Source organism: Rathayibacter sp. Leaf296, assembly GCF_001423045.1.
Lineage (GTDB): Bacteria > Actinomycetota > Actinomycetes > Actinomycetales > Microbacteriaceae > Rathayibacter > Rathayibacter caricis.
Genome location: NZ_LMNR01000001.1, coordinates 499,742 through 553,756, shown reverse-complemented (window position 1 = coordinate 553,756; position 54,015 = coordinate 499,742). Strand labels below are relative to the sequence as shown.

Below are 54,015 nucleotides of genomic sequence, written 5' to 3'. Positions count from 1 at the left end.
GTTCACCAGCTACCTCGTGATCACCGGTGTCGTGATGTTCTTCACCAGCTGGCTCTCGAGCCGCATCGGCGCCAAGAAGACGCTGATGATCGGACTCGTGCTGATCGTGGTGTTCGCCGCCCTGGCGGGCACGGCCGGCAGCGTCGAGGGCGTCATCGGCTTCCGTGCCGGCTGGGGCTTCGGCAACGCGCTCTTCATCTCGACCGCGCTCTCGACCATCGTCGGGGCGGCGAGCGGAGGCAGCTCCGCGGCGATCGTGCTCTACGAGGCCGCGCTGGGAGTCGGCATCGCGATCGGCCCGCTGCTGGGCGGCCTGCTCGGCAGCGTCTCGTGGCGCGGTCCGTTCTTCGGCACCGCCGTGCTGATGGCGGTCGGATTCATCGCGATCGCGACGCTCCTGCGCGAGGACGGACCCCGGCCGACCCCGACTCCGCTCTCGGCGCCGTTCACGGCCCTGCGGGTCCCCGCGATCCGCACGCTGGCGGGCGCCGCGCTCTTCTACAACATCGGCTTCTTCGTGCTGCTCGCCTACACGCCCTACCCTCTGGGACTGGACGAGATGGGGCTGGGCTTCACGTTCTTCGGCTGGGGCCTGGGAGTCGCGATCACGTCGGTCTTCGCCGCTCCGCTGCTCACCGCCCGCCTGCCGCGCACCGTGGTGCTGCGCTCGGTGCTGGTGCTGCTGGCGCTCGACCTCGTCGCCGGCGGCCTCGCGATCTCGTCGCGCGTCGGCCTGATCGTCTGCATCATCGTCGGCGGACTGCTGCTGGGCGTCGTCAACACCGTGCTGACCGAGTGCGTGATGGAGGCGACCGACCTGCCCCGCTCGGTCGCCTCCTCCGCCTACTCGGGCGTGCGGTTCCTGGGCGGAGCGATCGCCCCGCCCGCCGCCTCGGCCCTCGCCGCCGCGATCTCGCCCGCGTTCCCGATGTACGCCGCCGCCGGCGCCGTACTCGTGGCCGCTCTGATCGTGCTGCTCGGCCGCCGGACGCTTGCCCGGGCGGATGCGCACGGCGAGGAGCCGGAGCTCGTGGAGGCCCAGGCGATCACCCTCGGCGAGTAGCCGACCCCGACCTCAGCCGGGAGCGGTCCTCAGCCACCATCGTGCGCGAGGACCGCTCCCGGCTGACGTCCTGCAGGCGTCAGGCGCCCGTGAGCTGCGTGTAGACCGCCTCGAGCGGAGCGGTCAGGCCCGACTTCACCTGGCGGCTGGTCTCGTCGGCCAGCACCTCGAAGGCGCCCGACTCGAGTCCGTCGTAGGTCTGACCGACGACGTCGACCGGGCTCGCCTTCGGCCCCTCGGCGCCCGCCGCCATCGGGGTGTCGACGTAGCCGACGTGCAGCCCCAGCACGTGCACGCCCTGCGGAGCGAGCTCGAGGCGGAGCGAGTTGGTCGCCGACCACAGCGCCGCCTTCGAGGCGCTGTAGCCGCCGGCCACCGCGAACCAGCTGAGGGCGGAGTGGACGTCGATGATCGCCGCGCCCGAGGCCTCGGACAGCCGCGGCGCGAACGCCTTCGCGAGCAGCACGGGGGCGAAGAAGTTCGTCTCCATCACGTCGCGCAGCTCCTGGGTCGAGAGCTCGAGCAGGCTGTAGCTCGCTCCGGAGACGCCCGCGTTGTTGACCAGCACCGTCACGTCGGACGCCGCCTCGACGGCCGCGGCCACCGACTCCGCGTCGTTCACGTCGAGCACGAGCGGCACGATGCGCTCGTCGCCCCACTCCTTCGGGCGACGGGCGCCGGCGTAGACCTTGGCCGCGCCGCGCGCGAGGGCCTGCGCGACGAACTCGGAGCCGAGTCCGCCGTTCGCTCCGGTGACGAGGACGACGGCTCCGTGGAGTGATGTCATGGTGGGATCTCCCGATTCTGCGGGTCGCGGCGTTCGCGACCTCTGCATCGGGCAACATCGGAGGAGTGGGTTGGAATTCCCAACTCACAGGACCCGGGCGCTCGACGCCGGATCGGAGACCCCGTGAGCACCGTCGGAATCACGCCCCGCGCCTGCCCCATCGCCGCCGGACTCGAGGTGCTCGGCGAGCGTTGGAGCCTCCTGGTGCTCCGCGAGATCGCGTTCGGCGAGCACCGCTTCGACCGCATCCGGGCCTTCACCGGCGCCCCGCGCGACGTGCTGACCGCGCGGCTGCGCACCCTGGAGGAGCACGGCGTGATCGAGCGCGTCGCCTACTCCGAGCGGCCGCCCCGCTTCGAGTACCGGTTCACCGAGGCGGGGCGCGACGCCGTGCCCGTGCTGATCGCCCTCGCCGCCTGGGGCGAGCGCTGGGCCCGCGGGCCGTCGGCGCGGCAGCCGTACCAGCACCGCTGCGGCGCGCGCCTGGATCCGGTGCTGCACTGCGCCGAGTGCGGCGAGCGGATGGACGCCGACTCGGTGTCGCTCGCGGGCGAGGACGCCTAGGGCGCCACCTCGAACATCCGGGCCCGCAGCGACGCCGTCCGCGGATCCGCCGCGCACGCCCGCAGCGCCGCCGCCAGCACCCCCGGAGCGGGATGCGCGTCGCGGACGTACACGTCCACTCCCGCCGGCGTGAACGGCGTGCGCGCGAACCGCGTCAGCGCCCAGCCCGCCTTTTCGTCGGCCGCGACGAACGACCAGCGGCTGCGCGCGAGCACCGTCAGCGGCTCGACCCCGCGCCAGCGGAAGCCGTCGGGATCGAGCGGGTCGGGGGCGTCCAGGCCGACGACGTACCGCGTCACGCGCCGGCCCCGCCAGCTGACGACGTCGGCGACCTCGCCGCTCGGCAGCGGCGCGTAGGTGATCGCGACCCCCTCCCTCCCCCGCCACAGCGGCAGGCTCGAGCCGCGCACGAACCAGGTCCCTGATGCGAGTCCTCTCACGGCAGCGCGTGCTTCACGTTGGAGCGGGCGAGGGCGATCGCCTCGCCGGTTCCGCCGTTCATCACGATCTTCGACATCGCCAGCGCGAAGCCCTTCACCTGCGCTCCCGTGATCGTCGGCGGCAGCGACAGGGCGAGCGGATCCGTCACCACGTCGACGAGGACCGGCCCGTCCTGGGCGAGCGCCTCGCGCAGCGCACCCTCGACGTCCTTCGGATCCTCGACCCGGATGCCGCGGATGCCGATCGCCTCGGCCACCTTCGCGTAGTCCACCATCGGCACGTCCACCGCGAAGTCCGGGAAGCCGTCGACCAGCATCTCGACCTTCACCAGCCCGAGCGTGGAGTTGTTGAAGACCACGATCGTGACCGGCAGCCGGTACGCGGCCACCGTCACGAGCTCGCCCATCAGCATCGAGAGCCCGCCGTCGCCGCTGAGCGAGACGACCTGCCGCCCGGGGTGCGAGAGCTGCGCGCCGACCGCCTGCGGCAGAGCGTTGGCCATCGAGCCGTGCAGGTACGAGCCGATCAGGCGGCGGCGGCCGTTGGGAGTGATGTACCGCGCCTGCCAGACGTTGCCCATGCCGGTGTCGGCGGTGACGATCGCGTCCTCGGAGAGCAGTCCGTCGAGCGTCGAGGCGACCAGCTCGGGGTGGATCGGGCGGCGCTTCTCGACCTCGGTGTACTTCCCGACGACCCCGGTGACGAGCTTCTCGTGCTTCTTCAGCGTCTTCTCGAGGAAGCGGTGGCTCTTGCGCTGCACGAGCGGAGTGAGGGCGCGCAGCGTCGCGCCCACGTCCCCGTGCACCGGATGCGCGACGCTCACGCGGCGGCCGAGCTTGGACGCGTCGGTGTCGACCTGCGCGATGACGACCTCGGACGCGTCGGGCAGGAACTGCTCGTAGGGGAAGTCGGTGCCCAGCAGGATCAGCAGGTCGGCGTCGTGGATGCCCGCGTGCGCGGCTCCGTAGCCCAGGAGGCCGGTCATGCCGACGTCGTACGGGTTGTCGTACTGGATCCACTCCTTGCCGCGGAGGCTGTGCCCGACGGGCGCTCCGACGAGCTCGGCGAAGGCGACGACCTCGTCGTGCGCGTTCCGCACGCCCGCACCGGCGAAGATCGCGACCGTCTTCGCGGAGTCGATCGCGGCGGCGAGCGCCCGCACGTCGCCGTCGTCCGGCACGAGCACCGCCGGCGCGGGCAGCACGAACGCGGGGAACTCCCCCACGGCCTCGAACTCGGCCACGTCACCGGGCAGGGTGACGACGGCGACGCCCCCCAGGGCCACCGCGCTGCGCATCGCGGCGTTCACCACGCGCGGCGCCTGCGCGGCGGTCGACACCAGCTCGCGGTAGTTCGAGCACTCGACGAACAACCGGTCCGGATGCGTCTCCTGGAAGTACGAGGAGCCGATCTCATTGCCGGGGATGTGGCTGGCGATCGCCAGCACCGGGGCGCCCGAGCGGTGCGCGTCGTAGAGGCCGTTGATCAGGTGCAGGTTGCCCGGACCGCAGCTGCCGGCGCAGACGGCCAGCCTCCCGGTCAGCTGGGCCTCGGCACCGGCGGCGAAGGCCGCGGCCTCCTCGTTGCGCACGTGGATCCAGTCGATCCCACCCTTCGCCGAGCCGCCGCTTCTGCGCACCGCGTCGACGATCGGATTGAGGGAGTCCCCGACGATGCCGTAGATCCGGGAGACCCCGGCGTCGATGAGCTGGGCGATGAGCTGGTCCGCGACCGTCTTCTGAGCCATGCCCCCATTCGACTCCTCCTGCCTGGGCGTCCCCTCCCGCATCCCCCTGCAGTCGGAGTCGCCGGAGCCCTAAATTGGGGGGAGTCCGTTGTCCCGTGGACGCGATCCGTCCTCGCAGAACCAGGAGTCCTCCATGAACCGCCGTCGTTCCTCCCTCGTCCTGGTCGCGGCAGCGGCCCTCGCGCTCGGCCTGGGCGGCTGCTCGAGCCTGAACAGCCTCGCCGGAGGGGAGACCCGCGACGAGGAGTCGGGCGAGATCACCGAGGGCGGAACCACCGACGTCTTCCAGCTCCGCGTCGGCGACTGCCTGAACGACGAGCTCACCGAGGAGGCCACCGAGGTCACCGACGTGCCGACCGTGCCGTGCACCGAGCCGCACAGCTACGAGGTCTTCCAGAACATCACGATGGCCGAGGCCGACGAGTACCCCGGCGAGGAGGCGACCACGCAGCAGGCCGAGGACGAGTGCGTCGCCGCGTACGACGCCTTCGTCGGCCTGACCTACCAGGAGTCGAAGTACGACTTCAGCTACTACTACCCCACCGCCGAGAGCTGGGGCGGCGGAGACCGCACGATCAACTGCCTGATCACCGACCCCGAGGGCCTCACCACGGGCAGCCTCGCGGGCGTCGCGGCCTGATCGGCGCGCAGGGCCTCGGCTGACGAGGGGGTCTCTCGGCTGTCAGCGGAGAGACCCCCTTCTCAGCCGAGGTTCTGCGGCGAGGAGGCGGTGCCGGGCCGCGGGAAGGCCCGGAGCAGTGCTCCCGAGACGATCCAGATCGCCGCGATCCCGATCACGAGCCAGCCCGCGTCGAGCCCCGAGGCCGCACCCGCGAGCGTCGCGCCCACCGCGGCGGCCGCCGCCCGCAGTCCCGCGCCGATCGTGAACACCTGCGAGCGGACGGCCGCCGGGCTCTCCTGATCGCGCAGCATCAGCATCGCCGCGTTGGCGGGAGCGGTGAACACCCCGGCCACCGCGAACGCGACGATCACGACGACGATGCCGAGGTCCGGAGCGGCGAGCAGGAGCGAGGCGCCGGTCGCGGCGAAGCCCGCGCCCATCACCCACGACGGCGGTCGCTGCGTCCAGCGGCGGGCGGCGACGGCGACCGCGCCCAGCAGTCCCCCGATCGCGAAGGCCGTCAGGATCCACGCCGCTCCGGCCGTGGAGCCCAGCCGCTCGATCGACAGCGCGATCGCCGCGACCCCCGCCGCTCCGCCTCCGATCTGGCTCAGCGTGCCCGAGAGGGTGACGACCGCGATCGGGCGGTGGCGGACGAGGTGGGTCACTCCCGCAGCGATCGTGCGGCGCACCCCGACGGTGGGAGCCGGGCGGGCGTCCATCCGCAGGGCCAGCGAGCCGAGCACGCCGACGAGGGCGAGCCCCGCCATCAGGAGCATCGCGGCCCGCGCGTCGGCGACGGCGATCGCGAGCCCGGCGAGCGCCGGCCCGCCGATCGACGCCACGTTGTACGAGAGCGAGTCCTGGGCGTAGGCGCGGCGCGCATCCGGGATCGCGCTGGTCACGAAGCTCGACATGCCGCCCATCGAGACCGGCGTCGAGAGTCCGGCGAGCACGAGGAGCAGCGCGATCAGGAGCGTCGGCACGTCGCCGAGGAACGCGGCGAGCGCGAAGGCCGCCGCCGTCGCGACGGCCGACGCCACCAGCAGCCGGCGCGGGTGCCGCACCCGGTCGAGCACGGTGCCGACGAGCGGCGCCGCGACGACGCTCGGGAACAGCGCCGCGCCGGTCAGCAGACCGCCGAGCGCGACGTCGTCGAGGCGCTCGACGGCGAGGACGGGGAGGGCGACGACCATCCCGGCACTCGCGAGGCGGAGGGGGATCGACGCGGCCTGGTAGGTGAACGCGCTCATGCGACTCGAGGTGACATCGCTACCGATTCTCCCCCGTTCCGGGACATGCTGTGGTCGACCGGACGACACCGAGGAGGTCCTGTGCGCTCGCTGCCCCGGATCCGGCTGGACAGCCGGATCCCCGCTCCGCCCTTCGCGGACGCCGCCGCGTCGGCCCGATTCCACCGCTCGCTCGCCGTGCACGTGGCCGAGCTGGGGCGCGCCACCGGCGGCCCCCACGCCGAGACCGTGGCACTCTGCGCCGTGATCGGCGCCGGCCGGAGGTGCGCCGCAGGAGATCCGTCCCCGCAGGTGCTGGACATCGCGCTGCGCACCTTCTTCCCCGCCGCGTGGACCCCGGCCTCGCTCGTCCGGGCCGTCCGGGACGTGATGCCCGCGCAGGGCCTGCACTGGACGCGCATCGAGGGCGACCGGATCGCCTACGACGCCGACCCCCGCTTCGAGGCCCGACGCGACCGCGGAGGCCGCTGGAGCGCCGAGATCATCGAGCGGGGAGTCGCGCGGCCCGATGTGCAGGCCGAGGACGACGACGAGATGGTGCTGCAGCTGATGAGGCACGTGGTCGACGCGTTCCCGTACCCGTACGCGCACGCGCGGACCGAAGAGGAATCGCAGCGTCGCCGCGCGGACGCTCGGGAGGTCGCGCGGATCTTCGCCGAGGAGAGGCGGCTGCCGTACCTCGCGGGGTGGGGGGACGACGGGCGGGGTGACGAGGATGCGTCGCCGCGGTAGCGTCGCCCTGCCGGCCGCTCCGGCACGACGGGGGACGAGAGATGACCAGCACGCCGACCGCGACGACGACCCGGCCCCCTCGGACGTACCTCCGGTCGATCCTCCTCGGCGCCCTCAGCGTGATCGTCGTTCCTCTCGCGATCGTCCTCGCGACGAACTCCTGGTCGTCCCCCGGCCCCGAGGATCACGTGCGGATGGCGCTCGGCGGGGTCGTCGCGGCCTGCGTCTCGGTCGTCGGCGCCTGGTGGCTCGCGTTCGACCGGCGCCGTGCGGGAGCTCCTGGCGCCACCTGGTTCTGGGGCGTCGCGTGCCTGGTGACGCTCGGCGCCGTGTCGGCGCTGCAGTCCACCGCCGACCGGCTCACAGCCCTGATCACCGGCTGACTCCGCGCTCTGATCAGGGGCCCACGACGATCAGGCGCGCCGCCGCGCCTTCAGCGCCAGCTGCAGCGCGGCCAGCAGGAGCAGCGCCGCGAAGAGGATCCCCGACAGCCGCGCGGGCAGGACGAACGACAGGGCCACTCCGGCGAACGAGGACGCGGTCGCGGCCAGGCCGACCACGAGCCCCGCCCGCACGTCGAGCAGCCCGCGGCGGGCGTTGGCGATCGAGCCGCTGATCGCGGTCGGGATCATCGCCGCCAGCGAGGTGCCCTTGGCGAGCAGGTCGGCGAGTCCGAAGGCGCCCACGAGCACGGGCACCGCGATCGCGCCCCCGCCGATGCCGAAGAGACCGGAGGCGACGCCCATCGCCGCCCCCAGCCCGACGAAGCCGGGCCACACGCCCCAGCCCTCCGCCACGTCGCCGGTCTCGTTCGAGCCGAACACGGCCATCCGCACCGCCGCCGCGACCAGCAGGGCGACGAAGAGCCAGCGCAGCACGCCCAGCGGGAGCCGCGCGAGCAGCCACGAGCCGAGGACCGCGCCGAGCATCGCCGCCGCGGCGATGACCGCCGCCGGGATCCAGGCGACCTGCCCGGCGAGCGCGTAGCCGAAGGCGCCGGCGACCGACGTGGGCGCGATCGCGAGCAGCGAGGTCGCGGAGGCGCGGCGCTGGTCCATCCCGGCCCACGCGACCAGCATCGGCACCATCACGATGCCCCCACCTACCCCGAACGCGCCCGAGAGCACCCCGCCGATCACTCCGATGAGGCCGAGCAGCAGGTACTGCCGACCGCGCCGCTCGGTGGGCACCACCGGGGCCTTCGCGTCGTCCGTCACGGTCCCATCGCACCACGGCGACGCCCCGCGGGGCGAATCGCGTCTCACGGTCGAAACATCGAGTGCGTAGCCTTCCTCCTGCAGCGACGCGGCGGCACCGAGGGGGGCTCGGGCGGACGTCGCAGCGGAGGGGGACGAGCATGAGGCGCACAGCCGCGACCACCGGGGCGATCGCCGGCACCGGAGGCGTCCTCGCGGCGGCCGGAGCAGCGGCGGGCGCGGCGCTCGGGGCGACGCCGTGGCCGGCGGCCCTCGCGATCCGCACCGTGTTCGAGCGCGAGGCGCGGCGCACCGCCGAGACCATGCGGCCGTTCGTGCCGGAGGGGGTCGGCCGCGTCGCCGAGATCGTCCCCGCCCGCGACGGCGCCCCCGCCACCTCCGCCGACGTCTTCCGCTCCGCCGGCGCGGGCGCGCGGCCGACCGTGGTGTGGATCCACGGCGGGGCCTGGATCTCGGGGCACCGGCAGGACGTCGAGCCCTACCTGCGCATGCTCGCCGCCGCCGGCTACACCGCGATCGGCCTCGACTACGGCCGCGGCCCCGAGTCGGCCTACCCGACGGCGCCGCGCCAGCTGCTCGCCGCGCTCGAGCACCTCCGCCGCCACGCCGGGCGCCTGGGCATCGCCCGCGACCGCATCGTGCTGGCGGGCGACTCCGCGGGTGCGCAGCTCGCCAGCCAGCTCGCCACCGCGATCACGAACCCCTCCTACGCCCGCGACGCCGGGCTGGTGACCAGCCTCCCCGTCGACGCGCTGCGCGCCCTGATCCTGCACTGCGGCGTGTTCGACCTGACCGGGGTGTCGAAGGTGACCGGAGTCGCCGGCTGGGCGTTCCGCGCGGCGCTCTGGGCCTACACGGGCCGGCGCAACTGGTCGGAGTCGACCGCGGGGCTGCACATGTCGACCATCGACCACGTCACTCCGCGGTTCCCGCCGGTCTTCCTCAGCGGAGGGAACGCCGACCCGCTCACGGCCCGCCAGTCGCGTCCGTTCGCCGCGCACCTCCGCACGCTCGGCGTGCCAGTGACCGACCTCTTCTGGGGCGAGGGCCACGAGGCGCAGCTGGGGCACGAGTACCAGTTCGACTTCGACCTGCCGGAGGCGCGGGTGACGCTCGAGCGGACCCTGGAGTTCCTGGAGCGCACGACGGCACGATGAGGCGTCACGGCGCTTCTCTGGCAGTTCCCTGGACGAGCCGCCGAGCACCGTGACGTTCCCGGACCTCGTCGCGTCCTATTCGCATACCGCCCCGATCGACCGGATCGGGCACCACGCGAAAGAGGAGATCATGGCCGACAGCAACGCGACCACCACGACGGGCACCGGAGTCGGACGCACCGTCATCGACGACGCCGTCATCGCGAAGGTCGCGGGCATCGCCGCCCGTCAGGTCCCCGGCGTCCACGCCCTCGGCGGAGGAGCGGCCCGCGCGATCGGCGCGCTCCGCAGCGCCATCGGCAACGACGACCGCGGCCAGGGCGTCAAGGTCGAGGTCGGCGAGCGCCAGGTCGCCGCCGACGTCGTGATCGTCGCCGAGTACCCGGCCGCGCTGCAGAGCGTCGCCGAGGGCGTGCGCTCCGCCGTCGCCGAGGCGATCCGCGAGATCGTCGGCATGGACGTCGCCGAGATCAACGTGACCGTCCAGGACGTGCACATCCCCGAGGACGACGCCCCCGAGGCCGAGCCCCGCGTCGCCTAGGCGCTCCCGCACCACCAACCCCCTACACGAACACCGACGGAAGGACACCCTCATGGGACTCGACGACAAGATCAAGAACGCCGCTCAGGACCTCGCCGGCAAGGCGAAGGAAGCCCTCGGCAACGTCCAGGGCGACGAGCGCAAGGCCGAGGAGGGCCGCCGCGACCAGCAGGCCGCCGACCTGAAGAAGACGGGTGAGGACGTCAAGGACGTCTTCAAGAACTGACACCCGTCTCGGACGCCCCGCCCCTCGCGGCGGGGCGTCCGTCTGCACGATCATCGACAGGATCCCCGGACCCGGATCGCGAACAGGAGCATCGAATGCAGAACGCCTGCACCCGGCCGCTCGACGTGGACGACGCCGTCGCCCTCGTCGCGGTCCTCGCGACACTCGAAGGCCTGCTGGCCGCCCGACGGCTGCCCGACGCCGAGATCGAGCTGATCCGCCGCAGCCTCGAGCAGGGCGGCGGCGTGCTCGCGGGAGCCGACCACGAGGAGCTCGCCGCGGCTCTGAGCGCCCTGAACGGGCGGCTCCGGGCCACCATCGGCTGACCCGCGTCGATCCCACGGGATCCGCGGGGGCGCTAGCGTGGCCCCATGCCCGGCGCCCACTTCGTCCTGTCGACGGCCTCCCCCTGGGAGGACCGCACCGAGGTCATCGGCGTCTACGCCTCCGAGGCGTGGGCGCGCGAGGCCGCGACGGTGTGGCTCCGCTCGCCCGACCGCGAGGCGTTCCCCCGCTGCATCATCGAGTGCTGGAGCGGGGCGCACCTGCTGCAGCGCGAGGTGATCGAGGGCGTGCCCGCCGACGACGACTCCGACGGCACCGGGATCAGCGGAACACCGACGGACGGCTGAGCGCGTCGGCCCAGGGCTCGCGCTCGGTGACGACGTCGGTGCCCGCCTGGGCCGACTCCCGGATCGCGAGGCCCAGCAGGTGGTCCTGCAGCCCGTCCGCGAGCGGATAGGGCGCCGGCCCCTCCCCCCTCGCCCAGGCACCGGTCGCGCCGACGAGCGCGTCGACGGCGATGTCCTCGTCGGACTGCCGTGCGCCCGGGTGCGGGTTCTGGAACAGCACCTCGCCGTCGAGCGCGATCGTGTCGAGGTGGAAGCCCTCGAGGTTGTGGTCGATCCCCGTCTGCCGGCGGGTGATGCGCGACTCGACGACCGACCGCGGCGCCGCCATCCGCACCACGCTGTCGCCGTCGATCTCGCCGTGCGAGCCGCGCACGGTCAGCCGGCGGTGGCGCAGCGGGCTGAACCACTGGTTGTCGGTGAAGTCGTAGAGCCCCGAGCGGCCGTCGCCGAAGTCGAGGGTCGCCAGGGTGGTCGTCCGCTCCTGGGCCTCGGTCGCGGCGGTCCAGCCGTGCGTCGTCAGCGGATCCAGGAGCGGAGCACGGAGGTCGCGCGCGCTCACGCGGGTCGGCCCGCCCCGGTCGCCGAGCAGCCCGCGCATGATCGAGACCGCGTGGTACAGGTGGTTCGAGCAGACCTGCACCTGGGTCGGCGTGCCGATGACGCCCGAGCGCACCGCCTTCCAGCGCGCGGAGTGCGCGGGCATGAACAGGCTCTGATCGGCCACCTGCACCAGATCGGAGCCGCCGACCTCGTCCCACATCCGCCGCATCGCGGGCACGTCGAGGGCCGGAGGCGTCTCCTCCAGCACGCGGATCCCGCGCCGGACGAGGTCCGCCGTGATGTCGGACGCCACCTCGACCGGCACGGCGACGAGCACGAACTCGGGGTCGCCGTGGGCGACGAGCTCGTCGACGCTCGCGAACGCGGGCACGCCCCATTCGGCGGCGACCGCGTCGCGGCGCGCGGACCGCGAGTGGATCCCGGTGACCTGGAACGACTCCGGCACGTCGCGGGCGAGGCGGAGGAAGAACCCGGTGCGCCAGCCGGAGCCGACGATCGCGAAGCGGATCGGGGAGGAGGTCATCGGCGTCGTCCTGTTCTGCGGGGGCCCGTGGGGCGTCGTCCCGACGCGCGCGGGCGGTCGGGGGCGGTCGTGCTCGACCAGTGCGAGGGCCGCTCGAAGTGCGGCGGGAGCACGGTCGACGCGTCGCCGCGCGTGCTCGAGACCTGCGCCTGGGTGAGGTAGAGCGCGCCCGAGAGGTCGGCGCCGGACACGTCCGCATCACGGAGGTCCACTCCGAGAACGTCGCAGCGGTGCAGGTCGGTGCGGCGCAGGTCGGCCGCGATCAGCAGCGCTCCGCGGAGGTCGGCGCCGCGGAGGTCCGCTTCGCGCAGGTCCGCGCCGAGCAGGTCGGCGCCCGGGACGAGGCGGCGGTCGGAGCCGGTGCCCACCCCGGCGCGGGCGGCCGCGCTCGCGGCGATCAGGAGCGGGCGGGACGCGGCGAACTCGGCGTCCACGTCGGCCGCGAGGATCTCCTCCGGCGAGGCGAGCGTGAGCGCGTGCACCGCCTCGAAACGGCGGCGGACGGCGTCGCCGTCGGCGGCGTCTACCTCGAGCGCGACGTCGAGGTACCAGAGCAGCTCGTGGAGGCGGCGGACGAGCGGGAACACGGCGAACATCCGCTCGCGCACCGCCGCGTCGCTCCGCCATGAGACACCGCCGAACGTGTGCGTCGACACCTTCTGCCCCGCGCCGAAGCAGTCGAAGACCGTGCAGCCGACGAAGCCCTCGGGGCGGAGGCGCCGGTGGATCGTGCAGGCGTCCTCGGAGTCGAGGTTCGTGCACGGGTCGCCCGCCGGCTTGTCGACGGGGAAGTCGCTCGAGCGCGAGAACGCCAGGGCGACGCAGCAGAGCCCGAAGCAGTTCGCGCAGTCGGCGCCCAGATCCTCGCGGCGGCCGAGCTCGACCCGGGTGCGTGACGACATCGCTCCCGAGCCTACGCCCGGGTCAGTGCGCGAGAGCGAGCACGCCCACGACGAGCGCGCCCAGGCCCAGGAGGATCGCGAGCGAGATCACGCGCTGCCGCCAGGTGAGGCCCGCCCGGCCGACCGCGATCAGCGCGACGGCGGCGAGCACCGCGGCGTACACGCCGACGCCGATCCACAGTGCCGTCGTCGCCTCGATCCAGCCGAGCACCGCCGCGAGCAGGGCGAGCACCGGGAGCGACGCCGACGCGAGCGCGCCCGCCGCGATGCGGAGCATGACGCGCAGCTCCGATCGTGACGGGAGCGCCGCGTGGGTGACCTGGTGCGCGATGACCTCGGCCGTGAATCCGGCCGCCGAGATGCCGATGATCGAGATCACGAGGCTCCGCAGGGCGTGGCCCGCGTCGGGGTGGTCGTCGACGGCGTAGATCATGACGACCGCGAGGCCCGTGAACGTCGCGTAGACCCGCTCCTTGAGGGCGCGGGCGCTCTCCTCGAGCGGACGGCGGGTGTACTCCATCCATCGGGAGACGGGCCCGGCGGCGCGGCGGGCCACGGTCAGTAGGAGGCGGAGTCGACGCGCGCGGCCGAGGCGTCGCCGTCGAGGCGCGCGGCCAGGTCGCCGAGGATCGTCGCCGATCCGCTCGTGCCGAAGCGGGTGACGCCGAGCTCGCGGTACGCGAGCAGCGTGTCGAGGTCGCGGACGCCTCCAGAGGCTTTCACCTGGACGGCGTCGGACACCGCGCCGCGCATGAGGCGCAGGTCGTGCTCGTTGGCGCCGCCGCCCGCGAAGCCGGTGGCGGTCTTGACGAAGTCGGCGCCGGCGCGCTCGGACGCCTCGCTGCCCGCGACGACCTGCTCGTCGTCGAGGAGGCTCGTCTCGAGGATCACCTTGACGACGTGGCCGTCGGCGGCGTCGACCACCGCGCGGACGTCGTCCTCGACGTCCTGCAGCAGGCCGCTGCGCAGGCGCCCGATGTTGACGACCATGTCGAGCTCGCTCGCACCGTCGGCCAGGGCCTGGCGCGACTCCGCGACCTTCGCGGCCGTGGAGGTGGTGCCGTGCGGGAAGCCGATGACGGTGCCGACGAGGACTCCGGAGCCCTCGAGGCGGCGCACCGCGTGCGCGATGTCGGAGGGGCGGACGCAGACGCTGAACACGCCCGAGGCGGCGGCCTCGTCGAGCTGCGCGTCGACCTCGGCGCGGGTGAGCTCGGGCTTCAGGATCGCGTGGTCGATGAGCGCCGCGATCTCGGCGACGCTGGGCAGGCTGGGGGTGGTCATGCGCTCGATTTTACCCGGGCGTGCCGGGCGGCGCCGATCCGTCGAGAACGGCCGCGCGGAGTCGCGCGGGGCGGCCTCCGGTGACGGATCGATCGGATTGCGTCGGGCCGGACGGAAGCACGGCTCCTTGCTGATCGAGTAGCCCGCGCAGCGGGCGTATCGAGATCCCCCACCGACCGGACGAAAGCCGGCGGCGCCGCAACTCCGGCGGTGGTGGGTCTCGATACGCCCCTCCGGGCCTACTCGACCAGCAAGGCGGCGGACCTTCGGCACACCCTGCTGATCGAGTAGTCCGCGCAGCGGGCGTATCGAGATCCCCCACCGACCGGACGAGAGCCAACCGGACCCCGACTCCGGCGATGGCGGGTCTCGATACGCCCCTCCGGGGCTACTCGACCAGCAGCGGGCGGGGGGACGCGACCTGCGCGAGCGACGCGGAACGCGAGCTGTGAACCTGCACCCCGTCGCGCAAGGTCGAGCGAACCGGGGAATCGCGTGCCAGCGATTCGCCGTAGCGGTACGCAGGACGCTCTGCGGAACGCGGCCACCTCGAGGAGCCGACCGCGGCGAGGAGTGCCGCAGGCACTCCGAGCACGGGAACACCGAAGGGGCCCCGCGATCGTCAGATCGCGAGGCCCCTTCGGTGTGAGCGCAGTGGTACGGACTACCAGCTGGACTTCGTGATGCCGGGCAGCTCGCCGCGGTGCGCCATGTCGCGGAAGCGGACACGCGAGATGCCGAACTTCGACAGGTTGCCGCGGGGGCGGCCGTCGACGGCGTCGCGGCCGCGGACGCGGACCGGCGAGGCGTTGCGGGGGAGCTTCTGGAGGCCGACGCGGGCGGCCTCGCGGGACTCGTCGGTGCCGGCCGGGTCGACCAGAGCCTTCTTGAGCTCCAGGCGCTTGGCGGCGTAGCGGTCGACGATCACCTTGCGCTGCTCGTTGCGGGCGATCTTGCTCTTCTTGGCCATTTCTAGCGCTCCTCGCGGAAGTCGACGTGCTTGCGCACTACGGGGTCGTACTTCTTCAGCACGAGACGGTCGGGGTCGTTGCGACGGTTCTTCTTGGTCACGTAGGTGTAACCGGTTCCAGCCGTCGAACGGAGCTTGATGATGGGACGGACGTCCTGCTGCTTTGCCATTAGATCTTCACCCCACGAGCGAGAATGTCCTTGACGACGGACTCGATGCCACGGGCGTCGATGACCTTGATGCCCTTGGCCGAGAGCGTCAGGGTGACGTTACGGCGGAGCGAGGGGACGTAGTACGTCTTCTTCTGCACGTTCGGGTCGAAGCGGCGCTTGGTGCGCCGGTGCGAGTGCGAGATGGCGTGTCCGAAGCCGGGAACGGCTCCGGTCACCTGGCAGACTGCTGCCATGGTTTCCTCCATGTGTGGATACCGTGGGGCGCACGCGGCACTCGGCCCCGCTCGACCCACCCAAGGTCACTTGTCGGCACACCGCCCACCGGTCGCGGGGGCCGGAGCCTCCGCCGCAGGGGCAGCACGCAAGCGCGTGCAGATGCACGCAACCTGAGTAGCTTAGGCGACGCGGCCCGCGGGCTGCAAGAGCACGGGCTGCGCGAGCGCGGGCTGCGCGAGCGCGGGAGCACGAGCCCCTCATCCCGACTGCGCCGCGTGCATCCGCGCGTAGTGCCCGCCGACGGCGAGGAGCTCGTCGTGCGAGCCCCACTCCACGATGCGTCCGCGCTCGAGCACGACGATGCGGTCGGCCGAGCGGATGGTCGAGAAGCGGTGCGCGACGACCAGCGTGGTGCGGCCCGCCGTCAGCCGGCCGAGCGCCTCCTTGATCAGCGCCTCCGACTCCGGGTCGAGGGCGCTCGTCGCCTCGTCCAGCAGCAGCACGCGGGGGTCGCGGATGAGGGCGCGGGCGATCGAGAGCCGCTGGCGCTGGCCGCCCGACAGGCGGGCGCCGCGCTCCCCCACGACGGAGTCCCAGCCGTCGGGCAGCGATTCGACGATCTCCCACGCGTTCGCGTCGCGCAGCGCCGCCTCCATCCGCTCGTCCGACACGTCGCCGAGGCCGTAGGCGATGTTGTCGCGGATGGTGCCCTCGAAGAGCACCGACTCCTGCGGCACCACCGAGACGGAGCGGCGGAAGGTGCGGAGGTCGAGCGTCTCCATGTCGACGCCGTCGAGCAGGATCCGGCCCTTCGTGGGCCGGAGGAAGCCCAGCACCACGTTCAGGAGGGTCGACTTGCCCGATCCGGAGGCGCCGACGAAGGCGACCGTCTCGCCCGGGCGCAGGTCGAGGTCGATGCCGTGCAGGGCCGGTCCGTCGTCGCCGTAGCGGAAGTCGACGCCCTCGAGCGTGATGCGCCCGGCGACCGGGCCGACGGCGCGCTTGCCCTCGTTGTGCTCGAGGTCGGGATCCTCGAGGACCTCGGCGATGGAGCGGACCGACTCGGAGCCGCGGGCCGCGAGCGGGAGCAGCATCAGCAGGTTGGTCATGGAGGAGGTGAGCAGCGCGAAGTAGCTGCTCAGCAGCACGACCTGACCCGGAGTGACGGGGAGCCATCCCGAGATCGAGACCCACGCGGCGAGCACCAGGCAGCCGACTCCGAGCAGCTGCAGGCTCACCCACGACAGCGAGGCGAAGCGTCCGTTGAGCAGGTCGAGCTCGAAGCCGGCCTCGCGGACGCCCTCGGCGCCGGTGGCGACGGTGCGCACCGCGGTCTGCTCGAGTCCGTGCGCGCGGGTGACGGGCATGAGGGTGGCCATCGCTCCGACGGTCGCCGAGAAGCGCTCGACCTCGCGGCGGAACTGCTCGTTGCGCTGCATGCTGCGCCGCTGCAGGATCCGTCGCAGCAGCACCGCCAGCGGGATCGCGAGGGCGTAGACGGGGAGGAAGGCCGGCACGTTGATCGCCGTCATCGTGACGGCTCCGATCAGCACCATCACGGCCGAGAGCAGCGGATTCGCGGTCTGCTGCAGCATCGTCTCGATGTTCTCGACGTCGCGGACCACCTTGGTCTGCACGATCGCGCTGTTCGCCCGGGCGTGGAAGCCGATCGAGAGCAGCTGCAGGCGGTTCGCGATGGCCTTGCGCAGATCCGCGCCCATGTCGCGGACCGTGCCCATGAACAGCCGCACGAACATCACGTGGTTGGGGTAGTTCTGCGCGAGCAGCACCAGGGCGATCACCGACCACAGGAGCAGATTGCCGCTCGGCCCGCCCGCGACGACGATGTCGATCACCTCGGCGGTGACGACGGGCAGGAACCAGAGCGGAGTGTCCTTCACCGCGAAGAAGGCGACGGCGGCGAGGATGCGGCGCGGACGCCTCCGGAGCAGGCCCACGACGCTGCGCAGCGGATGCCGCCCGTCGACGATCTCCTCCACGGAAAGTGCTTTCCCAGACATTGCTCCATCCTCCCGCCGAGCGCGCGGAGGCACCACCCCGCCGCGCCGCGTGCTCCTCGTGCGGCGACGCGCGCCGGCACGGTACGGTCACTCGGGCGCTCCGGGGGGATCGGCGCGCCGTCGAGGGGGGACCATGGAGTCACTGAGGCGCCGCGCGCTGCTGCTGGGGATCGCCTCGGCCGCGGTGGGGCTGAGCGGCTGCACCGCCGCCCCGACCCCCGCGCCGCTCACCGCGGCACCCGTCGCGGCCACTCCCACTCCGACCCCGACGCTCCCGCCGCGCCCTGTTCCGACCGCGACCGCGGCACCCGTGCCGGTGCGCGCCCGGGTCCCGCTGCCCGAGGGGATCATCACCGAGCTGCCGGCCGGCGTCGGGAACGCGATGGCGTGGACGGTCGACGACGGCGCCGACACCGAGGTCGTCGCCGCCTACGCGCAGTTCGCGAAGGACACCGGCACGCGCCTCACCTTCTTCCTCAACGGGCAGTACGACTCGTGGACCGTGTGCGCGCCGGCGCTCGCTCCGCTCGTCGCCTCGGGCCAGGTGCAGCTCGCGAACCACACCTGGTCGCACGTCGACCTCACGAGCCTCGGCTGGGACGGAGTGCAGGAGGAGCTCGGCCGGAACGGCGAGTTCATCCGCTCGACCTACGGGGTCGAGGCCGCGCCGTTCTACCGGCCGCCGTTCGGCTACACCGACGCCGCGAGCCGGGCCGCCGCCGCCGGGGTCGGCTACACAGCGACGACCCTCTGGTACGGCTCGCTGTCCGACTCCGGCCGCATCACGACGGAGCAGGTGCTCGCCTTCGCCGACGAGTGGTTCCAGCCGCAGCGCATCGTGATCGGGCACGCGAACTTCGATCCCGTCACGCAGGTCTACGCGCAGCTGGTCGACCTCCTCGTCGCGCGCTCGCTCGAGACGGTGACGCTGCGCGACGTGTTCGCGGTCTGAGGGGCGCTCAGCGCAGGCTCGCGCGGGCGGCCTCGGCGATCGCGGCGGCGACCGCGTCGAGGCTCGGCGTCCGGAGCGACCACTGCTGCCAGTAGAGGGGGATGTCGACCGGATCCCCGCCGAGCACGACGAGTCCGGGGTCCCCGACCGGGGCCTGCAGCTCCGGCAGCATGCCCCAGCCCAGGCCGAGCCGCACGGCCGCCTCGAAGTCGGTCGAGCCGGGCACTCGGTGCCGGGGCGGAGCGGATCCGGGTGCGTGGGCGGCGAGGAACCGCTCCTGCAGGCGGTCCTTCTCGTCGAAGACGACGACCGGCGCCTCGGCGAGGCCCTCGAGCCCGCCCGAGGGGAACCAGCGCTCGGCGAACGCGGGCGCGGCCATCGCCCGGTAGCGCATGACGCCCAGCGGAGCGACGGAGCAGCCGAGCACCGCCTCCGACTCGGCCGTGACCGCCGCGATCACCGTGCCGTCGCGGAGGAACGCGGTCGTGTGCTCCTGATCCTCGCGGTGCAGCTCGAAGACGGCGCCGGGCACGCCGGCGAGCGCCGGGAGGACCCAGGTGGCCAGCGAGTCGGCGTTGACGGCGAGCGCGAGGGGCACCGGGCCGGCTCCCTCCGCCTCGTCGCCGCCCAGCGCGCGCACGGCGTCCTCGGCGAGCAGCTCAATCTGACGGGCGAGCCGCAGGAGTCCGGCTCCGGCCTCGGTGGCGACGACCGGCCGCGAGCGCACGAGGAGCACGCGTCCGGCGGCGGTCTCGAGCGCTTTGATCCGCTGGCTGAGCGCCGAGGGGGTGACGTGCAGGGCGCGGGCGGCCGCGTCGAAGGAGCCGTGCCGGACGGCGGCGGCCAGCGCGCGCAGGCGGGAGAGGTCGAGATCGTCGGTCAGCATCAGTTCTGCTTACGGTACTGAAGGAGCATGAGCTGGTCTACATCTTCTGGACACCTTAGCGTCGGAACGTGTCCCCCCTCCTCGCCGCCGTGTCCGGCCTCGGCTTCGGCCTCTCGCTCATCATCGCCATCGGCGCTCAGAACGCCTTCGTGCTCCGGCAGGGGCTCCGCCGCGAGCACGTCCTCGCCGTGGTGGCGATCTGCGCGCTCTGCGACGCGGCGCTGATCGTGCTCGGCATCGCGGGCATCGGCGCGATGCTCGAGTCGGCGCCGTGGCTGCTGGTCGTGATCCGCTGGGGCGGAATCGCGTTCCTGCTCGGCTACGCGTTCCTCGCCGCGAAGCGGGCGCTCCGCCCCGGGACGCTCGAGGGCGACCCGGCGGGCGCGTCCACCTCGCTGCGGACGGCGATCACGACCTGCCTGGCGCTGACGCTGCTGAATCCGCACGTCTACCTCGACACGGTGGTGCTGCTGGGGTCCGTCGCGAACACGCACGGCGACGAGCGCTGGTTCTTCGGGGTGGGAGCCGCGGTCGGCAGCGTGCTGTGGTTCACGGCGCTGGGCTTCGGGGCGCGGGCGCTGCGTCCGCTGTTCCGGAGCCGGACGGCCTGGCGGGTGCTGGATGCGGGAGTCGCGGTCGTGATGGTCGTGCTGGCGGTGTCGCTGGCGCTGTCGCACTGAGTCGCGACCCTGGCGGTGGCTGTAGTTGTTCTACTAACATTGCGAACATGTTGTTCCGCGTCGACCACTCCTCGCCGCGCTCCCTGGCCGACCAGCTGGAGTCGCAGGTGCGCACGGCCGTCGCCGAGGGCGCACTCTCGGCGGGCGACCGCCTGCCTCCGGCCCGCGAGCTGGCCGAGTCGCTCGACATCAACATGCACACCGTGCTCCGCGCCTACGCGGCGCTCCGCGACGACGGCCTCCTGCAGATGCGCCGCGGCCGGGGCGCCTGGATCGCGGAGTCCGCCGGCCCCGGCCTCGTGCGCGTGACCGCGCTCGTCGACCAGCTCGTCGCCGAGGCCCGCCGCAGCGGGATCGGCCCCGCCGAGCTCATCCGCCTGATCGAGAGGACCACCCCGTGACCGACCGCTCCCGCTCCCTGCTGGCCGCCGCCTCCCTCCTGCTGCCCGCGATCGCCGTGCTCGTCTCGCGGGTCGCGCTCGACGTGCCGCCCGTCCTCGCGTCGCACTGGTCCTCGACCGGTGCCGCCGACGAGACCGCCCCGGTCGGCGCCCTGCTGGCCCTGGCGATCGTCCTCTCCGGCGCCCCGGCGGTGGCGGGGATCGTCGCCGCTCTGCTCGGCCACGGCTCGCGGATGCTGCTCTCGTGCCTCGGACTGGTCGCCGGCCTCGGCGCCTCGGCCTGGGCGACGTCCCTCGGCACGACGCTCGCGGCGGGCTCGGCCGAGGGCGCGCAGCTGGGCGCCTGGCTGCTCGTGCTGCTCGGCGGCCTCGCCTACGGGGTGGTGCCGGGCGCCCTCGCTCCGCGCAGCCGCTCCGAGTCGAGCACGCGCGTCGAGCGGATGGCGCTCGGCGACTCCGAGTCGGGCGCCTGGTCGCACACCGTCACCGGCCGGGTCTTCGCGGTCGTCGGAGTCGTCCTGGCGCTCGCCGCGGCCGTCGCGGTGTCGACGCTGCTGGCCGAGGGCTCGACGGGCCCCGCGATCGCGATGGCCGTGGTCCTCGGCGCGAGCGCGATCGTGGTCCTCGGCTTCACCCGACTGCGCGTCACGGCCGACCGCCGCGGGCTCCGCGTGGTGTCGCGGGTGCTCGGGATCCCGCTGCGGCGCATCCCGCTCGAGACGATCGCCTCGGTCGGCACGGCCGAGCTGCGGCCGGCGGAGTGGGGCGGCTGGGGCTACCGGATGATGCCGGGCCGCTCGGCGCTCATCCTGAACGCGGGCCCGGGTCTCGTGGTGCGGACCACCCGCGAGCGCGAGTTCGCGATCACCCTGCGCGACCCGGAGACGCCGGCGGCGCTGCTCGAGGCGCTGCGGACGCAGGGCTGACCGGCGCTTCGCACGAGTGTCCGTCGGCCGCAAGGGTCAACACGGGCGGCGGCGGTGTGGTCGCATGGAGGTCCGGCGCCGCTCCGAGCACGCCGGCCCCCTCCCCCTCCGTGCCCCCCGGCACGCCCGCTCACCTGGAGCCCCATGCCGTCGAGCGACCTCGCGCGCCCCACCCTCTTCGTCGTGCGGGAGCAGGGATCGGCGGTCGCCGGCCTCCTCGCCCCGGAGCTCGAGCACGTGCTCGACGTCGTGCCGCTCGAGGCGGGCGATCCGGACTCGGCGGTCCAGGACGTCGTGCGTGCCGTCGCCTTCCACGGCTCGACCCGCTGGCTGATCGCCGGGGAGGGCTCCGGATGCGAGGTCGCCGCGCTCGTCGCCGCGCGCACGCTCGCGGGGCGCTCGGGGCTCTTCGGCCTCGCCGGGCTCGTGCTGATCGGCGGCCCCGCGGGCGAGGTCGCCGGGCGGATCCCGACGCTGCGGCTCGACGACGCGACGGGCGCCGCCACCGCGATCCGCGCGTTCTGGATCGAGCGGGCGGGCAGAGGACCCGTCGTGCCCGTGGACGCCTCGCGCGCCATCGCCTCCGCCCGCACCACCACCCGCGTGCGGGCCCTGCTGGCCGAGCGGCTGCTCGCCGACGACCCGCACTACGCGCCCCGGGTCCTCACTCCGGCCCAGCTCGTGACGCTGCGCGCGATCGCCGACCGCGTCGTGCTGCAGGACGACGGCAGGATCGACCTCGCGGCCCGGGTCGACGCCCAGCTGGCCGACGGACAGGGCGACGGCTGGCGGAACGCCGCGCTTCCCGCCGACCCGATCGCGTACGGCCTGGGCCTGGACTCCCTCGACGGATTCGCGGCGCTGACGCCTGCGGAGCAGGACGACCGGCTGTCCGCGGTGGCCGACGGCTCCGCTCCCCCCGGCGCCCTGACTCCGGAGCAGCTGACCGCCTGGTTCGAGGACTGCCGCGTCGACCTCGTGCGCCAGTGGCTCGCCCACCCGGCGAGCATGGCACGCGTCGGCTACGACGGCTACGCGTCCGGCGGCGACACCCTCCCCCTCGCCGGATTCCGCTCGCTCGGAGCGGATCAGCGCGAGGACTGGGAGCCCACGGCGAGGAGCCCGCGATGAACACCGCAACTATGCGCCGCTTCGACCTCGACGAGACGGTCGACGCCGTCGTCGTCGGCACCGGCGCGGGAGGAGCGCCGCTGCTGGCATCGCTCGCGGCCCGCGGCCTGCGGGTCGTCGCACTCGAGGCCGGCCCGCACTTCGACGCCCGGAGCCACACGTCCGACGAGACCGTCGCGACCGAGATCAACTGGATGCAGGAGCGACTGAGCGGCGGCGACGCCCCCACCGCCTTCGGCCCGAACAACAGCGGCCGCGGAGTGGGCGGATCGACGCTGCACTGGGGCGCGTTCACCCCGCGTCCCGATCCGCGCGACCTGCGCCTGAGGAGCGAGTCGGGGCTCGGCCGCGACTGGCCGGTCCCGCACGCGGAGCTGACCTCCTACATCGAGACCGTCGAGGCGTTCATCGGAGTCTCGGGGCCGGCCGAGTACCCGTGGGACCCGACGCGCCGCTACCTCCAGGGCCCCGTCGACCGCAACGCCTCGGCCGACATGATGCTGCGCGGCTGCGCCGAGCTCGGGATGCGCGCCGTCGACGCCCCCGCCGCGGTGCTCAGCGCGAGCCGCCACCAGCCCGATCACGGCGAGCGGCCCGCCTGCATCAACTGCGGGCAGTGCCACCAGGGATGCCGCACCGGCGCCAAGGCGAGCATGGACACGACCTATCTCCCCGCGGCCGTCCGCGCGGGCGCCGAGATCCGCGCGGAGTCGTTCGTGCACGGGATCGAGCTGGACGCGGCGGGTCACGTGAGCGCCGTCCTCTACACGTCCGAGGGCGTCGAGCGGCGGCAACGCTGCTCCGCCCTGTTCCTCTGCGCGGGCGGCGTCGAGACGCCGCGGCTGCTCCTGCACACCGGAGTCGCGAACAGCAGCGGCCAGGTCGGCCGCAACTTCCTCGCGCACGGCGCGACGCAGGTCTGGGGCACCTTCGAGAGCGAGATGCGCAGCTACCGCGGCTACCCCTCCTCCGTCATCTCGGAGGACACCGTGCGGCCGGCCGACGCCGACTTCGCGGGCGGGTACCTCATCCAGAGCCTCGGCGTCATGCCGCTGACCCTCGCGACGACGCTCGTGCGCGGCGGCGGGCTGTGGGGGCGCGAGCTGATGGACGCGCTCGACGGCTACCGCTTCCTGGCCGGGGTCGGCATCAACGCCGAGTGCCTGCCCTCGGACGGCAACCGCCTCGAGCTGACCGACGAGCTCGACGAGCAGGGAGTGCCCAAGGCTGTGATCTCGTTCTCCCCCGGCTCGAACGAGGACGCGATCGACCGGCACGCCATCCGCACCCTGACCGCGATCGTCGAGGCGGCAGGAGCGACGAGCACGAGGGTGCTCGCCCGCACCGCGCACACCCTCGGCACGTGCCGGATGGGCGAGGACCGCGACGAGGCGGTCGTCGACGCCGACGGGCGCAGCTTCGACGTGCCGAATCTCTGGATCTGCGACAACTCGGTGTTCCCGAGCGCACTGATCGCCAACCCGGCGCTGGCGACGATGGCGCTGTCACTGCGGACGGCGGACCGCTTCCTGGCGGCCTGAGGCGGGGCCTCAGCCGGCGCCGGGAGAAGTGGGGCCGCTCGACCTTGCTGGTCGAGTAACCCCGCAGGGGCGTATCGAGACCCGCCACCTCGGGAGGATCGGCACGCCGACCCGCCGTTCAGGAGCCGCGGATCTCGATACGGCCGCTCCGCGGCCTACTCGATCAGCACGGGTGCAGCCGCTCCGCGGCCTACTCGATTCAGCACGGGTGCGGCCGCTCCGCGGCCTGCTCGATCAGCACGGGGCCGATTGTGCGGGCCGGTCCCGCAACCCGCCGACCGCGCACCAGGGCCCTCCTTCAGATCACGCCGCTCAGGCCTGGGTCCAGCGGTGCACGTCGACGACGCGGACGGCGCCCGGCTCGTGCAGGTCGGCGTCGACGGCGGCGCGCAGCGCCTGGGCGTCGGCGGGCAGGCCGACCTCGGCCGCGCGCGGGAGCGGCAGGATCTCGACCACGACCTCCGAGTCGGCCTCCACGCCCAGGTCGTCGAGGTCGAGCACCCAGCCGTCGGCGTTCCAGAAGCGGTCGGCGCGCAGGACGCCGTCGACGAGGACTCGCGCGACGTCTCCCGCCCAGTCGATCTCGAGCTCGCGGCGGACGGCGCGCGCCGACGCGGGCGGCAGCAGCAGCCGGTGCGTCGAGGCGTGGGCGGCGAAGTCGGCATCGCGGGGAGCAGCGGCCCGGCCGTCGCGGCCGCCGTAGGAGTCCGGGGGCGAGCCGGCGGCGCGCAGCTCGCGCACCTGGACCGGGTGCACGGAGTCGGCCCCCGCGGGTGCCGCGATCGAGCCGGGCAGCTCCTCGAACACGCCGTCGCGGTACTCGCGCGGGGCGGGGCGCACCGCGGCGCCGTCCGAGACGAGCCGCCCATCGGCGTCCGTCCACACCGGCTCGGCGCTGAGCACGAGCCGTACGCCGGAGTCGCCCTCGAGCGCCCACGCGTCCGCCCCGACCGCGGCGGGCAGCACGAGCACGTCGAGCGCTCCGGCGGCGGTGACGAGCACGGGCTCCGTGCCGTCGAGACGCACGAGCGGGCCGTCGACCGCGGCGCCGTCGACCACGAGCGCCGTGCCGTTCGCGAAGCGGAGTCGCGGAGGGATCCCCTCCTCCGCGATCAGCACCAGGGTCGGCCGCTCGCCGCCCAGCACCGTGAACAGCGACGCGGTCGCCCACTCCACCTCCACGCCCGCGATCACGAGCCCGACCGGCCAGTGCGCGATCGTGCCCACGGGGATCCGCACCGGCTCGTCCGGGAACACGACCGTCCGCTCGTCGAGGACCACCTCGAACCGCACGCCCGGGTGCTCCTCGAGGGGCTCGTACGGCTGGTGCCAGGTGATGAAGACGACACCGCTCGTGCCGTCGCTCCGCAGGGCCCAGCGCAGCGTCGTCGCATCGCGCACCCCCTCCGGCCGCGCGTCGGGCAGGCTCGACGGCATCTCGGCGAGCGTCGCGCCGAAGGCGGCGAGGAACGCGTGCTGGCGGCGCAGCAGTCCGAAGCTCGCGGCGGTGCGGCCCGTCGCTCCGATCGGCGCGCGGAAGTCGTAGTCGTAGACCGCCAGGTCGTTCGGGTAGCCGGTCGCCTGCGACTCCTGCAGGTCGGGGCCCGGATTCCGGCCGCCGGCGAACATGTAGTAGCCCTGCCAGGCCGAGCCGTTGCCGATCTTGTCGTGCGCGACCGCGGCGACGTCGAGCGCCTCGACGCGCGGACGGCGCTGGTAGGCGAGCGCCATGCCGCCGCCGAGCTCGCAGGTCGCGGCCGGGTAGAGCTCGGACGGGGTGCGCGGGGCCTCGAGCGCGACGCCCTGGCGCAGGTCCGCGCCGATGCCCGGGTCGTCCCAGACGTGCGAGAAGAGGAAGTGCTCGCGGAACGTGTCGTCCCACGGCTGGTCGTGATCGAGCCAGAAGCCGTCGGGGTAGCCGCCGAAGACCGGCAGCACGGCGTCGGTGGGCAGGTCGGCCCCGCCCCAGCCGGTCGCGGTCCAGATCGGAGCCGAGAGGCCGGCCGCGCGCGCCATCCGCTTGAGGGTGCGCAGGTGCTCGGGCTGGTCGTAGAGCTCGTTCTCGAGCTGGATCGCGACGACCGGGCTGTCGGGTCCGCAGCGCGACGCGAGCTGCTCGCCGATCGCGGCGTACCAGGGCTCGACGAGCGCCAGGTACTCGGGGTCGTCGGTGCGGTGCCGCACGGGCGCCTCCTGCACCCAGTCGGGGAAGCCGCCGTGGCGGACCTCGCCGTGCGCCCACGGGCCGATCCGCAGGATCACGTCGAGCCCGACCTCGGCGCAGAGGTCGACGAAGGCGGCGACGTCGCGGTCGCCGTCGAAGCGGCGCTCGCCCCGGACGGGCTCGTGGTGGATCCAGATGACGTAGAACGAGACGACGCTCACTCCGCCGGCGCGCATCAACCGCAGCCGCTCCTCCCACCGCTCGCGCGGGACGCGGGTGAGGTGGAACTCGCCCGAGACGGGGACGAAGGGCACGCCGTCGCGGAGGACGTACCGGTCGGTCAGGCGGTAGCGCGAGTGGGGGTCCTCGACGGTGCTCATCGGCGGTTCGCGCCGCTCGTGCTCCCAGGGGGTGTGCCGGACGGTGGCGGTCTCGGCTCGATCGGCGGGCGGCGCGGTAGCGGGATCGACGAGGTCGGCGGGTCCGGGCATCGCGAGGGCTCCTTCTGATCGGGCGGCGGCGCTCCGACGCGGGAGCCGCGGGGTCAGGCTAGCTGTAATCGCTCCCAGTCGTGAAGTGCCTTCGCGCCGAGCACCACACGCCTGATGGAGCGCACCAGGCTGTGATCGTTTCCAGCCAGCCGCCTACACTGGCCCCATGCCCTCCCCCGGCGAGCCCCGGCGCCGCCCCACCATCGACGACGTCGCCCGCGCGGCAGGCGTCTCGCGCGGCACCGTCTCGCGGGCGCTGAACGGAGGCAGATGGGTCAGCCCCGAGGCGCAGCACGCCGTGGACGCGGCCGTCCGCCGCACCGGGTACCGTGCCAACGCCCACGCTCGGGGGCTGCGCCTGCAGCGCGGCGGCGCGATCGCGTTCGTGCTCGGCGAGGACGTCGAGCACCTCTTCGCCGACCCCAACGTCGCCGTCCTGCTCACCCACGTCTCGAAGGCGCTGGCGGAGCAGGGCCACGCGATGGTCCTCCTCCTCGCCGCGGACACCGCCACTCGGCAGCACGCCCTCGACTTCCTCGGCACCGGTCAGGTCGACGGCGTGATGCTCGTGTCGTGGAGCCGCGACCTCACCCTCCTCGACGAGCTGCGCGCGGCGGGCCTGCCCGTCGTCTGCTGCGGCACTCCGGAGCGGCGCGGCGGCGACGCCGGCTGGGTCGCCGCCGACGACCGCGAGGGTGCGCGCCGCATGACCGAGCACCTGCTGAGCCTGGGTCGGCGCTCCGTCGCGATGATCGCCGGACCGGACGACCGGCTCGGCGCCTCGCTCCGGGTCGACGGGTTCCGCGACGCTCTCGGCGACGTCGCCGCGCAGCCCGCCCCCGTGGAGTTCGGCGACTGGTCCGAGCGCAGCGGCGCCGAGGCGATGGCCCGGCTGCTCGACTCCACCCCCGGCGTCGACGCCGTGTTCGCCGCGAACGACCGGATGGCCGCCGGCGCGATCTCGACGCTCGTCGCCGCGGGCCGCCGCGTGCCCGAGGACGTCGCCGTGGGCGGCTTCGACGACAGCCCTGCGGCGAGCGCCGCCTCCCCCGCCATCACCACGATGCGCCAGCCCTTCGAGCGGATCGCCCGCGAGATGACCCGGCTGCTGATCGCCGAGATCGACGGCGAGCAGCCGGCCCACGTGCAGCTCGCCACGGAGTTCGTGCGGCGCGAGTCCGCCTAGGGCGCCGAACCCGGCGTAGGGTCGCGATCCACGACGGAGTGGGGACGAGGACGACCATGAGCGACGAGCGCAGCAGGACCATCACCTGGCACGACCCGATGGCCACGGCCGCCGCGGCGATGCGGATGAGCGGACTCGACCACCTCCGCGCCATGAAGGACGGCAGCATCCCGCCTCCCCCGATCATCACGATGATGAACATGGATCTGGGCGAGGTCGAGGAGGGTCGCGTCGAGTTCCGCTGCCGGCCCGACGAGTCGCACTACAACCCGATCGGCAGGGTGCACGGCGGCTTCGTCTGCACGGTCCTCGACTCCGCCGCGGGCTGCGCGGTGCAGTCGACGCTGCCCGCCGGAGTCGGCTACACCTCGCTCGACCTGTCCGTCAGCTATCTCCGCGGAGTGCACCTCGACAGCGGGGAGCTGCTGGCGGTGGGCACCGTCGTGAAGCCGGGCCGCCGCATCGCCTTCGCCCAGGCGACGGTCGCCGACTCCGAGGGACGCCTGGTCGCGACGGCCACGTCGACGCTGCTCGTGTTCCCCTTCGCCGAGGCGGCGGGCTGAGGAACGCCGCTCAGTCGAAGTCGGTGCTCCGGCCGAGCTCCTCCCACTCGTCGGCGTCCGTCCGCAGCGCGTCGAGCGCGGCGCGGAACGCGTCCTGCGCGTCGGTGCCGAGCAGGAGTAGCGACGGGGTCGACTCCGATTCGACGACGCGGATCAGCGCGGCCGCCGCCCGCTCAGGGTCGCCCGCCTGCGTGCCGTGGACCGTGTCGACCTCCTTGCGCCGGCGCCCCGCCGTCTCGGCGTAGTCGGCGATCGGCTCCGCCGACTGCGTGAGCGAGCGCCCCGCGAAGTCGGTGCGGAACCCTCCGGGCTCGACCGAGAACGCGCGGATCCCCAGCGGAGCGACCTCCTTGCGGAGCGACAGCGTCAGCGCCTCGATCGCGGCCTTGACCGCGGCGTAATAGCCGGACCCCTCCGGCGAGATCCGCGCGCCGATCGACGAGAGGTTCACGATGGTGCCGGAGCGGCGCGAGCGCATCCCGGGCAGCACCGCCTTGATCGTGCGGACAGATCCGAAGAGCTGCGTGTCGAACAGGCGCTGCACGGCGTCCTCCTCGCCCTCCTCGACGGCCGCGCGGTAGCCGTAGCCCGCGTTGTTGACCAGCACGTCGACCCGGCCGAACCGCTCCTCGGCGGCGCGCACCGCGGCCGCGACCTGCGTCTCGTCGGTGACGTCGAGGGCGACGGCGAGCGACGTCTCCGGATACGGCTCGACGATGTCGCGGACGGAGTCGACCTCGCGCGCGGTCACCACGACGTCGTCGCCGTGGGCCAGGACGGCCTGCGCGAGCGCGCGTCCGAGCCCGGTGGAGCAGCCGGTGATGAGCCAGGTGGTCATGCGGTCCTTCTTCCTCGCGGTGCCCGCACGGTGCGCGGGACGTCGTCAGTCCAGCGGGTGAGCGCCGGGAGCGACAGGGGTGGACGGCGGCTCCTCGCGAACGACCGGATCGTTATCCGCGCCCGGGCGTGTGCGGACCGGCTCGGCCCGACACTGAGCGGAGGGGGACGATCAGCGCCTCCGTCGTCCGCTTGTCGTCCGCTCTCCGGGGGTCCTCCACCATGCACGTCCGTTCCCGCACGCTCCTCGGAGCCGTCGCTCTCACCGCCCTCGCCGCACTCTCCGGCTGCACTCCCGCCGACCCGGCGGCCGAGCCGACCTCGTCCGCCGGCGCCCCGACCTCGGCGCCCGGAGCGACCAGCACGCCCTCGAGCGACCCGGCGACACCGACCCCCACGGCGACTCCCACCGCCGCTCCCACCGCCGCCGACGCCACGAGCCTCCTCGTCGGTCCGACCTCCTTCTCCCTGGTCGACGACGCCGGCACGGAGCTCGGCACCTGGGCCTACCGCGACGGCACCGGCGCGGTGGCCGCCCTCACCGAGGCGTTCGGCAGCGCCCCCACCGAGTCCGACGACGTCCCCTACGAGGGTTACCGGACCCGCAACTCGAGCTGGCCGGGCTTCGACTTCAAAGACACCGAGGTCTACGACGCGGGCGGACCCGAGTCCCAGTACCCCGAGCCCGACTTCCTGCTCGCGGTGAACGCCCCCGCGGTCGGCGACGTCGCGATCAGCACGCTGAGCGGAGTGGCGGTGGGCGATGCCGCCGTCGAGGTGCGCGACGAGCACCCCGAGGCCGTGCAGGGCGACTCCCTCGGCATCTTCGACTTCGACCGGACGCCGGTCGGGGTCCTGGACGGCACCGAGCTGACGAACTCCGTCGGTGTGCTCGCCGACGACGAGATCACCGTCTCGGGCATCCGTGCGCCGTTCGTGAACTGGGGCGTCTGACCGACCGGTCAGCCGACGCCCGACCCCGAGCCGACGAGCGGATGCGTCGCCGCCACGACCGCGATCAGCGCGACGGCGGCGACGCAGGCGGCCAGACCGGTCCGCGAGAGCGGCCGACGCGAGGCGAGCAGCGCGACGGCGAGGATCCCGAGCAGCCCGGACCAGACCAGCAGCGCCCAACCGAGGATCCAGGAGAGGGCGAACGCCTCGTCCGAGACCGTCTCGAGGGCGTCGCCGAGGCCGAAGGACAGGGCCGCGGCGGCCGCGAACGCTAGAGCGGCGACGGGCAGAGCCACCGTCTCGTGCCATCGCACCGTCTCCATGCGGTGACCGTAGCGCGCCGACGGGCACGCGCAGAAGGGACGGGGGACGTCGGGCCGGGGCCGCTCGGGTGAACAGGCGCGGGTTTTACACGTCCGAAACCCCTCAGAAACCCCCCAGCATCTGCGCACGGTTGAGTAGGAGGCGACCCGGCCGCCCCGCCGACAGCACGGTGGGCCGCGGCCATCCCCCACCTTCACGGAGCCCGCCCATGCGCCCGACCACCGCCCGCACCCGCACCGCCGTCCGCGCCCTCGCCCTCGGCAGCGCCCTCGCCGCCACCCTCTCGCTCGTCGCCTGCTCCGGCGCGAGCGACGCCGACACCGGATCGGACGCCGAGAGCGTCACCGTGACGGTCGGCACGCTGCGCGGGCAGCCGCACTTCTACCAGCCGTTCCTCTACGAGCAGTTCGCCGAGGAGGGCGTGAAGTTCGAGGTGATCACCCTCGACACCACTCCCGCCCTGTCGGACGCGCTCGTCGCCGGGACGATCGACTTCGCGATCTCGGGCGTGACGCCCACGATCTCCTCCGTCGCCCAGGACCGCGACCTCAAGATCGTCGCCTCCGCGGCCGACGGCGGCTCGGGCTTCCTCGGCGGCGAGGGCATCTCCTCCGTCGAGGACCTCGCCGGCAAGAAGGTCGGCTACATCCAGGGCAGCGCCCAGGAGGTGGCCCTCCGCTACTACCTGGAGGAGGCGGGCCTCACCGACTCCGACCTCGAGCTGACCACGATCCCGGTGCCCGAGATGGCCTCGGCGTACACGAGCGGCTCGATCGACGCCTTCTTCGGCGTCGAGATCGGCGTCTCGATCGCGGAGGCGGCCGGCGCGACCGAGATCGCCGACCCGTACGCGACTCCGATCGGCCGCGTGAACATCGGCCTGGTCACGACCGGCGCGATGATCGAGAAGCAGCCGGAGGTCGTGCAGAAGGTCGTCGACACCCACGCGGCGACCACCGAGTACATGGCCGACAACGTGGACGAGTGGCTGCCCGAGATGATCGCCGAGTTCGGCGGCGACCAGGACGTGCTCGAGTCGGCGCTCGAGAACTTCTGGCTCCGCTCCGACCTGACCGAGGAGTACCAGGGCCAGCTCGAGGCGCTCGCCGGCCAGATGCAGCAGCTCGGCTTCATCGACGAGGCGCCCGCGATCGAGGACGTCGTCGACACGACGTTCGCGCCCACCTCCTGAGCGGCCGCGCGATGACCACGACCCTCGAGCCCTCGACCGCCACCGAGCGGCTCGCGACGGCGAAGCGACGACGCCGGCCCGGGCGATCCGGCTGGACCACGTTCCTGCTCGGCCTGCCCGTCCCGATCCTGTTCGTCCTGCTCTGGCAGTTCGGGCGGGCCGGCGAATGGGAGCTGCCGTTCGGCATCCGGATGGCGTTCCTCCCCTACCCGGGCGACGTCCTGGTCTCGCTGATCGACTACGCGTTCGCGGGCCTCCGGAACGACGCGTTCAGCGGGCTGCTCTGGACCGACCTCGGAGCGAGCGCCGGACGCGTGTTCGGCGGCTTCGCGCTGGCGACGGTCCTCGCAGTGCCGCTCGGCGTGCTGATGGGCCGCTACTACGTCGTGAACTCGCTGTTCGACCCGTTCATCAACCTGTTCCGACCGGTTCCCGCGACCGCGTGGGTGCCGCTCGTGGCGCTCCTGATCGGCTACGGCGACCAGGCGTCGATCTTCCTGATCACGCTGTCGGCGTTCTTCCCGATCGTGCTGGGCACCATCAGCGGCGCCCGCCAGGTGCCGCCCCGGCTGATCGAGGCGGCGCGGATGCTCGGCACCGGCACTGCGGGCGTGCTCGCGCGGGTCGTGCTGCCCGCCTCCGCCGCCGCGATCGTCAACGGCATGCGGGTGGGACTCGGGCTCGCCTGGGTCGTGCTCGTGCTGAGCGAGACCACGGGCGTGAGCACCGGACTCGGCTCGACGATCTTCCTCGCCCGCGACGTGGTCCGCACCGACCTGATCGTGGTCGGGATGATCTGCATCGCGATCGCCGGCTTCGCCTCGGACCGGCTGCTGCTGCTGGTGTTCCGCCTGCTGTTCGGCCGCCGGCCGCTGATCTCATGACCGCGTCACCTCTGAACAGGAGTGCCCGATGACCGTCGCGACCCCCACCGTCCGCACCGCGGACGTCCACGTGCTCGACCTCGTCAAGCGCTACGAGACCGCGGGCGGCGGCGTGCTGGCCATGGCCGACGTGACGCTCGACATCCCCTCCGGCGAGTTCGTGGCGGTGGTCGGAGCGAGCGGCTGCGGCAAGTCCACGCTGCTGCGGATCCTCGCCGGGTTCGAGGAGGCGACCGAGGGCGTGGTCGAGGTCGGCGGCACCCCGGTGTCGGCGCCCGGACCCGACCGCGGCGTCGTGTTCCAGGACTACGGCCTCTTCCCGTGGCTGAGCGTGCGGGAGAACGTCGCGTATGGACCGCGCCGCAAGAAGCTGTCGAAGGCGGCCGTGACGGAGGTGACCGACCGCTTCATCGAGGCGGTGCGGCTCACCCGCTTCGCCGACCGGTATCCGGGCGAGCTCTCCGGTGGCATGCAGCAGCGCGTCGCCATCGCCCGGGTTCTCGCGAACGAGCCGTCGGTGCTGCTGATGGACGAGCCGTTCGGCGCGCTGGACGCTCTGACCCGCTCCGATCTGCAGATCGAGCTCAAGCGCATCCACCGCGAGACCCGCACGACCGTGCTCTTCGTCACGCACTCGATCGAGGAGGCGGTGTACCTCGCCGACCGCGTCGTCGTGATGACGGGGGGCGCCTCGCACGGGGTGCCGGGCCACATCAGCGAGATCGTGCCGATCGACCTGCCCGAGGAGCGCGACGTGACGGCTCCGGAGTTCAACGAGTACAAGCGCAGGATCTCGGAGCTGGTGCACGCGCCGGCGTGACGGGCGTGCGCCTCGATCGGAAGGGGTGCCGAGTCGGCAGATATGTGCCTCTTGGGCGTAGGATCGCACCGAGGAGGCAAGAACATGCCGAGGAAAATGACTGACGACGAGTGGCTGGCGAGCCTCGGGCAGTCCATCCGGGAGGCGCGGATCGATCGCCTCCTCGACCAGGTGACGCTGGCACGCCTCGCCGATATCGCTCCCCGCTCGCTCGGCAACCTCGAGGCCGGCCGCGGATCGTCCCTCACAACGCTGATCAAAACGGTCCGCGCCCTCGATCGGGAGGACTGGCTCGAGGCGCTCGATGAGGGCGTCGGCGAGCCCGGTCCGATGGAGCGTCTCCGCATCGCGCAGAACCGACCACCCAGGCCGCAGCGGGTCCCCCGCTCGAGGAAGCCCTGATGCCGTTCGTCCCGACCGAGGTGGTCGAAGTCCGCGCTTGGGGGAGGACCGTGGGCGCACTCGCCACCGGTCAGCGCAGCCGGGCGTACGAGTTCGAGTACGCACCCGAGTGGCGCGCCACCGGGCTCGAGCTGTCGCCGCTCCACCTGCCCGTCTCGAAGAGGGGTGCGCAGCGCTTCCCCGGCCTCAACCCCGACACCTGGCACGGGCTCCCCCCGGCGATCGCCGACTCCCTCCCCGACAGGTTCGGCAACGCGATCATCGACGCCGAGTTCGCCCGCCGCGGCGCCCGCCCCGACGAGGCGACACCGCTGGATCGCCTCGTCTACACGGGCTCGCGCGCCATGGGAGCGCTCGAGTTCGTCCCAGATACCGGCCCCTCCGACGCCTCTCCGACGACGCTCATGGTGGGAGACCTCGTCGACGTCGCCCGCGACGTCCTGGCGGGGACTCTCGGCGACGACGAGTCGGAGACCCGGGTGGCTCTGCAGCAGATCCTGGCGATCGGCACCAGCGCGGGAGGAGCGCGCGCCAAGGCCGTCGTCAACCTCCACCCGGAGACGCGAGAGTTACGCCCCGGTCAGAAGCCGATTCCGGGCTACGAGAGCTGGCTCCTGAAGTTCGACGGGGTCGGTCGCGACCGCGACCTGGGCACGAGCGGAGGATACGGCCGGATCGAGCACGCCTACGCCCTGATGGCGAAGGCCGCGGGGATCGTGATGACCGAGACGCGCCTTCTCGAGGAGAACGGCCGCGCCCACTTCATGACCCGCCGTTTCGACCGGCCTCTCGACGGCAGCCGACTGCACACCCAGACGCTCTGCGCACTCGGTGTCGTCGACTACAACCAGATCGGCACGAACGACTACGCGCAGCTGTTCCAGGTGATCGAGTCGCTCGGGCTGGGGCAGGACGCACGCGACCAGGCCTTCCGCCGACTGGTGTTCAACTGGATGGCGGCGAACTGCGACGACCACAGCAAGAACCACTCGTTCCTGATGTCGCCCGACGGGACGTGGACCTTGAGCCCGGCCTACGACGTCACCCATGCTCACGACGACGCGTCGAGATGGACCAGCGCGCACCTGATGGGAGTGAATGGGAGATTCCGCGACATCGGACGCCGCGAGCTGGTCGACTTCGCCGCGGCCCAGCGGGTCAAGGACGCCGCCGGCATCATCATCGACGTCGCCACCGCGCTCCGGGGGTGGCCGGGGCACGCCGCGGCGGCGGGGATGCAGGAGCGATCGGCGGAGGAGGTCGCCGCCGATTTCCTCATCGGCCCGTTGACGAGGAAGTAGCCGGCCGCCGCTTCCCCGCGACGGGAACTCGGGCGACTCGTTCCGCCTAGCCTTCGCCGTCTCGCCTCTGCCGCGCGAGACTCCGCGAGGAGCATTGCTGGGCCGTGTCGGTTCCCCGGGGGACGCTCCGGCTGCAGAAGTAAGGCTGGAGGACTCGACCCGGCGCTTCTTACCCGGATCACGGCGCTCAGCCTTCGTTCTGCGGGCCGGTGCCGAGACCCGGACGCTCACGCGTACGCGCGCGCCGCCTCCTCCAGGCACTCCCGGAACACCCGGACCGCCGGTGACGCGAGCCCCGCCTCGCGCTGCGCCGTGAAGATCGTGCGCCGGGGCGCTCCCGGCAGCTCGAGCAGGCGGCAGTCCGGCTCGCCGCCCGCCCACACGAGGTCCGGCATCAGCGCGACCGCGTTGCCGGACGCGGCCAGGCGGATCTGCGCCTGCAGGTCGGCCGTCTCGAAGCGCACGTCGGGCTCGAAGCCGGCGACCCGGCACAGCTGCTCGGCGAAGTGGCGGCTCGCGGTGCCGCGCGGCTCCATCACCCAGGCCTCGTCGCGGGCGTCGGCGAGCCGCAGGACGGCGGAGTCGCGGCGCACCGCGAGCCGGATCGCGTCGCTCGTGAGGTCGGCGCGCACCAGACCCGGCAGCCACGACGTCGCGTGGCCGGGGTACTGCTCGGCGACCACGAGGTCGAACTCGCGGGACCAGGTCTCGTGCAGCGCTCCCTCCGGCTCGCGCTGCACCATCTCGACCCGCACCTCCGGGAACCGCTCGGCCGCGAACCGGAGCGCCCGAGGCATCAGCGCCAGGGCGGCCGACTGGAACACCGCGACGCGCACACGCCCGGTGACCGACTCCCCCGACGCGGCGAGTGCCGCCTCCGCCCGCTCGAGCAGCGCGAGCACCTCGCCGGCCGCCTCGACCAGGATCTCGGCCTGCGGAGTGAGCTGCACGCGCCTCCCGACCTTCCGCAGGAGCTCCACGCCGGTCTCGCGCTCGAGCACGCTCAGCTGCTGCGAGACGGCGGACGGACTGTAGGCGAGGGCCTCGGCGGCGGCCGCGAGAGTGCCGCGGACGGCGACCTCGCGCAGCAGGACCAGGCGGCGGACGTCGAGCACGGGAGGCGCCTCCGATTCATCAGCTCAGCTGACCGGTACCGGTCACGAATCATCGCTTCTGCTCAACGGTACCGCGTCGAATACTGAGGGGAGACGCCGCTCCGACCGCGCGGCGCACGAGCCGAAGGACACGACCGTGACCGACCTCGCTGCACGCCCCGCCACGAGCGGAGCGACCACCTCGACCGCCCCCTCCCCCGACTCCGTCGCCCCGGCGCTCGTCGACGCGAGCGTCGCCCTCGTGCGCCGCTGGCTCCGCGAGGCCGCGGACATCCCGACCGACGCGTCCGGGGCGCAGCTCGCCGGCGTGCTGAAGGACCCCTCCGGGCTCGACTTCACCGTCGGCTTCGTCGACGGCGTCGTCCGCCCCGAGGACACCCGGGTCGCCGGCGCGGCGCTGCGCTCGATCGCGGGCGGCGTGCCCCGCTTCCTCCCCGCCCCGATGCGCGGCGCGGTCGCCCTGGGCGGAGTGATGGCGCCGATCCTGCCCGACGTGGTCGTGCCGATCGCCCGCCGAGTGCTGCGGAGGATGGTCGGCCACCTCATCATCGACGCGACCGACGCGAAGCTCGGCCCCGCGATCGCGAAGATCCGCCGCGAGGGCGTCCGTCTCAACATGAACCTCCTCGGCGAGGCGGTGCTCGGCCGCAAGGAGGCGCAGCGCCGCCTCGAGGGCACGCACCGCCTCCTCGCCCGCGACGACGTGGACTACGTGTCGATCAAGGTCTCCTCCACCGTCGCCCCGCACAACCCGTGGGCCTTCGATGCCGCGGTCGACGACATCGTCGACGAGCTCGCTCCGCTGTTCGCCCGCGCCGCGTCGTCGACGCCGAAGAAGTTCGTCAACCTCGACATGGAGGAGTACAAGGACCTCGACCTCACGATCGCGGTCTTCACCCGCCTGCTCGACCGCCCCGAGTTCCACGACCTCGAGGCCGGCATCGTGCTGCAGGCCTACCTGCCCGACGCGCTGTCGGCGATGATCCGCCTGCAGGAGTGGAGCGCCTCCCGTCGCGCCCGCGGCGGTGCCGGCATCAAGGTGCGCGTGGTGAAGGGCGCGAACCTGCCGATGGAGCAGGTCGAGGCCTCGGTGCACGGCTGGCCGCTCGCGACCTGGAGCACGAAGCAGGACTCGGACACGAACTACAAGCGCGTGCTCGACTACGCGCTGCACCCCGAGCGCATCCGCAACGTCCGGGTCGGCGTGGCCGGCCACAACCTCTTCGACGTCGCCTACTCGTGGCTGCTCGCCGGGGAGCGCGGGGTCCGCGACGGCATCGAGTACGAGATGCTGCTGGGCATGGCGCAGGGCCAGGCGGAGGCGGTGCGCCGCACCGTCGGCTCGCTCCTGCTCTACACGCCGGTCGTCGCCCCGGCCGAGTTCGACGTCGCGATCGCGTACCTGATCCGCCGGCTGGAGGAGGGCGCCTCGAGCGAGAACTTCATGTCGGCCGTCTTCGAGCTCGAGGCGCAGCCCGAGCTGTTCGCGCGGGAGGAGTCGCGGTTCCGCGCCTCCGTCGCCGCCCTCGACGGTGCGGTGCCGCCCGCGCACCGCGTCGCCGACCGCTTCGCCGCGGCAGGGCGCCCCGGCTTCGGCGACTTCCGCAGCACCCCCGACACCGACCCCTCCGTCGCGGCGAACCGCGACTGGGCCGATGCGATCCTCGCGCGGGTCCCCTTCTCCCGGCTCGGCGTCGACAGCATCGAGGCCGCGACGATCACCTCGCTGCCCGGGCTGGAGACGGCGCTCACCGCGACCCGCGACGCCGGCCTCGCCTGGGGCCGCGTCCCCGCCGACGAGCGCGCCCGGGTCCTGCACCGCGCGGGCGAGGAGCTCGAGGCCCGCCGCGCCGACCTGCTCGAGGTGATGGCGGCCGAGGCCGGCAAGACGATCGACCAGGGCGACCCGGAGGTGTCCGAGGCGATCGACTTCGCGCACTACTACGCCGAGCGGGCTCGCGAGCTCGACTCGGTCGACGGCGCCGAGTTCCACCCCGCGCAGCTGACGCTCGTCGCTCCGCCGTGGAACTTCCCGGTCGCGATCCCGGCCGGTGGCGTGCTCGCCGCCCTGGCCGCCGGATCGGCCGTGGTACTCAAGCCGGCCGGACCGACGGTTCGCTGCGGCGCGGTGGTCGCCGAGGCGCTCTGGGCCGCGGGGGTGCCGCGCGAGGCGCTGCTCCTGCTGCGGGTCCCGGAGGAGGAGCTCGGCGCGGATCTCGTCGCCTCGCCCGCCGTCGATCGCGTGATCCTCACCGGAGCCTACGAGACGGCCGAGCTGTTCCGCTCCTTCCGCCACGACCTCCCGCTGCTCGCCGAGACGAGCGGCAAGAACGCGATCATCGTCACTCCCTCGGCCGACCTGGACCTCGCCGTCAAGGACGTCGTGTCGAGCGCGTTCGGCCACGCCGGCCAGAAGTGCTCGGCCGCGTCGCTCGTCGTGCTCGTCGGCTCCGTCGCCCGCTCGAAGCGGTTCCGCGCGCAGCTGCTCGACGCCGTCGCCTCGCTGACGGTGGGATGTCCGACCGATCCGGCCACGCGGATGGGACCGGTCATCGAGCCCGCCGCCGGCAAGCTGCTGCGCGGACTCACCGAGCTCGGCACGGGAGAGAGCTGGCTGCTGCAGCCGAAGAAGCTCGACGACTCCGGCCGCCTGTGGAGCCCGGGGGTCCGCGACGGCGTGCGCCGCGGGTCCGAGTACCACCGCACCGAGTACTTCGGACCGGTGCTCGGCATCATGACCGCGCCGACCCTCGAGGAGGCGATCGCGATCGTGAACGAGGTCGACTACGGCCTGACCTCGGGGCTGCACGCGCTCGACCCGGCCGAGATCGGCACGTGGCTCGAGAGCATCCAGGCGGGCAACCTCTACGTGAACCGCGGCATCACGGGCGCGATCGTCGAGCGCCAGCCGTTCGGCGGCTGGAAGAAGTCGGCGGTCGGGCCGGGCACGAAGGCGGGTGGGCCGGACTACCTGCTGGGGCTCGGCACGTGGACGCCCCGCGAGGCGACCGCGACGGCGGAGGTGCCCGCTGCAGCGGCGAGGCTCGTCGCCGCGGCGCGGGCGGAGCTGTCGGCCGGTGAGGCGGGAGCCGTCGAGCGGACGGCGCGCAGCGCGGCCGAGGCGCTCGCGGAGCACGCGCCCCGCGACGTGACCGGGCTCGCGGCCGAGCGCAACGTGTTCCGGCGGCTCGCGTACGGCTCCCCGGTTCTGGTGCGCCTGGCCGAGGGCGAGCCGGTGGGCCCGCTCGTGCAGGTCGTCGCCGCGGCGGCGGGCGTCGGAGGAGCGGTGGTCGTGTCGAGCGCGACGTCGCTGCCTCCGCAGGTCGCCGCCGCAACGGCTGCGGTGGCCGACGTGGTCGTCGAGGACGACGCCGCCTGGTCGCGGCGGGTCCGCGCCTACGGAGCGGGCCGGGTGCGGCTGATCGGAGCACCGGCCTCCGCCGTGACCTCGGTCACCGACGGCCGCCCCGACCTCGCGGTGTACGCCGGCGCCGTCACGGAGTCGGGTCGCCTCGAGCTCCTGCCGTTCGTCCGCGAGCAGGCCGTCTCGATCACCGCGCACCGCTTCGGCACGCCGGACCACCTGACGGACGCCCTGCTCTGACCCGCCGGGTCTCGATACGCCGCTCCGCGGCTACTCGACCAGCAAGGATGCGCCCCGCAGGTGGCGCCCTCGCAGAGAGCCCGCCCCCTGCTGATCGAGTAGCCCGCAGAGCGGGCGTATCGAGATCCACGACGTCCGGACACGTCGGTCTCGATACGCCGCTCCGCGGCTACTCGACCAGCAACTCCCTGCTGATCGAGTAGCCCTCGCAGAGGGCGTATCGAGATCGACGACAGCCGGACACGTCAGTCTCGGAACGCCGCTGCACGACCGGCTAGAACAGGCCGCGCGGCGATTCCACCGAGGCGAGCACGCCCGGGGCCGCCACGACGGTCAGCTGCCCGACCTCCTCGGGGGTCAGCTCCGGCAGCCGCTGCGCGAGGTCGAGGAAGCGCTCGATCTCGCGCTCCTCGAGCACGTCGGCCGCGAGCGTGCGGAACTTCGACACGTACTGCTCGCGCGAGAACGGGTGGGCGCCGAGCGGATGCGCATCCGCCACCGCGATCTCGTCGACGATCGTGGTGCCGTCGGTGAGCAGGATCTCGACGCGCGCGCCGAACGCCTTCTCGGCCGGGTCCTCGGAGTGGTAGCGGCGCGTCCACTCCGCGTCCTCCTCCGTCGTCGTGCGGTGCCAGAGCGCGATGGTGTCGGCCCGGGCCGCGCGCTCCGGGGCGTAGCTGCGCACATGGTGCCAGGCTCCGTCCTGCAGCGCCACGGTGAAGATGTAGGGGACCGAGTGGTCGAGCGTCTCGCGCGACGCCTGCGGGTCGTACTTCTGCGGGTCGTTCGCGCCCGAGCCGATGACGAAGTGGGTGTGGTGCGAGGTGTGGATCACGATGCGCTCGACGCGCTCGGGGTCGGCCGCCTCGGGGTGGGAGTGGTGCAGACGGCGGGCGAGGTCGATCAGCGCCTGCGCCTGGTACTCGGCCGAGTGCTCCTTCGTGTACGTGTCGAGGATCGCGCGCTTGGCCTCGCCGCGGTCGGGCAGCGGCACGTCGTAGGATGCGCCGGCGCCGTCGAGCAGCCAGGCGATCACGCCGTCCTCGCCCTCGTAGATCGGCGACGGGCTGGTCTCGCCGCGCATCGCCCGGTCGACGGCCTCGATGGCCATCTTGCCCGCGAAGGCCGGCGCGTACGCCTTCCAGGTCGAGATCTCGCCTTTGCGGGACTGCCGGGTCGCGGTGGTGGTGTGCAGCGCCTGGGCGATCGCCTGCTCGACGGTCGCCACGTCGAGTCCGAGCATCGTGCCCAGGCCCGCGGCGGCCGACGGGCCGAGGTGCGCCACGTGGTCGATCTTGTGCCGGTGCAGGCTGATCGCCTTGACCAGGTCGACCTGGACCTCGTAGGCCGTGACGATGCCGCGCACGAGCTGCGCGCCTCCGATGCCCGCGTGCTGGGCGACGGCGACCAGGGGCGGGATGTTGTCGCCCGGATGCGAGTACTCGGCCGCGAGGAAGGTGTCGTGATAGTCGAGCTCGCGCACGGCGACGCCGTTGGCCCACGCCGCCCATTCGGGCGAGACGCGGCGGGAGAGGTCGGTGCCGACGACGACGGCGCCCTCTCCCCCGATCGAGGCGGGATGCGCGAGCGCCTGCGAGCGGGCGGCGACGACGGGGCGGCGCAGCAGCGAGGCGGTGGCGACGGCCGCGTTGTCGATGACGCGGTTGACGACCATCTCGGCGACCTCGTCGTCGACGGCGACCGGGTCGACGGCGATCTCGGCGAGCGCATGGGCGAGCTGGCCGGTGCGCTCGAGGTTCTCGTCGCTGCGGTGGACGCGGACGTGGTGATCGTGCACGGGGGGCTCCTTCGGCTCGTCCTCCCAGGCTAGCGGGGCCGGATCCCCGCTCCGGCGCCGGGTCCAGGAGGATGGCGGCATGCCTCGCACGCGCGTCGCCGCCTTCGACTGCGGCACCAACTCCCTCCGCCTCCTCATCGCCGACGTCGACGGCGACCGCCTGACCGACGTGGTGCGCCGCACCGAGCTCGTCCGTCTCGGGCACGGTGTCGACCGCACCGGCCGCTTCGATCCCGCGGCGCTCGAGCGCACGCTGGCCGTCACGCGCGAGTACGCCGAGCTGGTCCGCGATGCCGGAGCGACGCGGCTGCGCTTCGCCGCGACGTCCGCCACCCGCGATGCGAGCGACCGCGAGGAGTTCCTCGACGCGGTCGAGCGCATCATCGGCGTGCGCCCCGAGACGATCACCGGCGAGGAGGAGGCCGCGCTCTCGTTCCGCGGCGCCACCGGGGTGGTCGAGACGGACCGGCCCGTGCTGGTCGTCGATCTCGGCGGCGGATCGACGGAGCTGGTCCTCGGCGACGAGGCGCCCGAGCAGGCGCACTCGATGGACGTCGGCAGCGTCCGCCTGACCGAGCGCCACCGCCGGGCCGCGGCGCCGACCGACGAGGAGCGGGAGGCGATGCGGGCGGACGTCCGCGCGGCGCTGGCCGCCTCCTCCGTCGACCTCTCGCGCGCCCGGAGCGTGGTCGGCGTCGCCGCGACGGTGCTGACCGTCACCGCGCACGCGCTCCGGCTCCGCGCCTACGACCGCGCGGCGCTCGAGGCGGAGCTCCCCCTGACCACCGTGCTCGCCGCCTGCGACGACCTCGCCCGCCTCTCCCCGGCCGACGCCGCGGCGCTGCCCTACCTGCGCGCCGGCCGCGAGGACGTCATCGCCGCCGGCGCGCTGATCTGGGGCGAGGTCCTGAGCGCCGCGAGCAGCGCCGCGCCCGGACTCGACTCCGTCACCTCGACCGCGCACGACCTCCTCGACGGCATGGCGCTCGGCCTCGGCGGGGGCACCGACCGAGCGGAGTAGCGTGGACGGTCCCGCCCCGCCCACCGTGAGGAACCCCGCCATGACCGCTCCCGTCGTCGTCCACGTCGTCTTCACCCCCGCCGAGGGCGCCCGCGAGCGCATGATCGACGCCCTGCGCGCGGGCATCGCGGAGGTGCACGGCGAGCCGGGCTGCGAGCTCTACTCGATCCACGACGCGCCCGACGGCACCGTCGTGATGATCGAGAAGTGGACCACCGCGGCCGAGCTCGACGCCCACGGCGCGGGCGAGCCCGTCGCCCGCCTCAACGCGTCGCTCGAGGGGCTGCTGCAGGAGCCGCCGCGCATCGTGCGCCTCGCTCCGATCCCCGCCGGCACGCCGGAGCAGGGCGCGCTCTGACGCTCGCCGTCAGCGGGCCGCTCCGTCAGCGGCCCCTCGGTCAGCGGGTGAGCTCGCTGCCGGAGTCGCGGGTCAGGCGCGCCGCCGCGACGAGCGGCACCAGGGTCAGCACTGCGATCACCAGGAACGCGAACCGGTAGGGCACGAGGCCCGGGCCCAGTGCGGTCCCGACCGCGAGGGCGACGCCGCCCACCGCGACTCCGAAGCCCGCAGCGACCTGCTGCGTGGTCGCGCTCAGCGTGTTCGCGCCGGACATCCCCTCGGGCGGCACCTCCGCGAAGGTGACGGTGTTGTAGGCGGTGAAGCCGGCCGACCGGGCGACACCGCTGAGCACCAGCAGGGCGACGACCGCGGCGATCGGCACCTCCGGGGTGAGGAACGCCATCGCCGCCATGCACGCGACTCCGATCGCGTTCGCGACGACGAGCACGGTCCGGAAGCCCAGGGTCCGCAGCAGCCACGTCGTCGCCGGCTTGATCGCGAGGTTGCCGACGAACAGGGCGAGCACGACGGAGCCCGCCTGCACCGGGCTCCAGCCGAACGCGTCCTGGAACAGCAGCGGCAGGAGGAACGGGACGGCGTTGATCGTCGCCCGGTAGAGCGATCCGCTCGCGTTCGCCACCCGGAACGTCGCGAAGCGGAAGGCGTCGAGGCGGACGAGCGGATGCGGCGCACGGCGCAGGTGCCGCACGGCCACCGCGGTCACGGCCACGCCCGCGACGGCGAGCGTCAGCGCGCGCGGGTCCGAGACGGAGGCGGCGACCAGCCCGGAGGCGCCGACGAGCGCGCCGAGGCCGACGGCGACGAGCACCAGGCCGACGACGTCGAGGGGCGGCGGCGCCTCCTCCCGCCCGCCGGGCACGATGCGCAGCGCCAGGACGAACGCGACCGCCCCGAGCGGCAGGTTGATCAGGAAGATCCAGTGCCAGGACGCGTAGGTCGTCAGCAGTCCGCCGACGAACGGAGCGACGATCGGCGCCACGAGGCCCGGCCAGACCAGGATCGCGATGGCCTCGATGATGCGCTCGCGCGGCGTGACCCGCAGTACCGCGAGGCGGCCGACCGGCACCATGAGCGCTCCGCCGACGCCCTGGAGGACCCGCGCGGCGATCAGCACCGGGAGCGTCGGACTGAGCGCGCACAGCAGGGACGCGAGCGTGAAGACGGCGATCGCCAGGGCGAACACGCGGCGCACGCCGAAGCGCTCGCTCAGCCAGCCCGAGGCCGGGATCAGGACCGCCACGGTGAGCAGGAACGCGGTCACGGTGATCGCGATCGCGGCGGAGTCGACGCCGAGGTCGGCCGCGATGGCGGGCGCCGCGGTGGTCACGATCGTCGCGTCGAGGTTCTCCATGAAGAAGCAGCCGGCGACGAGGAGCGCGAGGGCGCGGGTGCGGCGGGGATCCAGGGGGTGCCTCCTCGGGAGCGGGCGGGCGGACGGGCGGACGGACGGACGGACGGGCGGTGAGTGCGCGAGCGGGACGGGCGGGCGGGAGCGGTGTCCGCGACTCCGGTACCGTCGAGCGCATGAGCGACGCTGCCGAGACCAGGACCATCCAACTCCGACGCTACGAGCTGGTGGACGGGGTGATCGACGAGTTCCTCGCCTGGTTCCGGGCGAGGATCGTGCCGGCGCGCGAGGCGCTGGGCTTCCGGATCGAGTTCGCCTACGCCGACCGCGAGGTGAACGAGTTCGTCTGGGCGGTCAGCACGCCGGGTGACGCGGAGTCGTTCCTCGCGATCGAGAAGACCTACATGGACTCCCCGGAGCGGGCGGCCGCGTTCGCGGGCGAGCCGAAGCGGGTCGCCGTGCACCACGTGCGGCTCGTCGAGCGCATCGTCTGACCCTGCCGCGGCCGGCGGTCCGTCGCGGGCTCGCGGTCAGTCGCGGGCCCGCCTGATCGCCGCCGCCGCGGCGCGCAGCACCAGCGACCCGACGGCCACCGAGGCGAGGGTGCCGATGGTCCGCGACACCAGGTGCTTCGGAGTGTCGACGCCCTCGCGGTCGCGGGGCGAGGGCAGGGACCGGGGCTCGAGCACCCGGCCGCCCGCGCCCGCCTCGGCCATGTGCGCGAGTCGCTGCAGCGCCTCGATGTTGCGCAGCCAGAGGAACGAGTGCAGCAGCGGCTTCGGGATGAGCGTGCCGGGGCCCTTCACGGCCGTCTCGTGCATCCGCACGCGGCACCCGCGCTTGTGCGGCTCCACCTCGATCCGGACCCGCGCCTCGCCCATCGGCCAGCCCGCCGCCTGGATGATGAACCGGCGCGGCGGGTCCCACTCGAGGACGGTGGTGCGGTCGTCGATGACGAGCGGCCAGAGCCCGAACGAGTGGTGCAACTGCGATCCGATGTGCGGGAAGTCCTCGTCCACCTTCCGCATCCGCGAGGCGCCGACCACCCACGAGGGGAACAGCCATCCGGAGGAGAGGGCGGCGAAGACGGACTCGGGCGGGCAGCGGAAGACGCGGGTGTTGCGGGACATCGCGGGCTCCTTCGGAAGGCGGTCGGTGCTCGGGAGCGGGTCGCCCCTCCCCTCAGGGTGCCAGATCGGGCGCTCGGGTGATCCCGAACTCGTGGCGCAGGGCGCTGCGGGCGGCGTGCCAGCCCGCCATGCCGTGCACTCCCGGGCCGGGCGGAGTCGACGACGAGCAGAGGTACAGGCCCTTCGCGGGCGTCCGCCACGGGTCGGGCGAGGGCACCGGTCGCGACAGCAGCTGGACGACGCTCGCCGCTCCCGCCGCGATGTCGCCGCCGAGGTAGTTCGGGTTGTACTGCTCCATGTCGCGGGCTGTCATCGACGAGACCCCGATCACGCGATCCCGGAAGCCCGGAGCGAAGCGCTCGATCTGCGCGGTGATCGCCTCCTGCTGATGCAGCGGGGAGTAGCGCGGCACGTGCGTGTAGGCCCACAGCACGTGCTTGCCCTCGGGCGCTCGGCCGGGATCGGCGATCGAGGGCTGCGCGACGAGCACGTAGGGGTTCTCGCTGTGGCGTCCGCGGGCGACGTCGCGCTCGGCTCCGGCGATCTCGGCCCGGGTGCCGCCGACGTGCAGGGTGCCGGCGCGGCGGAGCTCGGGGTGCGACCAGGGCACCGGTCCGTCGAGCGCGAAGTCGACCTTGGCGACGCCGTTGCCGTAGCGGAACGCGCGGAGGGCCTTCGCGTAGGCGCGCGGCAGCCGGTCGCCGGCGAGCGCGAGCAGCGCCTTCGGAGTGAGGTCGACGAGCACGGCCCGGGCGCGGGGCAGCTGCGCCATCGAGGTGACCTCGACCCCCGTCTCGATGGTGCCGCCGTGGGCGAGGAGGTCGTCGGCGAGGGCGTCGACGATCGACTGGCTGCCGCCGATCGGCACCGGCCAGCCGCGGGCGTGCGCGTAGGTCCCGAGTGCGAGAGCGGCGGCGGCGGTCGACGGGCTCGGCATCGGGCGGATGGAGTGCGCCGCGACTCCGGTGAGCATCGCGGGGGCGACGTCCTCGGCGAAGCGCAGGTTCCAGAACGGCGAGCCCTGCTCGAGGACCCGGAGCCCGAACCGCACGAGCACGCTCGGATCGGTCGGCACGCGCAGCAGCGGGTCGTTCGTGAAGCCCGAGACGCGGTCCGCGCGCTCGGACAGCGGGCCCATCAGCGCGCGCCACGCGGCTCCGTCGCGCCCGAGGGCCTGGGCCGTGCGGTCGAGATCGCGGTAGGCGATGCCGGCCCGGCCGCCGTCGAGCGGATGCGCGTACGAGATGTCGGGCACCCGCAGGTCGATCCGCTCGTCGAGCCGGAAGCGCCGGAAGAACTCGGACGCGAGAGCCATCGGGTGCACGGCCGAGCAGACGTCGTGGTGGAAGCCCGGCAGCGTGAGCTCCGCCGTCCGCGCGCCGCCGCCGATCCGCTCGTTGCGCTCGAGCACCGTGACCGAGAGCCCCGCCCGCGCAAGGACGACCGCCGCGGCGAGGCCGTTGGGCCCCGCCCCGACGACGACGGCATCGACGTCGGCCACGGTCACTTCCTCCGCAGGGCCGCGACGACGCCGACGACACCGGCCGCCGCGGCGACCGCCGCTCCGGCGTAGCTCGCGGCGCGGTGCCGGATCATCCAGATCTGCGGAGTCATCGTGTGGGCCTTGTCGCTGAAGAGGCCGCGGGCGCCGTGGTCGCCGGGCACGGGCTCGTAGACGTTGTTCGGGAGCATCGGCTCCTTCTTGTCGGGCGCCTGCTGGCCGTCGAAGGCGCTGCGCGCGAGGTACCAGTCCATGAACGCGCCGGCGAAGCGGTCGCCCAGGATCGTGCCCGCCGTCGGCTCGCCGACCCAGGTGCGGCGGCGCGGCTTGTCGGCCACGTCGGCGATCGCGATGGCGCCCACCTCGGGCTCGTAGATCGGCGGGACGGGCTGCGGGTGGTGCGGCAGCTGCGACTTCACCCAGTTGAACTGGATGGTGTTCAGGGCCGGCATGTCGACCTCGGAGAGCCGGATGCGGCTCTTGGAGTGCAGGAGCTCGGCGGTGACCGCCTCGGTGAATCCGCGGGCTCCGAACTTCGAGGCGCAGTACGCCGCCTGGAGTGGGATGCCGCGGTGCGCGAGCGCCGAGCCGACCTGGATCACGTGACCGCGGCCACGCGGGGTCATCCGCGAGAGCGCGGCCCGGGTGCCGTTGACGAAGCCGAAGAAGTTGACCGCCACCGCGCGCTCGAAGTCGGCGGGCTCGGTCGAGAGGAACTCGCCGAACACCCCGACCATCGCGTCGTTGACCCACAGCTCGATCGGGCCGAGCTCGGCCTCCACCCGGTCGGCCGCCGCCTCCACGGCCTCGCGGTCAGCGACGTCGGTCGGCACTCCGAGACCGCGTCGGCCCGCCTGCTCGATCTCGGCGACCGTGGCCGCGAGCCCGTCCGCTCCGCGCGCGAGCACGGCGACGTCCCATCCGCGCTTCGCGAGCTCGCGCACCGTGGCGCGGCCGAGCCCGGCGGTGCCTCCGGTGACGACGGCGACTCCGCGGCTCATGCGCGGGCCTCGCGCTCGGGAACGACGGGGAGGGGGATCTGCATCATGGTTCGGGCTCCTTCGTGAGGGCGCGGTCTGCGTGTCCTTCGCGTTCCACGGTAGGCGGGTCGGCGCGGCGATGCGCGGGCTTGCGCGCGAGCCGGGGACTGTCCGGAGGATCGCGGGCTGGGGAGGGAGGCTGCCTTCCCGGTCGTCCAGAAGACCTCCAGCGGACATCCAGACCGCGGGTCGAGACTGACGCCCGCCGCCCTCTCCCGACGGCCGGACGACCGGATCGACGCATGAACGCACTCCTCGGGCTGAGCCTCTCCTCCGGGCCCCTCGTCGTGACCGTCTACGCGGTCGCGGCCCTCGCCTTCGCAGGGCTCGTCGTGGCGTACGCCCGCTCGCGCCCGGAGGGACGCGTCCGGCGCGCGGCGGTCCTCGCAGCCGTGCTCCTCGTCGGCGTCGTGGGCGGAGCCTCGCTCGCCGCCCTGCTCGACGGCGCGGACGGACCCCTCGGCGTCGACCTGACTCCCGTCACGCGGCTCTGGACCGGGCTCGGGCTCGGCGGTCTCGGCGTCGCCGTCGTCGTCCTGGTGCACGCCCTCCGGCACCGGCGGGTGCGACGCGCGCTCGCGTCCGTCGGCGTCGCCGTGCTCGTCGTCGCCACCTCCGCGATGACCGTCAACCTCGACTTCGGCCAGTACCCGACGCTGCGCAGCGCCCTCGGACTCAGCGCCTACCCTGCGGTCCGGGCGCTCCCCGCCGTCGCCGACGGCAGCCGCACCCCGTTCTCCGACTGGACCGCTCCCGCCGGCATGCCGACCGCCGGCACGGTGCGGTCGATCCCGATCCCCGCCACCGTCTCGGGCTTCCGCGCCCGCGACGCCGTGGTCTACCTCCCGCCGGCCGCCCTCACGGCGGACCCGCCGCTGCTGCCCGTGATGGTGATGCTGTCCGGACAGCCGGGCTCCCCCTCCGATCCGCTCTCGACCGAGAAGCTGCAGCAGACCCTCGACGCCTACGCGGCGGATCACGCGGGGCTGGCGCCGATCGTCGTCTCGCCCGACCAGCTCGGCGATCCGACCGCGAACCCGATGTGCGTCGACTCGCCGCTGGGCAACTCCGCGACCTATCTCACGGTCGACGTCCCGGCGTGGATCCGCGCGCACCTGCCCGTCCTGCCGGATCCGGCCGACTGGGCGATCGGCGGGCTGTCGCAGGGCGGCACCTGCGCGATCCAGCTCGGCGCCGCGCATCCCGAGCTCTTCGGCGGCATCATCGACGCCTCGGGCGAGCTGGCACCGAGCCTGGGCGACGAGGCGACGACGATCCGCGAGGGCTTCGGAGGCAGCGCGAGCGCCTACGAGGCGGCGACGCCTGCGAGCATCCTCGCCGCGCACGCCCCCTACTCCGACACGGTCGCGGTGTTCGGAGTGGGTGCCGACGACACCGCGTTCCGCGCCGGGGTGCAGACGCTGCACACCGCCGCCACGGCCGCCGGCATGCGGACCTCGTACCTCGAGGTGCCCGGCAGCGCCCACGACGCGACCGCCTGGTCGGCCGTCTTCGACGAGGGCCTGCGGGTCCTCGCGGCGCGCTGGGAGCTCGTGCCGGCGTCCTGACTCCGGCGATCAGCTCCGGGCGGCCGCCTCGGCGGCCTCGACCGCCGCGGCGACTCCGTCTCGCCACGGAGCCCCGTGCCCGGGCAGCACCCACGCGGCCCCGGTCGGCAGGAGGAGGCGCAGCGACGCGAGCGCCTGCTCCGGATCGTCGGTGAACGGGGCGGGCTGCGGGCCCGAACGACCGGTGAGCACGTGGCGCGTCGTCAGGCCGTCGCCCACGAAGACGGCGTCGACCACCGGCACGTGCACGGCGACGCTGCCGGCGGAGTGACCGGGCAGGCCGATGATGCGCGGCGAGCCGGGCAGGTCGAGCACGTCGCCGTCGGCGACCTCGACCACCTCGGTCAACGGAGGGACGCGGAGTCCGCCCTTGCGCGCGAAGTAGGCGAGGAATCCCGCCATCGCGCCGAGCCGCATCGACTGCTTCCCGTTCGCGGGCTTCTTCCCGCCCTTCGCCCGATCGGCGTCGGCGGCGTGCACGAAGACGGGCACCCCGTGCTCGCGGCGCAGCCGCTCGGCGAAGCCGATGTGGTCGGAGTCGCCGTGGGTGAGGACGACGCCCTTCACGTCCTCGATCGGACGGCCGAGCGCCGCGAGCGCGGCGAGCAGATCGGACCAGTGTCCGGGGAGCCCGGTGTCGATCAGTGTGACGCCCTCGGGGGTCGCGACCAGGTAGGAGGCGACGACGTCGGAGCCGAGGCGGTGGAGCGAGGGGGTGAGTTCCATGATGGCTACGCTACTTAGCCATCATGGCTACTGTCAATAGCTATGATGGGGGCATGCCCACTCCGGACCGCACCACTCACGACGCGATCGTCGTCGCCGCCGCCGCACTGCTCGAGGAGGAGGGACTCGCCGGCGTCACCATGCAGGCCGTCGCCCAGCGCGTGGGCGTGCGGGCCCCCTCCCTCTACAAGCGCGTCGAGAGCCGCGAGGCGCTGATCCGCTCCGTGGCCGAGGCGACGCTGCGCGACTACGCCCAGCGGCTCGGCGCCCACGACGACCCCGCGCGCATCGCGGCCGAGCTCCGCCGCTTCGGCCACGAGCGGCCCGCGGCGTTCCAGCTCGTGATGACTCCGGCGGCCGGGACGCCGGTGGCGGCGCAGGAGTACCGGGTCGCGGCGAGCGCCTCCCTCCTCCGGGCGGCCGAGGAACTCGCCGGTGCCGAGCACGCCCTGGAGGCCGCCCGGACCCTCACGGCCTGGGCGACGGGCTTCATCAGCATGGAGATCAACGGCGCGTTCACCCTCGGCGGCGACGTGGACGACGCCTGGGAGTTCGGCCTCGAGAACCTTCTGGCCGCGCTCGGGCGCGGCAGGACCTGAGCCGGAGCCGACGTCACGGACGCCGCGTCGACCACAGCGCCCAGGCCACCAGCAGCGGCTGGAAGAGCAGCCGCACCGCGCGCTTGCGGTCGGTGTCGAGGCCGAACGCGCTGGTCTTCGTGAGGTACTGCGAGACGTTGCCCGGGAAGATCGCGGTGAAGAAGGCGGCGGCCGCGTTCCCCACGAGCGGCGCGGTGCGGCGCGAGAGCACGAGTGCCGCTCCCAGGCCGATCTCGACGACGCCGGACGCCAGCACGACCGTGTCCTCGTCCAGCGGCACCCACTCCGGCACCTGCGCCTGGAACTCCTCGCGCGCTCGGGTGAGGTGGCTCACCCCGGCGAAGACGAGGGCGGAGCCGAGCAGCAGCTTGGCGCCGGTGCGGGCGACGGACAGGGCGGAGACGGAGGACATCCGTCCATCGTGCCGCGCCGGGGCGGCGGGAGGCGCTTCCGGCCGCCTCCTGCGCACGGACGTGCACCCGGCCCGCCCGGAGAGCGGTGCGCCGACGCTCCCGCCCGTGCCCTCGCTCCCGGACCGATCCGGAGACGACGGGCGCCCCCTATGCTCGGCAGATGACCGACCCGCGTCCCCGTCCCCGGCGCCGTCGATGGCCGGTCCTCCTCGCCGTCCTGGCGGCGGTCCTCGTGTACGCGACGGTCGTGCTGACGTACGCGGGCGGCATCCGGGACTCGAGCGAGGGCTGCGAGACGGTCATCGCGGGCGCCGACCCGGTCACCGTGAAGCTCCAGCCGGCGGAGGTGAACGCGGCTCGCCAGAGGCTCGAGTTCCAGATGACGCTGGTGCCCTCGAAGGGCCTGACCTCCTCCGACGGGTACACGGCCGAGGAGACGATCAGCCTGGTGACGTTCCCGGTCGACGGGCCGAGCGTCCTGACGTTCCCGGCGGGCGAAGTGCTCGACAGCTCGGTGCAGTCGGACTTCGCCGAGGGGACCGTCGAGGAGTGGCCCTTCGACAGCTACCGGGCGGACCTGACGACGTTCGCCTTCCTCGGGGAGGACGATCACGACGACCACGAGCACACCGCCCTGCCCACCCGGGTCTGCATCGACGACTCCGTGCCGGGATGGCACTTGGACACCGTGACCGAGGCCCAGCCCGGCGACAGCGTCCCCACCGCCGACGGCGATGAAGCGCTGACCTCGGTCATCATCACCGCGACCCGCTCGGCGAGCACGGTCGCGTTCGGGATCGTGCTGCTCGGGATGATGGCGGTCACCCCGGTGCTGGTCCTGTTCGTCGCCATCAGCGCCTACACCGGCCGCCGCAGGGTGGAGGCGACTCTCACCAGCTGGATCGGCGCCATGCTCTTCGCCGTCATCCCGCTGCGGAACTTCCTCCCCGGCTCACCCCCGGTCGGCTCCTGGATCGACTACCTCGTCGTGCTGTGGGTGATCGCCGGGCTCGTCACCGGACTCGCGATCTACATCGCGGCCTGGAACCGCTGGGGTCATCGCGCGATCCCCCGGGGCCCGGCTCCCACCCGGTCGGACGAGCTGTAGCCGGATCCGATCCGCCCGCGCGCCCCGTGTCGGAGGCCCGCCCTACTGTGAGGGAGTGACAGATCGCATCCTCGTCCTCACCACCGGCGGCACGATCGACAAGGAGTACTCGCTCGCGGGCGAGCTCGTGATCGGCGCGCCGACCGTCCCGCGCCTGCTCGAGCCCGTGCTCTCGACGCTCGAGTTCCGGGTGGAGGAGGTGCTCGCGAAGGACAGCCTCGACCTCGACGACGACGATCGCGCCCTCATCCGGCAGCGGGTCCTCGAGGCGGAGGAGGACCGCATCGTCCTCACGCACGGCACCGACACCATGACCGCCACGGCCGAGGCGATCGGCACCGTCCGCGACCGCGTGGTGGTCCTGACCGGGGCGATGCAGCCCGCGCGGATGCGCGACAGCGACGCGTCCTTCAACCTCGGCGCCGCGGTGGCCGCGGTGCAGCTGCTGCCGCCGGGCGTCTACGTCGCGATGAGCGGCCGGGTCTTGCCCGCCGGAGCGGTCGTGAAGGATCGGGCGGCCGGGGTCTTCCTCCCGGCCTGACCGCTCAGTCCGCGGTCGCCCGCGTGCACTCGGCGCAGAGGCCGAACACGTCGACGACGTGGTGCGCATCCGTGAAGCCGTGCTGGCCCGCGACGGAGCGCGCCCAGGTCTCGACCTCGTCGGCCGCGATCTCCACGGTCAGCCCGCAGCGCCGGCAGATCAGGTGGTGGTGGTGCGTGCCCGGAGTGCAGGCCCGGTAGAGGCTCTCGCCGTCGGGCGACTGCAGCGAGTCGGCCTCGCCCTCGACCGCGAGGTCGGCGAGCGCGCGGTACACCGTCGCCAGGCCGATCGGCGAGCCCGACGCGTGCAGCGCGCTGTGCAGCCCCTGCGCGCTGACGAAGTCGTCGCGCCCGGTCAGCGCCTCGCGCACCGCTTCCCTCTGCCACGTGTTCCGCTTGACCACCGGACCACCTTCCCGTCTCACGACCCGGGCCACGCTATACCCCCGCCCCGGCGAGCACCGGTGAGCGGCGGCGCCGGACTCCCCGCCGCCCGGCGATCCGGCAGACGACGTAGATCGTGAACGAGATCGTGGTCACGTAGGGGCTGATCGGCACCGAGCCGCCCAGCGCCAGCAGGATCCCGCCGACCAGCGACCCGACCGCGAAGAGCGTGCTCAGCAGCGGCACGATCACCGGCGACGCCGAGATCCGCAGGGCGGCGGCGGCCGGGGTCACCAGGATCGCGAGCACCAGGAGCGAGCCCACGACCTGCACCGACACGGCCACGGCCAGACCGAGCAGCAGCATGAAGACGATCGAGAGCGCGCGGGTCGGCACTCCCCGGGCCGCCGCCACGTCGGCGTCCACACTCGCGAAGGTCAGGGGCCGCCAGATCAGCGCGAGGCCGATTACGACCACGACCGAGATCGCGAT

59 protein-coding genes (2 of these 59 only partly in view) are annotated in these 54,015 nt (G+C 73.4%); 32 read left to right on the top strand and 27 right to left on the bottom strand.

All coding sequences use genetic code 11. From position 1 onward, the window contains the following. Nucleotides 1-1,063, top strand: the 3' portion of a protein-coding gene (locus tag ASF46_RS02400) for an MFS transporter (RefSeq protein WP_056866269.1). The gene continues 173 nt to the left of window position 1, outside the view; 1,063 of the gene's 1,236 nt are visible here — the last part of the coding sequence; the start codon falls outside the window, past its left edge; its stop codon occupies nt 1,061-1,063. Nucleotides 1,064-1,142: 79 nt separating this feature from the next. Here the strand turns inward: ASF46_RS02400 and ASF46_RS02395 are convergent, their stop codons facing one another. Further along, nucleotides 1,143-1,850 (bottom strand): SDR family oxidoreductase, encoded by a 708-nt coding sequence (locus ASF46_RS02395; RefSeq protein WP_056866268.1) that lies wholly within the window; start codon nt 1,848-1,850, stop codon nt 1,143-1,145. A 123-nt stretch (nt 1,851-1,973) separates the two neighbouring features. Between ASF46_RS02395 and ASF46_RS02390 the strand changes: the two genes are divergently transcribed. Then, nucleotides 1,974-2,414: a winged helix-turn-helix transcriptional regulator gene (locus ASF46_RS02390; RefSeq protein WP_056866267.1), complete on the top strand. Its 441-nt coding sequence runs from the start codon at nt 1,974-1,976 to the stop codon at nt 2,412-2,414. On the opposite strand, the gene ASF46_RS02385 is transcribed toward ASF46_RS02390, so the two are convergent. Further along, nucleotides 2,411-2,854, bottom strand: a complete 444-nt coding sequence (locus ASF46_RS02385; protein WP_157602161.1) for a hypothetical protein — start codon at nt 2,852-2,854, stop codon at nt 2,411-2,413. The two genes, ASF46_RS02390 and ASF46_RS02385, sit on opposite strands and share 4 nt — an antisense overlap. Further along, nucleotides 2,851-4,602 carry a pyruvate dehydrogenase gene (locus tag ASF46_RS02380; protein WP_056866265.1) on the bottom strand — a complete coding sequence of 584 codons (1,752 nt, stop codon included), beginning with the start codon at nt 4,600-4,602 and terminating at the stop codon, nt 2,851-2,853. Before ASF46_RS02380 ends, ASF46_RS02385 begins: the two co-directional genes overlap by 4 nt. A gap of 133 nt (nt 4,603-4,735) precedes the next feature. On the opposite strand from ASF46_RS02380, the gene ASF46_RS02375 reads away from it, so the two are divergent. Beyond that, a complete protein-coding gene (locus ASF46_RS02375) occupies nt 4,736-5,242 on the top strand; it encodes a septum formation family protein (protein ID WP_082485166.1) in 507 nt (168 codons plus the stop codon). A 62-nt stretch (nt 5,243-5,304) separates the two neighbouring features. Here ASF46_RS02375 and ASF46_RS02370 read toward each other — a convergent pair whose 3' ends face one another. Then, nucleotides 5,305-6,477 carry an MFS transporter gene (locus ASF46_RS02370; protein ID WP_056866264.1) on the bottom strand — a complete coding sequence of 391 codons (1,173 nt, stop codon included), beginning with the start codon at nt 6,475-6,477 and terminating at the stop codon, nt 5,305-5,307. 81 nt (nt 6,478-6,558) lie between these two features. Between ASF46_RS02370 and ASF46_RS02365 the strand changes: the two genes are divergently transcribed. Both ASF46_RS02365 and ASF46_RS02360 read left to right on the top strand, forming a co-directional pair. Continuing rightward, nucleotides 6,559-7,209, top strand: coding sequence for a hypothetical protein (locus ASF46_RS02365; RefSeq protein ID WP_056866263.1), 651 nt, complete (start codon nt 6,559-6,561; stop codon nt 7,207-7,209). A gap of 41 nt (nt 7,210-7,250) precedes the next feature. Then, nucleotides 7,251-7,592 carry a hypothetical protein gene (locus ASF46_RS02360; protein ID WP_056866262.1) on the top strand — a complete coding sequence of 114 codons (342 nt, stop codon included), beginning with the start codon at nt 7,251-7,253 and terminating at the stop codon, nt 7,590-7,592. Nucleotides 7,593-7,622: 30 nt separating this feature from the next. On the opposite strand, the gene ASF46_RS02355 is transcribed toward ASF46_RS02360, so the two are convergent. Continuing rightward, nucleotides 7,623-8,426, bottom strand: a complete 804-nt coding sequence (locus tag ASF46_RS02355; protein ID WP_056866261.1) for a sulfite exporter TauE/SafE family protein — start codon at nt 8,424-8,426, stop codon at nt 7,623-7,625. 140 nt (nt 8,427-8,566) lie between these two features. Here ASF46_RS02355 and ASF46_RS02350 point away from each other — a divergent pair, with 140 nt between their 5' ends. The 5 genes from ASF46_RS02350 to ASF46_RS02330 all read left to right on the top strand — a co-directional run bounded on the left by ASF46_RS02350 (nt 8,567) and on the right by ASF46_RS02330 (nt 10,982). Continuing rightward, nucleotides 8,567-9,583 carry an alpha/beta hydrolase gene (locus tag ASF46_RS02350; RefSeq protein WP_082485162.1) on the top strand — a complete coding sequence of 339 codons (1,017 nt, stop codon included), beginning with the start codon at nt 8,567-8,569 and terminating at the stop codon, nt 9,581-9,583. 130 nt (nt 9,584-9,713) lie between these two features. After that, nucleotides 9,714-10,124 carry an Asp23/Gls24 family envelope stress response protein gene (locus ASF46_RS02345; protein ID WP_055788833.1) on the top strand — a complete coding sequence of 137 codons (411 nt, stop codon included), beginning with the start codon at nt 9,714-9,716 and terminating at the stop codon, nt 10,122-10,124. Nucleotides 10,125-10,176: 52 nt separating this feature from the next. Beyond that, nucleotides 10,177-10,350, top strand: coding sequence for a CsbD family protein (locus ASF46_RS02340; protein ID WP_055786180.1), 174 nt, complete (start codon nt 10,177-10,179; stop codon nt 10,348-10,350). 95 nt (nt 10,351-10,445) lie between these two features. Continuing rightward, the gene (locus tag ASF46_RS02335; RefSeq protein WP_055786176.1) at nt 10,446-10,676 is read left to right on the top strand and encodes a hypothetical protein; all 231 of its coding nucleotides are present in this window, start codon (nt 10,446-10,448) and stop codon (nt 10,674-10,676) included. Nucleotides 10,677-10,721: 45 nt separating this feature from the next. Further along, nucleotides 10,722-10,982, top strand: a complete 261-nt coding sequence (locus ASF46_RS02330; protein WP_055786173.1) for a hypothetical protein — start codon at nt 10,722-10,724, stop codon at nt 10,980-10,982. Here the strand turns inward: ASF46_RS02330 and ASF46_RS02325 are convergent. The 8 genes from ASF46_RS02325 to ASF46_RS02290 form a co-directional block, all read right to left on the bottom strand. Further along, nucleotides 10,957-12,066 carry a Gfo/Idh/MocA family protein gene (locus ASF46_RS02325; protein ID WP_056866260.1) on the bottom strand — a complete coding sequence of 370 codons (1,110 nt, stop codon included), beginning with the start codon at nt 12,064-12,066 and terminating at the stop codon, nt 10,957-10,959. The genes ASF46_RS02330 and ASF46_RS02325 overlap by 26 nt on opposite strands. Then, nucleotides 12,063-12,968 (bottom strand): pentapeptide repeat-containing protein, encoded by a 906-nt coding sequence (locus ASF46_RS02320; RefSeq protein ID WP_082485160.1) that lies wholly within the window; start codon nt 12,966-12,968, stop codon nt 12,063-12,065. Before ASF46_RS02320 ends, ASF46_RS02325 begins: the two co-directional genes overlap by 4 nt. 22 nt (nt 12,969-12,990) lie before the next feature. After that, on the bottom strand, nt 12,991-13,524 hold the full coding sequence (locus ASF46_RS02315; protein WP_107574391.1) for a hypothetical protein: 534 nt from the start codon (nt 13,522-13,524) through the stop codon (nt 12,991-12,993). Nucleotides 13,525-13,526: 2 nt separating this feature from the next. Then, entirely contained in the window at nt 13,527-14,252 is a 726-nt protein-coding gene (deoC, locus tag ASF46_RS02310; RefSeq protein ID WP_235576830.1) for a deoxyribose-phosphate aldolase, read from the bottom strand. Nucleotides 14,253-14,916: 664 nt separating this feature from the next. Continuing rightward, nucleotides 14,917-15,222, bottom strand: a complete 306-nt coding sequence (gene rpsN, locus ASF46_RS02305; RefSeq protein WP_055786161.1) for a 30S ribosomal protein S14 — start codon at nt 15,220-15,222, stop codon at nt 14,917-14,919. A gap of 2 nt (nt 15,223-15,224) precedes the next feature. Next, the gene (gene rpmG / locus ASF46_RS02300) at nt 15,225-15,392 is read right to left on the bottom strand and encodes a 50S ribosomal protein L33 (protein ID WP_027692168.1); all 168 of its coding nucleotides are present in this window, start codon (nt 15,390-15,392) and stop codon (nt 15,225-15,227) included. Next, the gene (gene rpmB, locus ASF46_RS02295; RefSeq protein WP_055786157.1) at nt 15,392-15,628 is read right to left on the bottom strand and encodes a 50S ribosomal protein L28; all 237 of its coding nucleotides are present in this window, start codon (nt 15,626-15,628) and stop codon (nt 15,392-15,394) included. The genes rpmG and rpmB overlap by 1 nt, the downstream gene beginning before the upstream one ends. A gap of 240 nt (nt 15,629-15,868) precedes the next feature. After that, on the bottom strand, nt 15,869-17,632 hold the full coding sequence (locus tag ASF46_RS02290) for an ABC transporter ATP-binding protein (RefSeq protein ID WP_056866258.1): 1,764 nt from the start codon (nt 17,630-17,632) through the stop codon (nt 15,869-15,871). A 133-nt stretch (nt 17,633-17,765) separates the two neighbouring features. Here ASF46_RS02290 and ASF46_RS02285 point away from each other — a divergent pair, with 133 nt between their 5' ends. Continuing rightward, nucleotides 17,766-18,584 carry a polysaccharide deacetylase family protein gene (locus tag ASF46_RS02285; RefSeq protein ID WP_056866257.1) on the top strand — a complete coding sequence of 273 codons (819 nt, stop codon included), beginning with the start codon at nt 17,766-17,768 and terminating at the stop codon, nt 18,582-18,584. 7 nt (nt 18,585-18,591) lie between these two features. Here the strand turns inward: ASF46_RS02285 and ASF46_RS02280 are convergent, their stop codons facing one another. After that, the gene (locus ASF46_RS02280; protein WP_056866256.1) at nt 18,592-19,470 is read right to left on the bottom strand and encodes a LysR family transcriptional regulator ArgP; all 879 of its coding nucleotides are present in this window, start codon (nt 19,468-19,470) and stop codon (nt 18,592-18,594) included. A gap of 68 nt (nt 19,471-19,538) precedes the next feature. On the opposite strand from ASF46_RS02280, the gene ASF46_RS02275 reads away from it, so the two are divergent. The 5 genes from ASF46_RS02275 to ASF46_RS02255 all read left to right on the top strand — a co-directional run bounded on the left by ASF46_RS02275 (nt 19,539) and on the right by ASF46_RS02255 (nt 24,149). After that, nucleotides 19,539-20,150, top strand: a complete 612-nt coding sequence (locus ASF46_RS02275) for a LysE/ArgO family amino acid transporter (protein WP_056866255.1) — start codon at nt 19,539-19,541, stop codon at nt 20,148-20,150. Between the two features lie 47 nt (nt 20,151-20,197). Next, nucleotides 20,198-20,551, top strand: coding sequence for a GntR family transcriptional regulator (locus ASF46_RS02270; RefSeq protein ID WP_055786142.1), 354 nt, complete (start codon nt 20,198-20,200; stop codon nt 20,549-20,551). Next, a complete protein-coding gene (locus ASF46_RS02265) occupies nt 20,548-21,477 on the top strand; it encodes a hypothetical protein (RefSeq protein WP_056866254.1) in 930 nt (309 codons plus the stop codon). Before ASF46_RS02270 ends, ASF46_RS02265 begins: the two co-directional genes overlap by 4 nt. A 144-nt stretch (nt 21,478-21,621) precedes the next feature. Continuing rightward, entirely contained in the window at nt 21,622-22,608 is a 987-nt protein-coding gene (locus tag ASF46_RS02260) for a gluconate 2-dehydrogenase subunit 3 family protein (protein ID WP_056866253.1), read from the top strand. Next, nucleotides 22,605-24,149, top strand: coding sequence for a GMC family oxidoreductase (locus ASF46_RS02255; protein ID WP_056866252.1), 1,545 nt, complete (start codon nt 22,605-22,607; stop codon nt 24,147-24,149). Before ASF46_RS02260 ends, ASF46_RS02255 begins: the two co-directional genes overlap by 4 nt. Before the next feature lie 312 nt (nt 24,150-24,461). Here ASF46_RS02255 and ASF46_RS02250 read toward each other — a convergent pair whose 3' ends face one another. Next, entirely contained in the window at nt 24,462-26,804 is a 2,343-nt protein-coding gene (locus tag ASF46_RS02250; RefSeq protein WP_157602159.1) for a beta-galactosidase, read from the bottom strand. A 166-nt stretch (nt 26,805-26,970) separates the two neighbouring features. Between ASF46_RS02250 and ASF46_RS02245 the strand changes: the two genes are divergently transcribed. Then, nucleotides 26,971-27,990 (top strand): LacI family DNA-binding transcriptional regulator, encoded by a 1,020-nt coding sequence (locus tag ASF46_RS02245; RefSeq protein WP_056866251.1) that lies wholly within the window; start codon nt 26,971-26,973, stop codon nt 27,988-27,990. Nucleotides 27,991-28,046: 56 nt separating this feature from the next. Further along, nucleotides 28,047-28,553: a PaaI family thioesterase gene (locus ASF46_RS02240; protein WP_056866250.1), complete on the top strand. Its 507-nt coding sequence runs from the start codon at nt 28,047-28,049 to the stop codon at nt 28,551-28,553. 10 nt (nt 28,554-28,563) lie between these two features. Here ASF46_RS02240 and ASF46_RS02235 read toward each other — a convergent pair whose 3' ends face one another. Further along, on the bottom strand, nt 28,564-29,391 hold the full coding sequence (locus ASF46_RS02235) for an oxidoreductase (RefSeq protein ID WP_056866249.1): 828 nt from the start codon (nt 29,389-29,391) through the stop codon (nt 28,564-28,566). A gap of 221 nt (nt 29,392-29,612) precedes the next feature. Here ASF46_RS02235 and ASF46_RS02230 point away from each other — a divergent pair, with 221 nt between their 5' ends. Continuing rightward, nucleotides 29,613-30,344 (top strand): hypothetical protein, encoded by a 732-nt coding sequence (locus ASF46_RS02230; protein WP_056866248.1) that lies wholly within the window; start codon nt 29,613-29,615, stop codon nt 30,342-30,344. Nucleotides 30,345-30,352: 8 nt separating this feature from the next. Here ASF46_RS02230 and ASF46_RS02225 read toward each other — a convergent pair whose 3' ends face one another. Further along, on the bottom strand, nt 30,353-30,667 hold the full coding sequence (locus ASF46_RS02225) for a hypothetical protein (RefSeq protein WP_056866247.1): 315 nt from the start codon (nt 30,665-30,667) through the stop codon (nt 30,353-30,355). 209 nt (nt 30,668-30,876) lie between these two features. Here ASF46_RS02225 and ASF46_RS02220 point away from each other — a divergent pair, with 209 nt between their 5' ends. The 5 genes from ASF46_RS02220 (at nt 30,877) to ASF46_RS02200 (ending at nt 35,267) form a co-directional block, all read left to right on the top strand. Then, nucleotides 30,877-31,860 carry an ABC transporter substrate-binding protein gene (locus ASF46_RS02220; protein WP_056866246.1) on the top strand — a complete coding sequence of 328 codons (984 nt, stop codon included), beginning with the start codon at nt 30,877-30,879 and terminating at the stop codon, nt 31,858-31,860. An 11-nt stretch (nt 31,861-31,871) separates the two neighbouring features. Next, nucleotides 31,872-32,744, top strand: a complete 873-nt coding sequence (locus ASF46_RS02215) for an ABC transporter permease (protein ID WP_055786107.1) — start codon at nt 31,872-31,874, stop codon at nt 32,742-32,744. 28 nt (nt 32,745-32,772) lie between these two features. Beyond that, nucleotides 32,773-33,564 (top strand): ABC transporter ATP-binding protein, encoded by a 792-nt coding sequence (locus ASF46_RS02210; protein WP_056866245.1) that lies wholly within the window; start codon nt 32,773-32,775, stop codon nt 33,562-33,564. Between the two features lie 96 nt (nt 33,565-33,660). Beyond that, nucleotides 33,661-33,966 (top strand): helix-turn-helix transcriptional regulator, encoded by a 306-nt coding sequence (locus ASF46_RS02205; protein WP_056866244.1) that lies wholly within the window; start codon nt 33,661-33,663, stop codon nt 33,964-33,966. Further along, nucleotides 33,966-35,267 carry a type II toxin-antitoxin system HipA family toxin gene (locus ASF46_RS02200; RefSeq protein WP_056866243.1) on the top strand — a complete coding sequence of 434 codons (1,302 nt, stop codon included), beginning with the start codon at nt 33,966-33,968 and terminating at the stop codon, nt 35,265-35,267. Before ASF46_RS02205 ends, ASF46_RS02200 begins: the two co-directional genes overlap by 1 nt. A 227-nt stretch (nt 35,268-35,494) precedes the next feature. Here ASF46_RS02200 and ASF46_RS02195 read toward each other — a convergent pair whose 3' ends face one another. After that, complete coding sequence (locus ASF46_RS02195; protein ID WP_056866242.1) at nt 35,495-36,382, bottom strand: LysR substrate-binding domain-containing protein; 888 nt, start codon at nt 36,380-36,382, stop codon at nt 35,495-35,497. Between the two features lie 136 nt (nt 36,383-36,518). On the opposite strand from ASF46_RS02195, the gene ASF46_RS02190 reads away from it, so the two are divergent. Beyond that, on the top strand, nt 36,519-39,986 hold the full coding sequence (locus ASF46_RS02190; protein WP_056866241.1) for a bifunctional proline dehydrogenase/L-glutamate gamma-semialdehyde dehydrogenase: 3,468 nt from the start codon (nt 36,519-36,521) through the stop codon (nt 39,984-39,986). 274 nt (nt 39,987-40,260) lie between these two features. On the opposite strand, the gene ASF46_RS02185 is transcribed toward ASF46_RS02190, so the two are convergent. Beyond that, complete coding sequence (locus ASF46_RS02185) at nt 40,261-41,784, bottom strand: MmgE/PrpD family protein (protein WP_056866240.1); 1,524 nt, start codon at nt 41,782-41,784, stop codon at nt 40,261-40,263. A gap of 79 nt (nt 41,785-41,863) precedes the next feature. Here ASF46_RS02185 and ASF46_RS02180 point away from each other — a divergent pair, with 79 nt between their 5' ends. Both ASF46_RS02180 and ASF46_RS02175 read left to right on the top strand, forming a co-directional pair. Further along, nucleotides 41,864-42,805, top strand: coding sequence for a hypothetical protein (locus tag ASF46_RS02180; RefSeq protein WP_056866239.1), 942 nt, complete (start codon nt 41,864-41,866; stop codon nt 42,803-42,805). 40 nt (nt 42,806-42,845) lie between these two features. Then, nucleotides 42,846-43,163, top strand: a complete 318-nt coding sequence (locus ASF46_RS02175) for a putative quinol monooxygenase (protein ID WP_056866238.1) — start codon at nt 42,846-42,848, stop codon at nt 43,161-43,163. Between the two features lie 40 nt (nt 43,164-43,203). On the opposite strand, the gene ASF46_RS02170 is transcribed toward ASF46_RS02175, so the two are convergent. Continuing rightward, complete coding sequence (locus ASF46_RS02170; protein WP_056866237.1) at nt 43,204-44,571, bottom strand: MFS transporter; 1,368 nt, start codon at nt 44,569-44,571, stop codon at nt 43,204-43,206. Nucleotides 44,572-44,690: 119 nt separating this feature from the next. On the opposite strand from ASF46_RS02170, the gene ASF46_RS02165 reads away from it, so the two are divergent. Beyond that, nucleotides 44,691-45,008: a hypothetical protein gene (locus ASF46_RS02165; protein ID WP_055786080.1), complete on the top strand. Its 318-nt coding sequence runs from the start codon at nt 44,691-44,693 to the stop codon at nt 45,006-45,008. A 36-nt stretch (nt 45,009-45,044) separates the two neighbouring features. Here ASF46_RS02165 and ASF46_RS02160 read toward each other — a convergent pair whose 3' ends face one another. Genes ASF46_RS02160 through ASF46_RS02150 form a run of 3 tightly spaced genes read right to left on the bottom strand, consistent with a single transcriptional unit; the run spans nt 45,045 to nt 48,146 of the window. Next, nucleotides 45,045-45,644, bottom strand: a complete 600-nt coding sequence (locus ASF46_RS02160) for an SRPBCC family protein (RefSeq protein WP_082485156.1) — start codon at nt 45,642-45,644, stop codon at nt 45,045-45,047. A 52-nt stretch (nt 45,645-45,696) separates the two neighbouring features. Beyond that, nucleotides 45,697-47,145, bottom strand: coding sequence for a phytoene desaturase family protein (locus ASF46_RS02155; protein WP_056866236.1), 1,449 nt, complete (start codon nt 47,143-47,145; stop codon nt 45,697-45,699). Between the two features lie 2 nt (nt 47,146-47,147). Next, the gene (locus ASF46_RS02150; RefSeq protein WP_055786074.1) at nt 47,148-48,146 is read right to left on the bottom strand and encodes an SDR family oxidoreductase; all 999 of its coding nucleotides are present in this window, start codon (nt 48,144-48,146) and stop codon (nt 47,148-47,150) included. Between the two features lie 281 nt (nt 48,147-48,427). Here ASF46_RS02150 and ASF46_RS02145 point away from each other — a divergent pair, with 281 nt between their 5' ends. Beyond that, on the top strand, nt 48,428-49,753 hold the full coding sequence (locus ASF46_RS02145) for an alpha/beta hydrolase (protein WP_056866235.1): 1,326 nt from the start codon (nt 48,428-48,430) through the stop codon (nt 49,751-49,753). A gap of 9 nt (nt 49,754-49,762) precedes the next feature. On the opposite strand, the gene ASF46_RS02140 is transcribed toward ASF46_RS02145, so the two are convergent. Beyond that, a complete protein-coding gene (locus ASF46_RS02140; protein ID WP_056866234.1) occupies nt 49,763-50,479 on the bottom strand; it encodes an MBL fold metallo-hydrolase in 717 nt (238 codons plus the stop codon). Between the two features lie 53 nt (nt 50,480-50,532). Between ASF46_RS02140 and ASF46_RS02135 the strand changes: the two genes are divergently transcribed. Continuing rightward, entirely contained in the window at nt 50,533-51,078 is a 546-nt protein-coding gene (locus ASF46_RS02135; RefSeq protein ID WP_056866233.1) for a TetR/AcrR family transcriptional regulator, read from the top strand. 13 nt (nt 51,079-51,091) lie between these two features. Here the strand turns inward: ASF46_RS02135 and ASF46_RS02130 are convergent, their stop codons facing one another. After that, nucleotides 51,092-51,490: a hypothetical protein gene (locus ASF46_RS02130; RefSeq protein ID WP_056866232.1), complete on the bottom strand. Its 399-nt coding sequence runs from the start codon at nt 51,488-51,490 to the stop codon at nt 51,092-51,094. A 161-nt stretch (nt 51,491-51,651) separates the two neighbouring features. On the opposite strand from ASF46_RS02130, the gene ASF46_RS02125 reads away from it, so the two are divergent. Together ASF46_RS02125 and ASF46_RS02120 are read left to right on the top strand one after the other, a co-directional pair. Continuing rightward, nucleotides 51,652-52,599, top strand: a complete 948-nt coding sequence (locus ASF46_RS02125) for a DUF4436 family protein (protein WP_056866231.1) — start codon at nt 51,652-51,654, stop codon at nt 52,597-52,599. 55 nt (nt 52,600-52,654) lie between these two features. Next, the gene (locus ASF46_RS02120) at nt 52,655-53,140 is read left to right on the top strand and encodes an asparaginase domain-containing protein (protein ID WP_056866230.1); all 486 of its coding nucleotides are present in this window, start codon (nt 52,655-52,657) and stop codon (nt 53,138-53,140) included. 4 nt (nt 53,141-53,144) lie between these two features. Here ASF46_RS02120 and ASF46_RS02115 read toward each other — a convergent pair whose 3' ends face one another. After that, the gene (locus tag ASF46_RS02115) at nt 53,145-53,543 is read right to left on the bottom strand and encodes a Fur family transcriptional regulator (RefSeq protein WP_055786018.1); all 399 of its coding nucleotides are present in this window, start codon (nt 53,541-53,543) and stop codon (nt 53,145-53,147) included. A 34-nt stretch (nt 53,544-53,577) separates the two neighbouring features. After that, nucleotides 53,578-54,015, bottom strand: the 3' portion of a protein-coding gene (locus ASF46_RS02110; RefSeq protein ID WP_056866229.1) for a metal ABC transporter permease. 435 nt of this gene lie beyond the right edge of the window; the window shows 438 of its 873 coding nt (coding positions 436-873); its start codon lies off the right edge, out of view — the gene reads right to left on this strand; the stop codon is at nt 53,578-53,580.

Bases quoted from the DNA above. Each gene is read 5' to 3' on its own strand.
- ASF46_RS02395 (WP_056866268.1), bottom strand. From the start codon at position 1,850: ATGACATCACTCCACGGAGCCGTCGTCCTCGTCACCGGAGCGAACGGC.
- ASF46_RS02380 (WP_056866265.1), bottom strand. From the start codon at position 4,602: ATGGCTCAGAAGACGGTCGCGGACCAGCTCATCGCCCAGCTCATCGAC.
- ASF46_RS02375 (WP_082485166.1), top strand. From the start codon at position 4,736: ATGAACCGCCGTCGTTCCTCCCTCGTCCTGGTCGCGGCAGCGGCCCTC.
- ASF46_RS02370 (WP_056866264.1), bottom strand. From the start codon at position 6,477: ATGAGCGCGTTCACCTACCAGGCCGCGTCGATCCCCCTCCGCCTCGCG.
- ASF46_RS02360 (WP_056866262.1), top strand. From the start codon at position 7,251: ATGACCAGCACGCCGACCGCGACGACGACCCGGCCCCCTCGGACGTAC.
- ASF46_RS02350 (WP_082485162.1), top strand. From the start codon at position 8,567: ATGAGGCGCACAGCCGCGACCACCGGGGCGATCGCCGGCACCGGAGGC.
- ASF46_RS02345 (WP_055788833.1), top strand. From the start codon at position 9,714: ATGGCCGACAGCAACGCGACCACCACGACGGGCACCGGAGTCGGACGC.
- ASF46_RS02340 (WP_055786180.1), top strand. From the start codon at position 10,177: ATGGGACTCGACGACAAGATCAAGAACGCCGCTCAGGACCTCGCCGGC.
- ASF46_RS02335 (WP_055786176.1), top strand. From the start codon at position 10,446: ATGCAGAACGCCTGCACCCGGCCGCTCGACGTGGACGACGCCGTCGCC.
- ASF46_RS02330 (WP_055786173.1), top strand. From the start codon at position 10,722: ATGCCCGGCGCCCACTTCGTCCTGTCGACGGCCTCCCCCTGGGAGGAC.
- ASF46_RS02325 (WP_056866260.1), bottom strand. From the start codon at position 12,066: ATGACCTCCTCCCCGATCCGCTTCGCGATCGTCGGCTCCGGCTGGCGC.
- ASF46_RS02320 (WP_082485160.1), bottom strand. From the start codon at position 12,968: ATGTCGTCACGCACCCGGGTCGAGCTCGGCCGCCGCGAGGATCTGGGC.
- deoC (WP_235576830.1), bottom strand. From the start codon at position 14,252: ATGACCACCCCCAGCCTGCCCAGCGTCGCCGAGATCGCGGCGCTCATC.
- rpsN (WP_055786161.1), bottom strand. From the start codon at position 15,222: ATGGCCAAGAAGAGCAAGATCGCCCGCAACGAGCAGCGCAAGGTGATC.
- rpmG (WP_027692168.1), bottom strand. From the start codon at position 15,392: ATGGCAAAGCAGCAGGACGTCCGTCCCATCATCAAGCTCCGTTCGACG.
- rpmB (WP_055786157.1), bottom strand. From the start codon at position 15,628: ATGGCAGCAGTCTGCCAGGTGACCGGAGCCGTTCCCGGCTTCGGACAC.
- ASF46_RS02290 (WP_056866258.1), bottom strand. From the start codon at position 17,632: ATGTCTGGGAAAGCACTTTCCGTGGAGGAGATCGTCGACGGGCGGCAT.
- ASF46_RS02285 (WP_056866257.1), top strand. From the start codon at position 17,766: ATGGAGTCACTGAGGCGCCGCGCGCTGCTGCTGGGGATCGCCTCGGCC.
- ASF46_RS02280 (WP_056866256.1), bottom strand. From the start codon at position 19,470: ATGCTGACCGACGATCTCGACCTCTCCCGCCTGCGCGCGCTGGCCGCC.
- ASF46_RS02270 (WP_055786142.1), top strand. From the start codon at position 20,198: ATGTTGTTCCGCGTCGACCACTCCTCGCCGCGCTCCCTGGCCGACCAG.
- ASF46_RS02260 (WP_056866253.1), top strand. From the start codon at position 21,622: ATGCCGTCGAGCGACCTCGCGCGCCCCACCCTCTTCGTCGTGCGGGAG.
- ASF46_RS02255 (WP_056866252.1), top strand. From the start codon at position 22,605: ATGAACACCGCAACTATGCGCCGCTTCGACCTCGACGAGACGGTCGAC.
- ASF46_RS02250 (WP_157602159.1), bottom strand. From the start codon at position 26,804: ATGCCCGGACCCGCCGACCTCGTCGATCCCGCTACCGCGCCGCCCGCC.
- ASF46_RS02245 (WP_056866251.1), top strand. From the start codon at position 26,971: ATGCCCTCCCCCGGCGAGCCCCGGCGCCGCCCCACCATCGACGACGTC.
- ASF46_RS02240 (WP_056866250.1), top strand. From the start codon at position 28,047: ATGAGCGACGAGCGCAGCAGGACCATCACCTGGCACGACCCGATGGCC.
- ASF46_RS02235 (WP_056866249.1), bottom strand. From the start codon at position 29,391: ATGACCACCTGGCTCATCACCGGCTGCTCCACCGGGCTCGGACGCGCG.
- ASF46_RS02230 (WP_056866248.1), top strand. From the start codon at position 29,613: ATGCACGTCCGTTCCCGCACGCTCCTCGGAGCCGTCGCTCTCACCGCC.
- ASF46_RS02225 (WP_056866247.1), bottom strand. From the start codon at position 30,667: ATGGAGACGGTGCGATGGCACGAGACGGTGGCTCTGCCCGTCGCCGCT.
- ASF46_RS02220 (WP_056866246.1), top strand. From the start codon at position 30,877: ATGCGCCCGACCACCGCCCGCACCCGCACCGCCGTCCGCGCCCTCGCC.
- ASF46_RS02215 (WP_055786107.1), top strand. From the start codon at position 31,872: ATGACCACGACCCTCGAGCCCTCGACCGCCACCGAGCGGCTCGCGACG.
- ASF46_RS02210 (WP_056866245.1), top strand. From the start codon at position 32,773: ATGACCGTCGCGACCCCCACCGTCCGCACCGCGGACGTCCACGTGCTC.
- ASF46_RS02205 (WP_056866244.1), top strand. From the start codon at position 33,661: ATGACTGACGACGAGTGGCTGGCGAGCCTCGGGCAGTCCATCCGGGAG.
- ASF46_RS02200 (WP_056866243.1), top strand. From the start codon at position 33,966: ATGCCGTTCGTCCCGACCGAGGTGGTCGAAGTCCGCGCTTGGGGGAGG.
- ASF46_RS02180 (WP_056866239.1), top strand. From the start codon at position 41,864: ATGCCTCGCACGCGCGTCGCCGCCTTCGACTGCGGCACCAACTCCCTC.
- ASF46_RS02175 (WP_056866238.1), top strand. From the start codon at position 42,846: ATGACCGCTCCCGTCGTCGTCCACGTCGTCTTCACCCCCGCCGAGGGC.
- ASF46_RS02165 (WP_055786080.1), top strand. From the start codon at position 44,691: ATGAGCGACGCTGCCGAGACCAGGACCATCCAACTCCGACGCTACGAG.
- ASF46_RS02160 (WP_082485156.1), bottom strand. From the start codon at position 45,644: ATGTCCCGCAACACCCGCGTCTTCCGCTGCCCGCCCGAGTCCGTCTTC.
- ASF46_RS02150 (WP_055786074.1), bottom strand. From the start codon at position 48,146: ATGAGCCGCGGAGTCGCCGTCGTCACCGGAGGCACCGCCGGGCTCGGC.
- ASF46_RS02145 (WP_056866235.1), top strand. From the start codon at position 48,428: ATGAACGCACTCCTCGGGCTGAGCCTCTCCTCCGGGCCCCTCGTCGTG.
- ASF46_RS02140 (WP_056866234.1), bottom strand. From the start codon at position 50,479: ATGGAACTCACCCCCTCGCTCCACCGCCTCGGCTCCGACGTCGTCGCC.
- ASF46_RS02135 (WP_056866233.1), top strand. From the start codon at position 50,533: ATGCCCACTCCGGACCGCACCACTCACGACGCGATCGTCGTCGCCGCC.
- ASF46_RS02130 (WP_056866232.1), bottom strand. From the start codon at position 51,490: ATGTCCTCCGTCTCCGCCCTGTCCGTCGCCCGCACCGGCGCCAAGCTG.
- ASF46_RS02125 (WP_056866231.1), top strand. From the start codon at position 51,652: ATGACCGACCCGCGTCCCCGTCCCCGGCGCCGTCGATGGCCGGTCCTC.